Annotated in this window: 51 protein-coding genes and 4 pseudogenes (2 of these 55 running past the window's edge); 20 read left to right on the top strand and 35 right to left on the bottom strand. The window is 70.1% G+C overall.

Annotated elements, in window-relative coordinates; all coding sequences use genetic code 11:
- Nucleotides 1–290, top strand: partial view of an AMP-binding protein gene (locus tag ACIBM5_RS34215; RefSeq protein ID WP_396010534.1) — the final stretch only. Its footprint begins 1294 nt before the window's first position; the window shows 290 of its 1584 coding nt (coding positions 1295–1584); the start codon falls outside the window, past its left edge; it ends in the stop codon at nt 288–290.
- 148 nt (nt 291–438) lie between these two features.
- Here the strand turns inward: ACIBM5_RS34215 and ACIBM5_RS34210 are convergent.
- A pseudogene (locus tag ACIBM5_RS34210) lies at nt 439–621 on the bottom strand (IS701 family transposase); the annotation flags it as partial.
- Here ACIBM5_RS34210 and ACIBM5_RS34205 point away from each other — a divergent pair.
- The gene (locus tag ACIBM5_RS34205; protein ID WP_396010601.1) at nt 592–741 is read left to right on the top strand and encodes a hypothetical protein; all 150 of its coding nucleotides are present in this window, start codon (nt 592–594) and stop codon (nt 739–741) included. The pseudogene ACIBM5_RS34210 and the gene ACIBM5_RS34205 overlap by 30 nt on opposite strands.
- An 817-nt stretch (nt 742–1558) precedes the next feature.
- Nucleotides 1559–3340: a SpoIIE family protein phosphatase gene (locus ACIBM5_RS34200; RefSeq protein ID WP_396010533.1), complete on the top strand. Its 1782-nt coding sequence runs from the start codon at nt 1559–1561 to the stop codon at nt 3338–3340.
- A gap of 220 nt (nt 3341–3560) precedes the next feature.
- On the opposite strand, the pseudogene ACIBM5_RS34195 reads toward ACIBM5_RS34200, so the two are convergent.
- A pseudogene (locus ACIBM5_RS34195) lies at nt 3561–3995 on the bottom strand (IS5/IS1182 family transposase); the annotation flags it as partial.
- Nucleotides 3996–4358: 363 nt separating this feature from the next.
- On the opposite strand from ACIBM5_RS34195, the gene ACIBM5_RS34190 reads away from it, so the two are divergent.
- Nucleotides 4359–4628 carry a lasso peptide biosynthesis B2 protein gene (locus tag ACIBM5_RS34190; RefSeq protein ID WP_396010532.1) on the top strand — a complete coding sequence of 90 codons (270 nt, stop codon included), beginning with the start codon at nt 4359–4361 and terminating at the stop codon, nt 4626–4628.
- A 120-nt stretch (nt 4629–4748) separates the two neighbouring features.
- Nucleotides 4749–5627 carry a hypothetical protein gene (locus tag ACIBM5_RS34185; RefSeq protein ID WP_396010531.1) on the top strand — a complete coding sequence of 293 codons (879 nt, stop codon included), beginning with the start codon at nt 4749–4751 and terminating at the stop codon, nt 5625–5627.
- Here ACIBM5_RS34185 and ACIBM5_RS34180 read toward each other — a convergent pair.
- Nucleotides 5525–6445: a universal stress protein gene (locus ACIBM5_RS34180; protein WP_396010530.1), complete on the bottom strand. Its 921-nt coding sequence runs from the start codon at nt 6443–6445 to the stop codon at nt 5525–5527. The two genes, ACIBM5_RS34185 and ACIBM5_RS34180, sit on opposite strands and share 103 nt — an antisense overlap.
- Nucleotides 6446–6520: 75 nt before the next feature.
- Nucleotides 6521–7426, bottom strand: a complete 906-nt coding sequence (locus ACIBM5_RS34175) for a universal stress protein (protein ID WP_396010597.1) — start codon at nt 7424–7426, stop codon at nt 6521–6523.
- A gap of 194 nt (nt 7427–7620) precedes the next feature.
- On the opposite strand from ACIBM5_RS34175, the gene ACIBM5_RS34170 reads away from it, so the two are divergent.
- Complete coding sequence (locus tag ACIBM5_RS34170) at nt 7621–9084, top strand: acetate--CoA ligase family protein (RefSeq protein WP_396010529.1); 1464 nt, start codon at nt 7621–7623, stop codon at nt 9082–9084.
- Nucleotides 9085–9151: 67 nt separating this feature from the next.
- Here ACIBM5_RS34170 and ACIBM5_RS34165 read toward each other — a convergent pair whose 3' ends face one another.
- The 5 genes from ACIBM5_RS34165 to ACIBM5_RS34145 form a co-directional block, all read right to left on the bottom strand.
- Nucleotides 9152–9628: a pyridoxamine 5'-phosphate oxidase family protein gene (locus ACIBM5_RS34165; protein ID WP_396010528.1), complete on the bottom strand. Its 477-nt coding sequence runs from the start codon at nt 9626–9628 to the stop codon at nt 9152–9154.
- A gap of 104 nt (nt 9629–9732) precedes the next feature.
- Nucleotides 9733–10410: a DUF6544 family protein gene (locus ACIBM5_RS34160; protein WP_396010527.1), complete on the bottom strand. Its 678-nt coding sequence runs from the start codon at nt 10408–10410 to the stop codon at nt 9733–9735.
- Between the two features lie 180 nt (nt 10411–10590).
- Nucleotides 10591–11232, bottom strand: a complete 642-nt coding sequence (locus tag ACIBM5_RS34155; RefSeq protein ID WP_396010526.1) for a hypothetical protein — start codon at nt 11230–11232, stop codon at nt 10591–10593.
- Nucleotides 11233–11553: 321 nt separating this feature from the next.
- Nucleotides 11554–12444 (bottom strand): universal stress protein, encoded by an 891-nt coding sequence (locus ACIBM5_RS34150; protein ID WP_396010525.1) that lies wholly within the window; start codon nt 12442–12444, stop codon nt 11554–11556.
- A gap of 206 nt (nt 12445–12650) precedes the next feature.
- On the bottom strand, nt 12651–14216 hold the full coding sequence (locus ACIBM5_RS34145; protein WP_396010524.1) for a GAF domain-containing protein: 1566 nt from the start codon (nt 14214–14216) through the stop codon (nt 12651–12653).
- A 398-nt stretch (nt 14217–14614) separates the two neighbouring features.
- Between ACIBM5_RS34145 and ACIBM5_RS34140 the strand changes: the two genes are divergently transcribed.
- From ACIBM5_RS34140 to adhE, 3 genes are all read left to right on the top strand, one after another.
- On the top strand, nt 14615–15499 hold the full coding sequence (locus tag ACIBM5_RS34140) for an HAD-IC family P-type ATPase (protein WP_396010522.1): 885 nt from the start codon (nt 14615–14617) through the stop codon (nt 15497–15499).
- Between the two features lie 53 nt (nt 15500–15552).
- On the top strand, nt 15553–17922 hold the full coding sequence (locus ACIBM5_RS34135) for a phosphoketolase (protein WP_396010521.1): 2370 nt from the start codon (nt 15553–15555) through the stop codon (nt 17920–17922).
- A gap of 136 nt (nt 17923–18058) precedes the next feature.
- Complete coding sequence (gene adhE / locus ACIBM5_RS34130; protein WP_396010520.1) at nt 18059–20725, top strand: bifunctional acetaldehyde-CoA/alcohol dehydrogenase; 2667 nt, start codon at nt 18059–18061, stop codon at nt 20723–20725.
- 148 nt (nt 20726–20873) lie between these two features.
- Here the strand turns inward: adhE and ACIBM5_RS34125 are convergent, their stop codons facing one another.
- Together ACIBM5_RS34125 and ACIBM5_RS34120 are read right to left on the bottom strand one after the other, a co-directional pair.
- The gene (locus tag ACIBM5_RS34125; RefSeq protein WP_396010596.1) at nt 20874–21122 is read right to left on the bottom strand and encodes a glycosyl hydrolase family 65 protein; all 249 of its coding nucleotides are present in this window, start codon (nt 21120–21122) and stop codon (nt 20874–20876) included.
- 18 nt (nt 21123–21140) lie between these two features.
- Nucleotides 21141–22166 (bottom strand): annotated as a pseudogene (locus tag ACIBM5_RS34120) (glycoside hydrolase family 65 protein); the annotation flags it as partial.
- Between ACIBM5_RS34120 and ACIBM5_RS34115 the strand changes: the two are divergent.
- A complete protein-coding gene (locus ACIBM5_RS34115; RefSeq protein WP_396010519.1) occupies nt 22165–22572 on the top strand; it encodes a hypothetical protein in 408 nt (135 codons plus the stop codon). The pseudogene ACIBM5_RS34120 and the gene ACIBM5_RS34115 overlap by 2 nt on opposite strands.
- Before the next feature lie 94 nt (nt 22573–22666).
- Here ACIBM5_RS34115 and ACIBM5_RS34110 read toward each other — a convergent pair whose 3' ends face one another.
- Genes ACIBM5_RS34110 through ACIBM5_RS34095 form a run of 4 tightly spaced genes read right to left on the bottom strand, consistent with a single transcriptional unit; the run spans nt 22667 to nt 28255 of the window.
- Entirely contained in the window at nt 22667–23335 is a 669-nt protein-coding gene (locus ACIBM5_RS34110; RefSeq protein WP_396010518.1) for a helix-turn-helix domain-containing protein, read from the bottom strand.
- A gap of 56 nt (nt 23336–23391) precedes the next feature.
- Nucleotides 23392–26109, bottom strand: coding sequence for a pyruvate, phosphate dikinase (ppdK, locus tag ACIBM5_RS34105; protein ID WP_396010516.1), 2718 nt, complete (start codon nt 26107–26109; stop codon nt 23392–23394).
- A gap of 35 nt (nt 26110–26144) precedes the next feature.
- Nucleotides 26145–27161 carry a type I glyceraldehyde-3-phosphate dehydrogenase gene (gap, locus tag ACIBM5_RS34100; RefSeq protein ID WP_396010514.1) on the bottom strand — a complete coding sequence of 339 codons (1017 nt, stop codon included), beginning with the start codon at nt 27159–27161 and terminating at the stop codon, nt 26145–26147.
- Between the two features lie 50 nt (nt 27162–27211).
- The gene (locus tag ACIBM5_RS34095; protein WP_396010595.1) at nt 27212–28255 is read right to left on the bottom strand and encodes an alcohol dehydrogenase catalytic domain-containing protein; all 1044 of its coding nucleotides are present in this window, start codon (nt 28253–28255) and stop codon (nt 27212–27214) included.
- 315 nt (nt 28256–28570) lie between these two features.
- Between ACIBM5_RS34095 and ACIBM5_RS34090 the strand changes: the two genes are divergently transcribed.
- The gene (locus ACIBM5_RS34090; protein WP_396010512.1) at nt 28571–28999 is read left to right on the top strand and encodes an Hsp20/alpha crystallin family protein; all 429 of its coding nucleotides are present in this window, start codon (nt 28571–28573) and stop codon (nt 28997–28999) included.
- 123 nt (nt 29000–29122) lie between these two features.
- On the opposite strand, the gene ACIBM5_RS34085 is transcribed toward ACIBM5_RS34090, so the two are convergent.
- From ACIBM5_RS34085 to ACIBM5_RS34075, 3 genes are all read right to left on the bottom strand, one after another.
- Nucleotides 29123–29872, bottom strand: a complete 750-nt coding sequence (locus ACIBM5_RS34085) for a response regulator (protein WP_396010511.1) — start codon at nt 29870–29872, stop codon at nt 29123–29125.
- Nucleotides 29873–29979: 107 nt separating this feature from the next.
- On the bottom strand, nt 29980–30405 hold the full coding sequence (locus tag ACIBM5_RS34080) for an STAS domain-containing protein (protein ID WP_396010510.1): 426 nt from the start codon (nt 30403–30405) through the stop codon (nt 29980–29982).
- Between the two features lie 158 nt (nt 30406–30563).
- Nucleotides 30564–31904 (bottom strand): amino acid permease, encoded by a 1341-nt coding sequence (locus ACIBM5_RS34075; protein ID WP_396010594.1) that lies wholly within the window; start codon nt 31902–31904, stop codon nt 30564–30566.
- 445 nt (nt 31905–32349) lie between these two features.
- On the opposite strand from ACIBM5_RS34075, the gene ACIBM5_RS34070 reads away from it, so the two are divergent.
- From ACIBM5_RS34070 to ACIBM5_RS34060, 3 genes are all read left to right on the top strand, one after another.
- Nucleotides 32350–33051: a CBS domain-containing protein gene (locus ACIBM5_RS34070; protein WP_396010509.1), complete on the top strand. Its 702-nt coding sequence runs from the start codon at nt 32350–32352 to the stop codon at nt 33049–33051.
- Between the two features lie 10 nt (nt 33052–33061).
- Nucleotides 33062–33532: a Crp/Fnr family transcriptional regulator gene (locus ACIBM5_RS34065; RefSeq protein ID WP_396010507.1), complete on the top strand. Its 471-nt coding sequence runs from the start codon at nt 33062–33064 to the stop codon at nt 33530–33532.
- A 262-nt stretch (nt 33533–33794) separates the two neighbouring features.
- Entirely contained in the window at nt 33795–34703 is a 909-nt protein-coding gene (locus tag ACIBM5_RS34060; RefSeq protein WP_396010506.1) for a universal stress protein, read from the top strand.
- 73 nt (nt 34704–34776) lie between these two features.
- Here ACIBM5_RS34060 and ACIBM5_RS34055 read toward each other — a convergent pair whose 3' ends face one another.
- The 6 genes from ACIBM5_RS34055 to ACIBM5_RS34030 all read right to left on the bottom strand — a co-directional run bounded on the left by ACIBM5_RS34055 (nt 34777) and on the right by ACIBM5_RS34030 (nt 40026).
- Nucleotides 34777–35010 carry a universal stress protein gene (locus ACIBM5_RS34055; protein ID WP_396010504.1) on the bottom strand — a complete coding sequence of 78 codons (234 nt, stop codon included), beginning with the start codon at nt 35008–35010 and terminating at the stop codon, nt 34777–34779.
- A 127-nt stretch (nt 35011–35137) separates the two neighbouring features.
- Nucleotides 35138–35917, bottom strand: coding sequence for a pyruvate formate-lyase-activating protein (gene pflA / locus ACIBM5_RS34050; protein ID WP_396010503.1), 780 nt, complete (start codon nt 35915–35917; stop codon nt 35138–35140).
- Nucleotides 35918–35922: 5 nt separating this feature from the next.
- Nucleotides 35923–38184 (bottom strand): formate C-acetyltransferase, encoded by a 2262-nt coding sequence (pflB, locus tag ACIBM5_RS34045; RefSeq protein WP_396010502.1) that lies wholly within the window; start codon nt 38182–38184, stop codon nt 35923–35925.
- Nucleotides 38185–38545: 361 nt separating this feature from the next.
- Nucleotides 38546–38899 carry a pyridoxamine 5'-phosphate oxidase family protein gene (locus tag ACIBM5_RS34040; protein WP_396010592.1) on the bottom strand — a complete coding sequence of 118 codons (354 nt, stop codon included), beginning with the start codon at nt 38897–38899 and terminating at the stop codon, nt 38546–38548.
- 6 nt (nt 38900–38905) lie between these two features.
- Nucleotides 38906–39238 carry a helix-turn-helix domain-containing protein gene (locus ACIBM5_RS34035; RefSeq protein WP_396010500.1) on the bottom strand — a complete coding sequence of 111 codons (333 nt, stop codon included), beginning with the start codon at nt 39236–39238 and terminating at the stop codon, nt 38906–38908.
- Nucleotides 39239–39372: 134 nt separating this feature from the next.
- The gene (locus ACIBM5_RS34030) at nt 39373–40026 is read right to left on the bottom strand and encodes a hypothetical protein (RefSeq protein WP_396010499.1); all 654 of its coding nucleotides are present in this window, start codon (nt 40024–40026) and stop codon (nt 39373–39375) included.
- Between the two features lie 279 nt (nt 40027–40305).
- Here ACIBM5_RS34030 and ACIBM5_RS34025 point away from each other — a divergent pair, with 279 nt between their 5' ends.
- Nucleotides 40306–41001, top strand: coding sequence for a CBS domain-containing protein (locus ACIBM5_RS34025; protein WP_396010498.1), 696 nt, complete (start codon nt 40306–40308; stop codon nt 40999–41001).
- Between the two features lie 88 nt (nt 41002–41089).
- Here ACIBM5_RS34025 and ACIBM5_RS34020 read toward each other — a convergent pair whose 3' ends face one another.
- The 11 genes from ACIBM5_RS34020 to ACIBM5_RS33970 form a co-directional block, all read right to left on the bottom strand.
- Nucleotides 41090–41752, bottom strand: coding sequence for a response regulator (locus ACIBM5_RS34020; RefSeq protein WP_396010496.1), 663 nt, complete (start codon nt 41750–41752; stop codon nt 41090–41092).
- Nucleotides 41753–41812: 60 nt separating this feature from the next.
- On the bottom strand, nt 41813–42253 hold the full coding sequence (locus tag ACIBM5_RS34015) for an HPP family protein (RefSeq protein ID WP_396010494.1): 441 nt from the start codon (nt 42251–42253) through the stop codon (nt 41813–41815).
- A complete protein-coding gene (locus tag ACIBM5_RS34010) occupies nt 42250–42768 on the bottom strand; it encodes a universal stress protein (protein WP_396010493.1) in 519 nt (172 codons plus the stop codon). Before ACIBM5_RS34010 ends, ACIBM5_RS34015 begins: the two co-directional genes overlap by 4 nt.
- 256 nt (nt 42769–43024) lie before the next feature.
- Entirely contained in the window at nt 43025–43153 is a 129-nt protein-coding gene (locus ACIBM5_RS34005; RefSeq protein ID WP_396010491.1) for a hypothetical protein, read from the bottom strand.
- Between the two features lie 457 nt (nt 43154–43610).
- The gene (locus tag ACIBM5_RS34000; protein WP_396010490.1) at nt 43611–45344 is read right to left on the bottom strand and encodes a SulP family inorganic anion transporter; all 1734 of its coding nucleotides are present in this window, start codon (nt 45342–45344) and stop codon (nt 43611–43613) included.
- A complete protein-coding gene (locus tag ACIBM5_RS33995; protein ID WP_396010489.1) occupies nt 45341–45688 on the bottom strand; it encodes an ArsR/SmtB family transcription factor in 348 nt (115 codons plus the stop codon). Before ACIBM5_RS33995 ends, ACIBM5_RS34000 begins: the two co-directional genes overlap by 4 nt.
- Before the next feature lie 347 nt (nt 45689–46035).
- A complete protein-coding gene (gene narI / locus ACIBM5_RS33990) occupies nt 46036–46755 on the bottom strand; it encodes a respiratory nitrate reductase subunit gamma (RefSeq protein ID WP_396010488.1) in 720 nt (239 codons plus the stop codon).
- Nucleotides 46752–47450, bottom strand: coding sequence for a nitrate reductase molybdenum cofactor assembly chaperone (gene narJ / locus ACIBM5_RS33985; RefSeq protein WP_396010487.1), 699 nt, complete (start codon nt 47448–47450; stop codon nt 46752–46754). The genes narI and narJ overlap by 4 nt, the downstream gene beginning before the upstream one ends.
- Nucleotides 47447–49105, bottom strand: a complete 1659-nt coding sequence (gene narH / locus ACIBM5_RS33980) for a nitrate reductase subunit beta (RefSeq protein WP_396010486.1) — start codon at nt 49103–49105, stop codon at nt 47447–47449. Before narH ends, narJ begins: the two co-directional genes overlap by 4 nt.
- Nucleotides 49105–52836, bottom strand: a complete 3732-nt coding sequence (locus tag ACIBM5_RS33975; protein WP_396010485.1) for a nitrate reductase subunit alpha — start codon at nt 52834–52836, stop codon at nt 49105–49107. Before ACIBM5_RS33975 ends, narH begins: the two co-directional genes overlap by 1 nt.
- Before the next feature lie 223 nt (nt 52837–53059).
- Nucleotides 53060–53419 carry a cupin domain-containing protein gene (locus ACIBM5_RS33970; RefSeq protein ID WP_396010591.1) on the bottom strand — a complete coding sequence of 120 codons (360 nt, stop codon included), beginning with the start codon at nt 53417–53419 and terminating at the stop codon, nt 53060–53062.
- A 502-nt stretch (nt 53420–53921) separates the two neighbouring features.
- On the opposite strand from ACIBM5_RS33970, the gene ACIBM5_RS33965 reads away from it, so the two are divergent.
- From ACIBM5_RS33965 to ACIBM5_RS33945, 5 genes and pseudogenes are all read left to right on the top strand, one after another.
- Nucleotides 53922–55109, top strand: a complete 1188-nt coding sequence (locus tag ACIBM5_RS33965) for an MFS transporter (RefSeq protein ID WP_396010589.1) — start codon at nt 53922–53924, stop codon at nt 55107–55109.
- A gap of 12 nt (nt 55110–55121) precedes the next feature.
- Nucleotides 55122–55265 carry a hypothetical protein gene (locus ACIBM5_RS33960; protein ID WP_396010484.1) on the top strand — a complete coding sequence of 48 codons (144 nt, stop codon included), beginning with the start codon at nt 55122–55124 and terminating at the stop codon, nt 55263–55265.
- 657 nt (nt 55266–55922) lie between these two features.
- Nucleotides 55923–56331, top strand: a pseudogene (locus ACIBM5_RS33955) (ornithine carbamoyltransferase subunit F); the annotation flags it as partial.
- A 16-nt stretch (nt 56332–56347) separates the two neighbouring features.
- Nucleotides 56348–56503: a hypothetical protein gene (locus tag ACIBM5_RS33950; RefSeq protein WP_396010600.1), complete on the top strand. Its 156-nt coding sequence runs from the start codon at nt 56348–56350 to the stop codon at nt 56501–56503.
- Nucleotides 56504–56593: 90 nt separating this feature from the next.
- On the top strand, nt 56594–56602 hold the 5' portion of the coding sequence (locus ACIBM5_RS33945) for a globin domain-containing protein (RefSeq protein WP_396010587.1). The gene runs 1182 nt beyond the window's last position; only the first 9 of its 1191 coding nucleotides appear in the window; its start codon is at nt 56594–56596; its stop codon lies off the right edge, out of view.

Below are 56602 nucleotides of genomic sequence, written 5' to 3'. Positions count from 1 at the left end.
AGGTGGAAGCCGCCCTCGTGACTGAGCCGTCGGTCGCCGACGCCGTGGTGATCGGCGTGCAGGATGACGAGTGGGGGCAGCGCGTCGTCGCCGTCGTGCAGCTGAAGGGCGGCGAGGAGGGCGGCGAGCCGGCTGCCACCCGCCTGCGCAGTCACCTGGCCGACCGTCTGGCGCGGTTCAAGACACCGCGCGAGTTCCACTTCGTCGACTCCGTCGGCCGCAGCAGCACCGGGAAGATCAACCGCCCACAGGTCGCCGCGCTGGTCGCACAGCGGCGCCCGGGCTCCTAGTGCAACGGTGTTTGCCGGCAGGGTGGGAGCGGGTCGCCTCGTCGCTTGTAGTGGCTTATCCGAGCTTGGTGTTGGCGTCGTCGTCGCCAGTGTGACCAGTGGAGGATGTGGTCGACGGGGGCGGGTCGGCGGTGGGTGAGGCGGTGGATCAGGCGTCTGATCTCGGGGAGGCTGAGGGGGACGAGGTCGGAGGATCCGTTTCTGCTTTCCCGGTGTCGTCGAGGTGGTGGGCGCGGGCGACGGTGAGGGCGGCGTGTGCGGCCATGGCGAGGATCCAGCAGGCGATGTAGTGGGTCATCTCGTGGGGACGGTTCACGCTGCGGCGGGCCAACTGAATCGGCGCACCGAGCGCCTGATCGACGGCCTGCTCGGCCTCGCGCTGGGCGAGCGCGGCTCGCCCACGCCGCCCGGATCACCACCACCGCCGACCACCATGGCGGCCTCGCCATAACCAGCCATAGCCCCCCTCTAGCCCCCACTCCAAAAGGCCCACGGAGCCAACCTCCACTCGCACCCGAAAGCGAAACCGGCACGAGTGGCTTGGCCGTTGATGCGGTCGCCGGGTCGACGGTCCCCCGACCCTGCGCAATCCCAGTAGGCCCCGTCGCGTCAGGGTTCTCCCGTGGTCGAGGAGAAGGATTCGGGCATGCTCGACGATCATCCGGAGCCGAGATTCGGAGAGTTCGACACAGTCCGCCTCGGTGGCTCCGACAATGCTTGTGGCGCTCTGATCTGGCTTGTCTATAATTGAACCAATAATGAACGAATATTTATGCAGGGAATAGGAGTGGCTTTCGTTTACCCAAGCGACGGTAGGTCTCATGGACCGGGAACTGTTTGCCCAGCCGCCTTACGGCGTCATCGACCCGGGGACGCGCCAGGGCGGGCTGGTCGCTTCCGCCCTGCTGGACGTGTACCACCGGCTGCGAGCGAGCACCTGTGCCGCCTATCTCCCGACGGAAAGCCGCCGGGCACTGGCCGCGTCCATGATCGTGGATTCTCCCTTGGGCTTTGGCATTCCGTCCGGTTTCGACATCGACGACCTGTCGTGGCCGACGACACGGTCGTATCGGACGGGGAAACTGGTGGCCTTCGACGAGGTCGACGTATGGGAGGGGGTGCGTCGATCGCCGCATCGGTTCCCGACCAACATCACCTTCTCCATGGCGGTCGCCTCTGCGCCGATACGAACCTCACGGAACCGGTTCGGGACCATCGGCATACGTCTGGTACCGCCAAGGTCGGTCACGACCGAGGAGCGGGAATACATGCAGGCGGTCGCAGACCGGCTGGCCGCCGACCTCGAGGAGTTGACCGGGGGAGAAGAGGCCGTCACGGCTCCCGCCGTTCCGGTGTTCATCCCTGCGGGACCGGAGCCCGCCGCAGGCGACCCGGACCTTGAGCCGAGGCTGCTGGAGGCCGTGGCGTCGGCGACGGTCCGCAGCAGCCACTTGTACCAGATCCAGCGGCTTGCCAGGGAGCTGGCCGGTGCGGCGCAGGTCTCCGACATCCTCGCGCTCGCCCAGACCAGGGTTGTCCAGGCCTTCGGCGGCAGGGCCTCGGCGCTGTCCGTCGTCGAGGGGGAGCGGCTGCACGTGGCGGGGGCAGCCGGTCTGCCCCGCGATGCGGTCCGCGACATCGAAGGGACGCCGCTGTCCCGGCGCACTCCGGAGACCGACACGGTTGCCACGTCCAGGGCCAGGATCTTCGGCTCGGGCGAAGAGGTGGAGCGCGCCTATCCGGGCGTCACCGTGGATCCCGGTGAGGGAGCGCGCGGATACTTCCCCCTGTTGCACAGCGGCCGGGCGATGGGTTGCTACACCATCGAGTTCACCGGCTCGCGGAAGCCGTTGTCCGCCATGGAAACCACGCTTTTGAGCCTCCTGTTGGAGCAGGTGGCCCAGTCCCTGGCCCGTGCCCGGTCGCAGGAGGTCGAGCACGCCCTCACCCGCAGGATCCAGCACACCCTGCTGCCCGGGAGCCCGCCGCACATTCCCGAAGCGGTCACCACCACCCGGTACTTCTCCGCGACCGAGGGCGTGGCGGTGGGTGGTGACTGGTACGACGTGCTCAACCTGCCCGACGGAAGTATCGGGCTCGTGATCGGCGACGTGGAGGGCCACAACCTGGCCGCCGCAGCGGTGATGGGCCAACTGCGCAGCATCGTACGGGCGTACGCCGCGGAGGGGCATGGCCCCGCCGTAGTGCTGGAGCGGAGCAACAGCGTGTTGTCGGGCCTGGACGCCAACCTGTTCGCGAGGTGCTGCTGCATGTGGGTCGACGTGGCGGCCGGCGCCGCCACCATAGCGAGCGCGGGGCACCCGGGACCCCTGGTCGGTGACGGCCCCGACGTGGCGCAGCCGCAACTCACGGTCGGGCCGCCGCTGGGGGTCGACACGCGGGCCGTCTACCGGGAAACGGCGATCGATCTGCGCCCGGGATCGGTGGTGGCACTGTTCACCGACGGCCTGCTGGAGGAACGCCGGCTGGGGTTCGACAACGCGGTCGTGCGACTGACCCGTCTACTCGCCGACAAGGGCGGCGAAGACCTCGAAGTGCTGGCCGACGCCATGGTCCACGCCGGCTCGGCGCGGGAGGCCGGTGGCGATGACGCAGCCCTTGTCCTGATGCGGTTCGAAGGCGCGCGGCCGCACGAGACGGCTCGCGTCGCCCGCATGTCGGTGCAACGGCACGACCTGCTCGGGGTCGCCCAGACCCGCCGCTTCCTGCGGGACGTGCTGCAGCGGTGGTCGCTGCTGCTCATGCTCGACGATTTGGAGGTACTGGTCTCCGAGGTCGTGACCAACGCGCTCATCCACGCCCACAGCGAGGTGGACCTGAGACTGCGTGCCTATCCGCACCGGATCCGGGTGGAGGTACGCGACAGCGATCCGTATCCCCCCGTACCGACCACGCTGCTCCAGGATGACGCACGCAATGTGGAGGCCGAGTCGGGACGAGGCCTGCTGATTGTCGACGCCCTCGCCACGGCCTGGGGCAGCTCGCCCGCGGGACGGGGCAAGACGACCTGGTTCGAGATCAGCGTGTGAGCCTGGGGGTGGTTGGTTGCTGTGTGGGTGGTGACGTGGGCTGGGGTGTTGCAGGTTGGATGATGAACGTTTTGTGGCCGTCCGGGTGAGGGCCGTGAGGGGTTTGGCCTAGGGGTGTCGTAGTTGTGGTGAGAATACGCGGATGTGTTACACATACCTTCTCCGTCTAAAAGAGCGTTTTGTCCTGTGAGTCGTGTTCGGTTCCGGCTTCAGGTGTAGCGAGCCATCCCAGGGTCCGCTCCACGATCCAACGTCTGGGGAGGACTTTGAATCCCTTGACGGTGGGGTCGCGTTGGACCACTTCGACGTCGATTCCCAGGGTCGCGCCGTGCTCGATTGCCTTGGTGCGGTAGCCGGCGTCGGCCCGGGCCTTGGTCACGCGGGGGTGGGCGGCGGCGATCGCCGAGAGCAGGTGGATGCCGCCGACGGTGTCGACGCCGACGTGGCGTTTCCTTTCGACGATTCTCTTGCCGGCGTCGATGCCCCGACCTGCGGCGGGGACGTTCGCGGAGGTCTTGACGCTCTGCGCGTCCGACACGCACGCTGAGGGCTCCGCGTCGCGGCCCTCCCGTTCGCGGACCAGGCGCCGCAGGACTCCGTCGAGCTGCTCGAAGACGCCGCCCTTCTGCCAATGGGCGAAGTAGCCGTACGTCGTCGGCCTATCAGTTACGTGGAATCAAGCGCCGCAGGATGCGTCTCGTATCCTGCGGCGTCCCCACGTACCGAGGAGATCAGTTGGGCAGCGCGGTGGTGTCGGAGGAGAAGTGGCCGGTCCTGGGCCGGCACGCGAGGGCGGCCGAGTGGCTGCGAATATGGACGGACCTGGGGCGGGCTCCCCGAACGATCGATGCGTAAGCGCGGGGACTTGCCGAGTATCTGTCGGTCTGTGAGCGCGACGGGATCGACCCGATCGCCGCGAAGCGGCTGCACGTCGCGGCCTTCGTGAAGGAACTGGGGACGAGGCCGAGTCGCCGGGGAGGCAAGGTCGTCGTCTTGGCCTCCGGAGCCGGCATGGCGAATGCGACGTTGCAGCAGCGTCTGGTGCCGGTGCGGCTGTTCTACGACTACCTCGTCGAGGAAGGGCTGCGGGCGTCCAATACGGTCGGCCTGCCTGGAGACCGCCCTGGCCACCACGCTCGCCGCGGCCGCGCACCGACGACACACCCACCTCGTCCTCGGCGCGCGGTTCGACCCCCTCGAACTCCACGCCTGGACCACCACCGGCGACCGGATCATCGGCGAACAAGCCGAACTCGACCGCGAACTGCACCCCGTGTACCCCCTCTAGCCGCGAACACGCCCGGTCAGAGGCCGAGTTGCGCCACGGCGACGCCTCCGAACCCGGTCGTGCCAGGATTCGCCACCCCCGAACGAGGTAACTCGTTCGGGGGAATCTCGTTCTCAGGCCGTGACCGAAAGCGAAACCCGCCCCGGGGACATCCTCGTCCCCGACACCGAACCCCCCGACCGCTCCCACGACAACGCCTTCGCCGACACCTCACTGCGCCGCATCGCCGCCCGCGTGCCGTCCGATCTGGCCCTGACCGCCCGCCTGGCCTGGAGCGTCGACCCGCGGACCCTGCTCGTGACGACCGCCGCCCAGCTCGGGGCCGCGGCCGCGACCGCGTTCGGGCTCCTGGCCACCGCCGACGTCCTCACCCCGCTGCTCGCCGTGCACGACCGCGCCTGGCAGGACACCGTGAACGCCGCCGCCCCGGCGATTGCCGTCCTGGTCACCGCCGCGAGCGTGCGCGCCGTCCTGCAGGCCGTCCTCTCCGCCGCCTCCGCCCGCCTGGGCCCACGCGTCGACAGCCACGCCGCCGCCCGCCTCCTGGACACCGTCACCCGCGCCGACCTCGTCGCCTACGGCCCGGCGCGCTTCTTCGGCGAAGGGGCCACAGGGGCACCCTGCCCGACCATTCTGGGGAAATCCTTCGGACGAACTGCCCGAAGAACTGCGCCCCGCGATCGAGGCCGCACGACAACGGTGGCCGAGGGCAGGTGGAGAGCGCGCCACCGGTCGGGCGATTCGCCCGAGCGACGACTGGCCGCCGAACTCGACCTCCCCCGGACGTTGGAGACCCTGATCGAGGCTGTCGAGCCTTGTGCCGGCCCTGCTGAAGGGGCGGGTGACAGGAAAAGCCCGCGAACCGAGCCCTGTGATCGGACGGTTCGCCGCCCGGGTCAGCTGTGCACGGGGATGAGGAGGATCGGGGAGTTGGCGTGGTGCAGTGCCGCGTGGACGACGCGGCCCAGGTTGGGGCCGAAGCGGCCGGTGGGGCGGTGAGCGGCGAGGACCAGTAGGTCGGCGTCGGTGCTTGCGGTGATGAGGGCGTGTGCGGGAGCGTTCAGGACGACGTCCTCGGTGACGGTGACGTGCGGATGCTTCTCGCGGAAGGGCTTCACGGCGCCGGCCAGGCTGGTTTGCGCCGTCAGGCGCCAGTCGTCCATGATCGACACGGCCGGGGCGAATCCGACGCTGTCGGCCGGCATCGGTGGGTAGCGCCACGCGTGGACGGCGCGCAGTGGCAGGTGTCGGGCTTCCGCCTGGGCGAAGGCGGCTTCCAGAGCGGGGCCGCAGCCCTTGTCGGAGACGCCGACCACGATCGATTTCGGGCCGCGGTCGGCGGCCGTGTCGTGGTCGGGGTGGACGACCAGGATCGGGCACCGGGTCGTCGCCGCGACGGGGAGGCTGACCGAGCCCATCAGGAGGCCGGCGAAGCCGCCCATCCCTCGGCTGCCGACGACCAGCAGTGCGGCGCGGTCGCTCGCGGCCGCCAACGCGTCGATGGCGTTGGCGAGTTGGACCGTGGTGAGCACCGAAAGAGCGCTGTGGCGGGCGCGGGCACGGGCGGCGCCCCGGTCGACGATGGCGCGGGCGTTCTCGCGCAATTGTTGGCCGAAGCGGTCGCCGTCACCGGCGACTTCGACCCATTCGAGCGCGTGCAGTACTTCGAGGGTGGTGTGTCGGCGGGCGGCTTCGTCGGCGGCCAGGTCCACGGCGCGCTCGGCGCCGGGTGAGCCGTCGTATCCGACGACGACGTGCCCACGGGCCGGCGCCGCGGGGGAGGGTGATCCGGTGGCGGATGCCGGTGCCGGGTTCATGGTGGTCGCCTTTCGAATGGATGATCGTCGGGTCGGACGCCGGCCCGTGCCTCGGAAGCCCGGGCCGGCCCACGCTCACGCGTGTGAGATCGATTCCGCGTCGATGTGTGTGGTGGGGACGATTACGAGGGGGCAGCGCGCGTGGTGGATCAGGCCCCGGCTGACCGAGCCCAGCAGCATGCCCGCGATACCGCCGTGTCCGCGGGTCCCCACGACCAGGCCCATCGCGTGTTCGGCGGCGTCGGTCAAGACCTTGACCGGGTGGCCGACGGCGACTTCGCGGCGCACCGACACGTCCGGGTACTTCTCGCTCCATCCGGCGAGCGTCTCGGCGAGCCGGATCCGGCCCTCCCGAAGTTCCTCGCCGGTGCGTAGCCCGGCCATCAGTCCGGTGGACAACTGCCGGACGTGCACGGCCACGATCGTGGCGCCCCGTCGGGCGGCCTCGTCGAAGGCGTACGCCACCGCCGGTTCCGAGCGCCGCGCCCCGTCCACACCGACCACGATCGTGTCCGGACCGGTACCGGTGTGCTCGGGCTCGCGGACGACCACGACCGGGCACTCGGCGTGCGCGGTGATCGCCGTCGCGATGCTGCCGGTGATCAGCAGTTCGGTAGTCGCCGACAGTCGGCGCGAGCCCACTACGATCATCGCCGCGTCCCGCGCCTGACCGGGCAGCACCGAGATGGGCGCGCCATCGAGCAGGAGCGACTCCGCGACCAACCCGGGATGACGCGCGGCCACGACCGCCCGAGCCTCGTCCAGCGCACGCATGCCCGCATTGCGGAACCGCTCGCCCCACGTCTGCCGACGCGTGTCGGTGCCGAGTCCGCGATCGGCACCGGTCGGCCAATCCAGGGTGTGGACCAGGCGCAACGGCAAACGGCGACGGGCGGCCTCGTCCGCGGCCCACATCACGGCGAGCCCGCCCGCCTCGGTGGGCTCCACTCCCACCACGATCGGCGGCTTCCCCTCACGCATGTTCACGGTGCACTCCCTCTGCCCGGACCGGCGTGTGCCGGTCCGCGCCTCGAACACTGCCGGTCGTCGAGGCCCCGCGCACAGGGCCGTCGGACCCCCTCAGGGGGACCGCTCGGCCCTGCCCGATGCGGGGGATCGGCGCGAAGCGGACGACGAGCGGCGCGCACGCGCCCGAGCCGAAGGTAAACGGGACCATGCACGAGGTCGACACACCGCACGCGATCTGGGCGCTTGCCGCCGACGGCGAGACGGTGCTCCTGCGGCGCCCGGGACCCGAGGACCGGGACCGAGCGCTGGCGATGCACCGGGCGATGTCGCCGGAGAGTCTCTATCTGCGGTTCTTCGGTGTCTCGGAGCGGGCGGTGCGCGAGACCGCCGAGCGGGTGAGTACGCCCGGCAGGCCGAGGAGCGGTGCGCTGTTCCGGCAGGCCGGGGTGACCGCGACACGCACGCTCGGCGATCTGATTGCCGTCGCGGCGCTGTTGCACGCCCAGCCGTTGCCCGACGGCGCCTCGGTCGCGGTGATCGGCAACGCGGGCGGCGCGGGCGTGCCGGCGGCGGACGCCTGCGTGGACGCGGGGCCGGCCGTGCCGCGCTTCGGCCCCGACCTCGAAGCCGACCTGCGCGCCCTCCTGCCCGCCGGCGCCGCGTGCGCCAACCCGGTCGACACCACCACCGCCACCGTCGACGGCGACACCCTGCGCGCCTGCGTGGACCGGGTCCTGGACGCAGGCCACGTGGACGCGGTGGTACTCGCCTTGGCCCCGACCGCGCTCGGTGATCCGCTCGGCGACATTCTGGCCGGACCGGCGGTGCGTGAGCGTCCCGTCGTGGTGATCGCCCCGGAACGCGCCGCCTCGGTGGAACTGTTGCCCGCCGTGGGCGGGGCGGTGCCGGTGTACAACGACGCGCGCACCGCCGCCGTCGCGCTCGCCCACGCCTACGAGCGCTCGATGTGGTTGACCCGCCCGCGCGGCACGGTGCCGCCCCTGACCGACGTCGACCGCGGCGCGGCCCGCTCGCTCGCCGACAGGTTCCTGGCGCGCGAGCCCGATGGGGGATGGTTGCCGCCTCGCGAGTGCGCGCGCCTGCTGGGCGCGTACGGCATCGAGGTCAGCCCGTGGCGGCAGGCGTTCGACGCCGAAGAGGCGGTGGCGCTCGCTCGCGAACTCGCCCCGCTGGGCGTCGACGGCGCGGTGGTGCTCAAGGCGTACGGCCCGCACATCGTGCACAAGAGCGACGTCGGCGGAGTCCGGCTGCGCCTGGTCGGCGACGACGCGGTACGCGCGGCCTTCACCGACCTCGCCCACCGCATCGGCGCCCTGATGGAGAGCGTGGTCGTGCAACCCATGGCCGCCTCCGGCGTCGAACTGATCGCCGGGGTCACCCAGGACGAAGTGCTCGGCCCGCTGGTGTTGTTCGGCCTCGGCGGAGTGGCCACCGACGTGCTCGCGGATCACGGCGCCCGGCTGACCCCGCTGACCGACCTGGACGCACACGCGTTGCCGGCCGAATCACGCGGGGCGCCGCTGCTCTACGGCCACCCTGGTCCTGGCCTTCGCCCTGCCGCTCGCCTCGCGGTACTCGCCGGGGCCGCCGTGATCGCGGCCGGCGCCGCGGCCTACGGCGTCCGCGGAGCGATCGGCCGCAACACCTGACGGATCACGGTGCCGGACGGACGCGGCGAACTCACGCGCTCGAAGGAGGGCGGGGGCCAGGGCGCGCTCACTTGGCCGATCCCGATCCCGATCCCGATCCCGATCCCGAACGAGAACGGGAACGGGAACGGGAACCGGTGGTGTGCTGCACCAGTCGGCCGGTAACGAACTCGGACGTGATCGAGAACCACGCCTGGTCGGCCGCGGGGGTGGCCTCGGACACCAGGCGCGCCAGGCGCGCGACGTCGGCGGGCACGTGGACGCGGCAGGCGTGGCCGGTGATGGTGCCCGTCCAGCCGGTGCGGGTCGTCGGGTCGATGTGGTCGGCCTGGAACGCGACCACCGCCTCCGACGCGGCCTTCGCGAGCGTGGAATCGGCGGGGGCGCGGAAGATGACGGATTCACCGTCGAAGGCGAACTCCACCACATGTACAGCCGGAAGAGCGCCCTCGGTGACGACGACCCGCCCGAGCGGTGCGCCGGCCATCAGCTCCAGCGTCTCCCGGCGGTCGAGGGGACGTGTCGTCACGAGGTCTTCGCTCATCCCTCCACTCTCGGACCCCGACCGGGTCTTCGACCACGGCCGAACGGCCCTGTACCGACGGACCGAGACGTACTCTGCGTGACGGGCCCTGCCCTGGGTCGGGCTCAGGGGAAGTCCGCAGCGTCGATGTCGTAGTGGATGAACGCGTCGGTGTCGTCCCAACCGGCGCTGATTCCGGTCGGCACAAGGAAACCGCCGTGCGGGACCTCGCCGTCGAAGGTGGCGGTGAAGCGGTGTTCGCGATGGCGACGGCCGTCGGGGTTGCCCCAGCGGGGCAGGGACACCGATGCCAGTGCGCCGGAGGGTGCCACGGCCACCGTCACCTCCTGCGCATAACCGGCGACGGCGAAACGGGCGACGGCCCGCGTGTCGTCCACGCTTTGCCAACGCACGTCGCGGTGCAGCGCGAAGGTGGGCACGAAGATGCATTCGCCGGCCAGGCGACCTGCCGCGCTGCGCGTCACGTCGGCACCGGACGCGCCGATGATCGGCACCAGGCCGAACAGTCGCCACCGCATCGCGCCGCCGTCCGCGTCCAGGCGGTCGAAGCCGCGGATCCGGATCCCCGCGGGTCCGCGTACATCCGCCTCCCAGCGGAACGTCGTGGGCGGAGTCAGAGTTTGTCGGGATGCGAAGGGGCACCACCAACGTCCCACCCGGATCCGGCCGTGTGCGCGCAACCGCACCGACGTCGGGGTCGGGATCGGCGTGCCGGGCGGCACCGCGTGGGCGAGCCACCGCCGGATCGGCTCGGGCAGCTCGCGCGCAGGTTCCCCCCGCACGGGGTCGCCGGTCATGGACCGCGGTGCGGAGGCGGGTTCCCCGGGCGTGGGATGTGGGGTGTGCATGATGTCCGGCTCCTGTCGATACGCAGGGCTTCGGGTTTCCGGACCGCACGTGGTTCGGCCGGGCCCGTCACGCGGACGGTACCCGGCCGAGGTCCCCGGCGATCACAGCGGCGATCAGAGCAGCCAGCGGTGGTCGCGGACGATCGGCAGTCGGGCCCACAGGGCGCCGAGGCCGAGTCGGCTGCCGACGGCGACGGCGGCGAGGGCGATCAGGGAGATCGCGTAGATGACGTGGTAGTCGGTGAACGGGTTGGTGGAGGCGGTGGGCTTGCCGCTGTCGAGGTGCTTGGCGGGCGGCCATTCGGCGATCCACATCAGCGCCATCATGGCGGTGCCGGACAGGGCCGCCAGGCGCAGGCCGATGCCCAGGATCAGGGCGGTGCCGACACCGAGCAGGCCGAGCATGAACAGCCAGTCGGCCCAGGGTTCGCCGGCCCAGCCGCGCAGGGTGCCGGCCATCGGGCCGACGTGCACGTGGGAGAGGAAGCCCTTGGTGGGGGAGCCGCCGTCGACCCAGCCCTTGCCGTTCGCGGTGGCGTAGCCGAGGCCGAAGGTCTTGTCGAGGAACGCCCACAGGAACACGAAGCCCAGCAGGACGCGCAGGCTCGCCACGGCGACATCGACGGTGCGGGCCGCGGCGATCGCCGGGGACCCGACCACGACGTCGGATCCGGTTTCGTCCCTCCGGGGCGCCGAGGCGGAGTGGCGGGGCAGGTGCAGGCGCGAGGACAGTCGGTGGTCGTGAGCGGTTGCCATGTCGGGTTCCCTCCCTGATGGCGCCGGGCCCGGTGCCCGGCGCTCGGCCGCCAATGTGCGCTGCCGGGCCGTGACGCCAATCTCCCGCGATCCCGGCACCCGCCCCAGGGCCGAGAGGCCCGAACCGGCGGGTCCAACAGCCGGTTGCCGTCGGGACGTTGCCGGTGAAGCGCACGGACCCACGGCGACAAAAAGAGCGGTCGCCCCCGACGGATCGGCGGCGACCGCCCCGGATCGCGATCCCTCTTGCGCGCGTTCATCGCCCCCGGTGACGAACCGCCGGACCACGTCCCGGGCTTCGGCCGGGCCCGGCACGTCGGATCAGCCGACCGGCACGATCAAGACGGGGGCGTGCGCGTGGTGCAGGACCGCGTGAGCGACCCGTCCCAGACGCGTGCCGAAACGCGCGGTGCGGCGGTGCGCGGCCAGGACCACCAGATCCGCCTCGCGCGATGCCTCCACCAGCGCCTGACTCGCGCCCTCGCGTACGACCCGTACCTGCGATTCGATCTCGGGATGCTTGGCCCGCGAGGCCGCCAGCGAGGCATCGACGGTGCCTTGCCGCAGAGCACTTGCCGCGGCCAGGGACTCCACGGCCGCCGCGGGCAGCCCGAGCGGGGTGGGGACGACCGGCGGGATCGCGTTCAGCGCACACACCCGCAGGTGCCGCAACTGAGCCTCCTCGTAGGCGGCTTCCACCGCAGGACCGCAATCCGAGCCCTCGACACCCACGACCACCGACCCCTCACCAGAATCGGGCGCTCGGGACGCGGCCTCTTGCCTGTCGCGCACCACCAGCAGCGGGCACGGCGTATAGGCGGCCACCGACAGGCTTACCGAACCCAGCAGCAGACCTGCCATCCGGCCGTGTCCGCGGCTGCCGACCACCACGAGGGAGGCGTGTTCGGCGGAGGCGAGCAGGACCTCGTGCGCGGGACCGCGGCGGACCCGGGCGATCGTCCGGATCCGCGGCTGCAGCGCCCGTGCGTGTGCGACGGCCGCCTTCGTCGCCTCCTCGGCCTCACGGCGCATCTGCCCTACATAGGCGTCGAGTTGCCCGTCGTCGGGCAAAGTCCAGGCGCCGACGATCTCCAACGGCAGGTGCCGGTTCGCCGCCTCCAGGGCGGCCTGGGCGACGGCGGAGAGCGCGGCGGAGGATCCGTCCACGCCGACGACCACGTGTCCGGTGGGAGGGGGTGCAATGGCAGACATGGACTGGTCCCTTCTCGAAGGGGGCATCCGCACGGCGGGCGTTGCCTGTTCGAGTCCATGTCAACGCATACCCCCCCGCCGCGCAGGGGCCGATGGGCCCGGCGACGGGGGCCGAGTGACCCGACCGGGAAATGTATCGCCGGCGGCCGGCAGGGCTTGGTGTCCCGCGTGCGACGCACCCTCGAGACGAACGACGTCGAACGCGGTCAACTCAGCGGGACACGCCACTCCACCAGTGCGCCGCCGTCGGGTGCCGGGCCGAACGAGCAGGTACCACCCAGGGATTCGGCCCGTTCCCGCATGTTCCCCAACCCGCTGTCGCGGGTCGCGGACGCGGGCGGACCGACCCCGTCGTCACGGACCCGAAGGCGCACATGTCCGTCGTCGGTCTCCACGTGGACCTCCACCCGGTTCGCGTGTGCGTGGCGGGCGGCGTTGGCCAGCGCCTCGCGCAGGACGGCGATCAGGTGGGCGGCGATGGCCTGGGGCACGGAGGTATCGAGGAGGCCGTCGACACGCAAGGTCGGTGCGAAGCCGAGGGTTTCGGTGGCGGCGTCGACCTCGCGCAGGCAGCGCGAGCGCAGTCCGGTGCCGGTGTCGCGGTCGCGGGCCTTGAGGGAGAAGATCGTGGATCGGATGACCTTGATGGTGTCGTCGAGGGCGTCCACCGCCGATTCGACGCGCTCCAGCGCTTCGGGATGGTCGATGAAGCGGGTGGCGCTTTGCAGGGTCATACCGGTGGCGAACAACCGCTGAATGGCCAAATCGTGCAGGTCGCGGGCGATGCGGTCGCGGTCCGTCAACACGGTCGGCAACTCGGCGTCGCGGCGCCGCTCGGCGATCTCCAGGGCCAGTGCGGCGTGGTCGGCGAAACCGGTGACCATGCGCACCACCGCGTCCGACAGCGGCGGGCGCTCGGCCCGGTTGGCGACCTGGAGCACACCGCGGATGCGCTCGGGGGTGCCGAGCGGGAGCAGGAACGCGGAACCGAGATCGACGCCCGCGGTATGGGCGACGACGGCGCCCGGGTCCTGGGCGAGGTCGGTTTTGGTGATCGTCTCGCCGGAGCCGAACACCTTGCCCATCAGGGTGCTCTCGCCGGACAGGACCAGGCCGCGGACACGGTCCGCCAACAGTCCGGCGGCGGCCTCGACGACGAGATCGCCGTCCCCGCTCCCGCTCCCGTGCACGGGTACGGGTACGGGTACGGCCGGCGTGACCAGGTCGGCGTCGGCCATCTCCCGGATCGTGGCGGTGAACGAGCGCAGCACGTCGGCGGGGGGTTCGCCGGAGAGGAGGCTGCGGGTGAGGTCGGAGCTTGCGGCGAGCCGGCGTTCGCGGCGGCGGACGTCGTCGTACAGGCGCGCGTTGTCGATCGCGACGCCGGCGGCGGCGGCGAGGGTGCGCAGGACGGCCTCGTCGTCCTCGTCGAAGTCGGCGCCGCCGCGTTTGTCGGTCAGGTACAGGTTCCCGAAGACGGTGTCGCGGATGCGGATCGGCACGCCCATGAAGGTGTTCATGGGCGGGTGGTTGGCGGGGAAGCCGAACGAGTCCGGGTGTTCGGTGCCGGCGAACGGGAGCCTCCCCGCACACGACCGCGTCCGCTCTCCGGCACGGATGCCGTCGACGTGTGCACGGGTCGGCGCCGGGACGGCCGCCGACTCCTCGACGCGCCGCTTGCGCCCGGCCACCACCGGATGCGATCGGCAGGTGGGGCCGATGCCCGGAGCCGTCCGTACGGACCCCGAGTGCCGGGCGCATGCGCCCGCCATGTTCTGGACTGCGATTTTCGGGCGACCTCGCCGGGACGACCTCGGCCGCCGTCCTGCACCCCACGGGGTCGTCGGACTGTTCGTCCGTGTATGCGTCAACCCGGCCCGGGGAAGACACGGTCTCGCGCACGGCGTCCGGGTCGCGGGACCTCCCGGGCCGGCCCGGCGGTTGTGACGCGCGGCCCGCCGGGAACGTCGCCTCACCGTGGGGGCGGCGTCCCCGGCGGGCCGGCCGTGGCTTCGCACGGGGCGTGGGTGCCCGGCGCCGGTGGCAGGAGGTGGCCGGTGACGAACTCGGACGTGACGCGGAACCACACCCGTTTCCCACCGTCGCCGTCCGGCCCGGGTAGCAGGCGATCCAACCGCGCGAGGTCGGCACGGTCGTCGACCCGCGAGGCGTGGCCGATGACGGTGGCCGTCCAGCCGGTCTCGGGCCGGTCGAGGTCACGGCAACCGGCGCGCACGGCGCACTGGGCCGAATCACAGCGCTGATGCAGGATCGCCCCGGCCTCACGCCTTTGCAGCGCAGACTCGCCCACCTCGGACGAGTCCTGGCCGCAGTGGTGATCGGCCTGTGTCTGCTGGTCTTCGCCTTCGGCCTGCTGCGCGGCGAACCCGTCGAGTCGATGGCGGTCACCGCGATCAGCCTGGCGGTCGCCGCGGTCCCCGAATCACTGCCCGCGGTGGTCACCCTGGGCCCGGCCCTGGGCGCACGGCGGATGGCGGCCCGGCACGCCATCGTCCGCAACCTGCCCGCCGTCGAAACGCTCGGCTCGGTCACCGTGCCGGCCACCGACAAGACCGGCACGCCGACCGAGGGCCGGATGGTCGCCGAACGCGTGTGGACTCCCGAGGGAACGGCCGAACTGACCGGCACGGGCTACGCGCCCGAGGGCGAACCACTGGTCGACGGACGGCCGATCGACGCGCACACCGCCGCCTCCGTGCGCGAACTGCTCACCGCCGCCACGCTGTGCAACGACGCCGGCCTCGTACCGCCGGGCCGCGACGCCTCCTGGACGGCATTGGGGGATCCCACCGAGGCGGCCCTGTTGGCCGCCGCCGGCAAAGCCGGAATCGACTACGCCGCGCTCCGCGCGGAACATCCCCGGATCGCCGAGGCGCCGTTCGACTCCACCACGTCCGCTGCCCGCTGGTCGTCGTACCCGCCGCCGTCGAAACGGACGCCTCGACACACGACTGACGGCCGGCCCCCGTCAAGGCGTCGGCCCCGTATGGCCCCTGCTCGTAGGGCCGTTCGGCCCTTCACCCGGATGTGGTGAGGGCGCGAGCGTGGGCATGAGCGGAACCACGGCGACGGACGAGAGGACGAGCGATGACGATGGCCACGGCTCCCGAGGCACCGGATCGGACGATGGTCGATGCCTGGTGGCGGGCGGCGAACTATCTCGCGGTGGGACAGATCTACCTGCGCGAGAACCCTTTGCTCGCCGAGCCGTTGCGACCCGATCACATCAAGCCGCGTCTGCTCGGACACTGGGGCACCTCGCCCGGCCTGAACCTGATCTACGCGCACCTGAACCGGGTGATCCGCGAACGCGGTACGCACGCCCTGCACGTCACCGGCCCCGGTCACGGCGGCCCCTCCGCCCTCGCCGCGTCGTGGCTGGACGGCACCTACAGCGAGCGCTACCCGAACGTCTCCCGTGACGCCGCGGGCATGGTCGCGCTGTTCCGCCAGTTCTCCTATCCGGGCGGCGTGCCCAGCCACATCGCACCCGGCGTGCCCGGCTCGATCCACGAGGGCGGCGAACTCGGCTACAGCCTCTCGCACGCGTTCGGCGCCGCGTTCGACAACCCCGACCTGGTCGTCGCCTGTGTGATCGGCGACGGCGAGGCCGAGACCGGGCCGCTCGCCGCGTCCTGGCACGGCAACAAGTTCCTCAGCCCGCGCACCGACGGCGCGGTGTTGCCGATCCTGCACCTGAACGGCTGGAAGATCGCCAACCCCACTCTCCTCGCCCGCATGCCGCGCGAGGAACTCGACGCGCTGCTCACCGGGTACGGATGGCGCCCCATCCACGTCGAAGGCGACGAACCCGCTCGCGTACACGCCGAGTTCGCCGTCGCATTGGAGGAAGCCCTCGACGAGATCGGGCACCTCAAGGCGACCGCACACACCCGCCCCCGGTGGCCGATGCTCGTGCTGCGCACCCCCAAGGGCTGGACCGGACCACGCACCGTGGACGACGTGCCGGTCGAGGGCACCTGGCGCTCGCATCAGGTCCCCCTCGCCGGCGTCCGGGAAAACCCCGAACACCTGGCCCTGCTCGACGCCTGGATGCGGTCCTACCGCCCCGACGAACTCTTCGACGCCGACGGGCGCCCCACCCCGATCGTGCTCGCCAACGTCCCCGCCGGCGACACCCGACTCGGCGCGGTCCCCGAGACCAACGGGGGAGCGCTGCTGCGGGAGTTGCCGCTGCCGGACCTGCACGACTTCGCGGTCAAGGTCACCGAGCCCGGCGCGTCCTCCTCCGAACCCACCCGCGCGCTCGGCGAATACCTGCGCGAGGTCTTCGCCCGCACCGCGTCCCGCCGCGACTTCCGGCTGTTCGGCCCCGACGAGACCGAGTCCAACCGCCTCGGCGCCGTCTACCGCGCGACCGCCAAGGCCTGGCAGGAACCGATCACCGACCTCGACAGCCACCTGGCCCCGGACGGGCGCGTGGTGGAGATCCTGTCCGAACACACCTGCCAGGGCATGCTGGAGGGCTATCTCCTCACCGGACGGCACGGCGTGTTTTCCTGCTACGAGGCGTTCACCCACATCGTGGCCTCGATGTTCAACCAGCACGCCAAGTGGCTGCACGCCTGCCGCGAGATCGGCTGGCGCCCGCCCATCGCGTCCCTCAACTACCTGCTCACTTCCCACGTCTGGCGCCAGGACCAGAACGGCTTCTCCCACCAGGACCCCGGCTTCGTCGACAACGTCATCAACAAACGCCCCGAGGTCGTCCGCGTCTACCTCCCCCCGGATACCAACACCCTCCTGTCGGTGGGCGACCACGCACTGCGCAGCCGCGGACTCGTCAACGTCATCGTCGCCGGCAAGACCCCCACCCCCGACTGGCTCACCATGGACGAGGCGGTCCTGCACTGCACCCGCGGCGCCGGTATCTGGGAATGGGCCTCCAACGACGACGGCGACCCCGAGGTCGTCCTCGCCTGCGCCGGCGACGTCCCCACCCTGGAAACCCTCGCCGCCGTCGACCTGATCCGCCGCCATCTGCCGAACCTGCGCGTGCGCGTGGTCAACGTGGTCGACCTGATGCGACTCCTCCCCGAGAGCGAACACCCGCACGGCATGCCCGACCGGGAGTACGACGCGTTGTTCGGCACGGATGTTCCGGTGATCTTCGCCTACCACGGCTACCCGTGGCTGATCCACCGCCTCGCCTACCGCCGCCACAACCATCAACACCTGCACATACGCGGCTACAAGGAGTACGGCACCACGACGACCCCCTTCGACATGGTCGTGCTCAACGACATGGACCGCTACCAGCGCGTGATCGACGTCATCGACCGCGTCCCCGGCCTGGGCGCCCGCGCCGCGACCGTACGCCAGACCATGGTCGACGCCCGAACCCGACACCACGCCTGGATCCTCGAACACGGCGAGGACATGCCCGAAGTACGCGACTGGACCTGGTCGACGGACATCCGCAAGCCGCGCCACTGAGCCGAACCGGCCCGCGAAGTCTCGTACCACCCGAACCGGGTCGTGTCACCGACGACTTCGCGGGCCTCGTGCGCCACCGCTTCCGACACCCGACATCCGTCGGTCGTCCCTTGCGACACCAAGGAGGAGTACGGCCATGAGCAACCACACCGACACCGTCCTGCCGGTCCCGGCCGCGGACCCGGACCCGAGCCCACCCGACATCGACGCCGCCGTGAACACCCTGGTCGCCGACGCCGCCAAGGCGCTGGCCGCCTATGACGCGTTCAACCAGGAGCAGATCGACCACATCGTCAAGAAGGCGTCCGTCGCCGCGCTGGACCAGCACACCCGACTGGCTCGCGAGGCGGTGGACGAGACCGGCCGGGGCGTCTTCGAGGACAAGGCGGCGAAGAACATGTTCGCCTGCGAGTACACCACCGACAGCATGCGCAACCTCAAGACGGTCGGCGTCGTGGCCCGGGACGAGATCACCGGCATGGTCGAGGTCGCCGAACCGGTCGGCGTCGTCTGCGCGGTCACGCCGGTCACCAACCCGACGGCCACAGTGATTTTCAAGGCGTTGATCGCCCTCAAGAGCCGCAACCCGGTCGTCTTCGCCTTCCACCCCTCCGCTCAGGAGTGCAGCGCCTCGGCCGCCCGGGTGGTCCGTGACGCGGCCGTCGCCGCAGGCGCGCCCGAGCACTGCGTGCAGTGGATCGAGTCCCCCTCGATCGAGGCGACCGCCGCGCTCATGCGTCACCCCGGCGTCGCGCTGATCCTGGCCACCGGCGGCGAGGGCATGGTCAGGGCGGCCTATTCGGCGGGCAAGCCGGCGCTGGGGGTGGGCGCGGGCAACGTGCCCGCCTACATCGACCGCGACGTGGACCTGCGCCGGGCGGTCAACGACGTCGTGTTGTCCAAGGCGTTCGACAACGGCATGATCTGCGCCTCCGAGCAGGCCGTCGTCCTGCACACCGACATCCACGACGCGGCCTTGGCCGAGTTCGCCGCCCTGGGCGCCCACGTGGCCACGGAGGATGAGAAGGGCAAGCTGGAGACCTACCTCTTCGGTTCGAGTGCGACCTCCGGTCGCGAACCACGAGTCAACCCGGCCGCGGTGGGGCAGAGTCCGACCTGGATCGCAGCCCAGGCGGGATTCACGGTGGGCGCCGACACCACCGTGATCCTCGCCCACACCGACCGGGTGGGTCCGCAGGAGCCTCTGACCCGGGAGAAGTTGTGCCCGGTCCTGGCCGTGCTGCGCGCCGACTCGCGCGAACAGGGCTTCGCGCTCGCCGCCGACATGGTCGCCTTCCACGGCATGGGCCACAGCGCCGTCGTCCACACCGAGGACCCCACCGTCGCCGAGGACTACGGGCGGCACATGAAGACCGCTCGCATCATCGTCAACGCGCCGTCCTCGCAGGGGGCCATCGGGGGCATCTACACCGGTCTGCTGCCCTCGCTGACCCTGGGCTGCGGATCGTGGGGTGGTACCTCGACCTCCAACAACGTCTCCGCCGTCAACCTGTTGAACATCAAGCGGTTGAGCACCCGCCGCAACAACATGCAGTGGTTCAAGATCCCGCCCAGGATCTACTTCGAGCCGCACGCGATCCGGTACCTGGCCGAGATGCCGCACGTGCACCGGGTGACCATCGTCACCGACGCGACCATGACCCGCCTGGGATACGTCGACCGCATCCGCCGGGTGCTGCACTCGCGCGAACTCCCGGTCACGATACAGATCATCGACGACGTACTGCCCGAGCCGAGCATCGACTCGGTACGGCGCGGCGCCGACCTCATGCGCGGCTTCCGCCCGGACACCATCGTCGCCCTGGGCGGCGGCTCGCCCATGGACGCGGCCAAGGTCATGTGGCTGCTGTACGAACAGCCCGACGTCGACTTCGCCGACATGCGGCAGAAGTTCCTCGACATCCGCAAGCGTGCCTTCCGCTTTCCCGTCCTGGGCGAACGGGCCCGACTGGTGTGTGTACCGACCACGTCCGGCACCGGCGCCGAGGTCACCCCGTTCGCCGTGATCACCGACTCCGCGACCGGCAAGAAGTACCCGCTGGCCGACTACGCCCTCACCCCGAGCGTGGCCATCGTGGACCCGCTGCTGGCCGCGGAACTGCCGCCCGCCCTGGCCGCGGACAGCGGCATGGACACCCTCACCCATGCGATCGAGGCGTACGTCTCGGTCTACGCCAACGACTTCACCGACGGCCTCGCCCTGCACGCCATCCGGCTCGTATTCGACAACCTGGAGCGCGCGGTCAACGACCGGCAGGCCAACCCCGAGGCGCGCGAGAAGATGCACAACGCGGGCACCATCGCGGGCATGGCCTTCGGCAACGCCTTCCTCGGCATCGTCCATGCCATGTCCCACACCCTGGGCGCCACCTTCCACGTGGCCCACGGCCGCACCAACGCCGTTCTGCTGCCGCACGTGATCCGCTACAACGGGAGCCCGCCCGGCAAGCTCGCCGGCTGGCCCAAGTACGAGCACTACCGCGCACCCGAACGCTTCGCGGACATCGCCCGAACCCTCGACCTTCCCGCCGCGACCCCGGCCGAAGGAGTGCAATCCCTGGCCACCGCGGTCGAACGACTCAGGGAACGTGTCGGCATCGAACCGTCGTTCCAAGCCCTGGGCATCGAGGAGAAGGCCTTCCTGGACGCACTGCCCCGCCAGGCACTCAACGCCTACGAGGACCAATGCGCCCCGGCCAATCCCCGCATGGCAATGCTCGACGACATGATCACCCTCATGCGCGACGCCTACTACGGCACGGTTGCAGCCTGCGTGTCGTAGACAATCCCGGCGAGCGACCGAATCCCGACGGCCGCTCGACGATTCCGATGCCGTACGAGCGGCAGTCCGCGCCCGTGAGCGCCCACCGCTGGGCCCGTTCCGAGGCGAGTCGAATGCGCCGGGCGGCTGATGGCTGCGCGTACGTTTTTCAGAGGGTGAAGGTACGGCTGCCACCGGGCGGGATCTCGACCACCGAGCCGCGGAAGCCGATCGGGACCGAGCCGCCCTGCCCCGGGCGCAGGCTCACGGTCACTTCCCGCCGACCGACCTCGATCACCACGCCCCAGTGCCCTCGGTAGCGCAGCTCGACCTCCAAGCGACGCAGGCGCCCGGGGAGACAGGGGTCCAGCCACAGCACGTCACTGCGGGTGTCCAGCCCGACGTAGCAGCGTTGCATCAGGTCCACCGTCCCGGCCATGGCGCCGAGGTGGATGCCTTCGGCGGTGGTTCCTCCCTGGACGTCGTGGACGTCACCGCCCAGTGCGTCGCGAAAGAACTGCCACGAGCGTCGGCGATCGGTGCGGGCCGGCACCCAGGCGTGCACCATCGAGCTGAGCGTCGATCCGTGCACGGTTCGTGCCCGGTGGTACTCGACCGTGCGCTGTGCCATTTCGTGCCCCGCCGGATACCCGAGGCGGCGCGGCAGCGCGCGGATCTCCCGGGCGGGGAACAGGTAGTAGAGCATCAGCACATCGGCTTGTTTGGATGTCTTGTAGCGGTTCACGCTGTCGCCCTCGGCTTCGAGGATGCGGTCGAGGCGCCGATTCTTCGGGTAGCGCCAGCGGTAGTGCGGCCAGTCCAGTTCGGCGAGGCGCTCTCAGCCGGCGAACTGACTGGGCACGCCGTCGAGGAAGGGGACATGGAGTCGACGGGCGACCGTCCGCCATCCGTCGAATTCGTCGTGGGTCAGGTCGAGTCGTTCGGTCAATTCGCCGCGTCGGTATCCGGGCAGCGCGTCGAGCGCGTCGAGCGCGCGGGAGAGTACCCACGACGCGAGCACGTTCGTGTAGGTGTTGTCGTCGATGCCGGGTCGGTCGGCTCACGGGTAGGCCTCGTGGTACTCGTCGGGACCCATCACGCCGCGGATCCGGTACCGCTCCAGGGAGGGGTGGTATCCGGCGGTGTCGGCCCAGAAGCGGGCGATCTCCAACAACATTTCCGCGCCGGCCGTTTCGAGGAAGTCGCGGTCGCCGGTGGCCTGGTAGTACTGCCAGGTGTTGTAGGCGACGGCCAGTCCGACGTGGCGTTGCAGGTGTGTGCGGTCGGGGAGCCACCGTCCGGACATCGGATCGAGGTGGGTGCTCGGGGCCTGCTCGGTGCCTTCGGCGGCGCTCTGCCACGGGGAATCGGCGCCACAGCTGTTCCCAGCGGGTGGCGCGGTCGTGCAGCAGAGTGTCGAAGGAGCCCGTTCGCGAGAGTGTGCGCAGGGCGGCGGTCGCATGCGTGCGAGCGTGCCGAGCGGCTCGCGGGGCCGGGCCGGTCATGACACGGTCGCCGGTATCGGCACGACGGCCACCGGGCACCTGGACGTGGTCGCGGCGTGGACGGATGCCGACCCCGAACGCCCGACCGTCGACCACCCGGACGCCCCGCTGTCAGTGGCCCGCGAGCGGCTGGAGCACGCGCTTGCGAATCCGGTGCGCGTGCCGATCCCGCCGGAGCGCATCGTGGCCACCCCACTTCACGGCAGCGCCGGGGAGGTCCTGGTCGCTCGCGCACGAGACGCCCGGTTGCTCGCCCTGGGCACCAGCGGCATCGAATGCCCCACGATCCCCGGTCCCACCGGGTTGTACTGCCTGCGCCACAGCGCCGCCCCGGTGGTGTTCGTCCCCGCGCCGGATGCCTGATCCCACGCATTATCCGAGCGCCCGAGCCTTGAGGTCCAGGCTCGGGCGCCCGGTCGTTCACAGCGCCTCCGGGTCCGCTTCCCGGCGGCCCGCCTCACCGTCGCGCCGGGCGTGGGCGCAGCCGCCGTCCGGTCACCCGGCCGGGGCGGATTCGCAACCACAGTTCGTCGCGGCGGGCGGGCCAGGCGCGGTCGCCCGCTTCGGCGAGCCGGGCGATCTCGACGGGGTCGGTGACGGCCTCGACCACACCGATGACCAGGACGCTCCACCCGAGTCGGGCGTAGCGGTCCACGTCGTCCACTTCGAAGGCCGTGGTGCCGCGGACGTGGGCGAGTGGGGAGTCGGGGCGGGTGGCGAAGACGATCTCCTTGCCGTCGAGAAGGTAGTTGACGGGAAGCACCCAGGGTGTACCGTCCAGGCTGCCGGCGAGCCGGCCGATCTCGTGGGTGGCGAGGCGTGCGTAGCACTCCTTCTCGCTCATCGTGATCAGGCTGCGGGCGTCCGGAGTGCCCGCCTTCGGCGGATCGAAGACACCGGATACGAGGGCGGTGACGCTGGTCTTCAGCGCCACCGCCAGGCCACCGAGGGCGGCGCGGGGCAACGGGGCGTCTCCGGACTCGAGTTCCACGAGCCACTTCGGAGGAAGCCCGGCTCGGGCACAGACCTGCGCCCGGGTCATGCCCAGTTGCTCGCGCCGGCGTCGGATGTTGCGGGGGATGTCGACCATGTCGGGAAGGCGGGTGCCTGCCGTTTCGTTGTCCATCGGATCCTCCTTCTCGACAGAACCGCTGCGCCGACTCGAACTGTCCTCGGGGCGACTCAGTCGGGGCTGGATGCGGTGTATGTGGATGCGGTCCGGTCGGTGCGCCGTGCGGCGATCGTGGCGCGGGCGGCCTCCAGGCGGGCGCCGGGGAGGCGGTACGGCGAGCAGGAGACGTAGTCGATGCCGCACTCGTCGAAGAAGTGGATCGAGTCGGGGTCGCCGCCGTGTTCGCCGCATACGCCGATGCGCAGGTTCGGTGCGGTGGTGCGGCCCAGGTCGACGCCGGTGCGGACCAGTCGGCCGACGCCGTCTCGGTCGATGGTCTCGAACGGGGAGACGGCCAGGATGCCGCGTTCGAGGTAGGTGGCGAGGAAGGATGCCTCGGCGTCGTCACGGGACAGGCCCCAGGTTGTCTGGGTCAGGTCGTTGGTGCCGAAGGAGAAGAAGTCGGCCGAGCGGGCGATCTCGTCGGCGGTCAGCGCGGCCCTGGGCAATTCGATCATGGTGCCGATCGGACAGCGCACGTCGACGCCGGAGCTTTCGCGGACCTCGGCGAGCATCCGTTCGACCTCGGCCCGAACGATGCGCAGTTCCGCCTCGGTGACCACGAGCGGAACCATGATCTCCGCGCGCGGGTCGCCGCCGGTACGCACGCGGGCGACCACGGCCTCGGCAATCGCCCGGACCTGGGTGGCGATCAGGCCCGGTATCGCGAGCGCGAGGCGTACGCCGCGCAGGCCCAGCATCGGGTTCTCCTCGTGGAGCCGTTCGCCGGCCTCGTGCAGGCGCAGGTCGCGTGGGTCGGGTCGGTGTCCGAGGGCCTGTGCGCGGGCGAGGCGCACGGCCGATTCGGTGTGGTCGGGCAGGAATTCGTGCAGGGGCGGGTCGATCAGGCGGATGGTGACCGGCAGTCCGTCCATGGCGGCGAGCAGGCCGACGAAGTCGTCGCGTTGGAGCGGGAGCAGGGCGGCCAGCGCGGCATCGCGTTCGGCGTCGGTGCGGGCCAGGATCATGTCCTCGACCAGGCGGCGACGCTCGCCCAGGAACATGTGTTCGGTGCGGCACAGGCCGATGCCGTGCGCTCCGTAGCGGCGGGCTCGGGCCGCGTCCTCGGGGGTGTCCGCGTTGGCCAGGACGTCCATCCGACGGATCGTGTCGGCCTGTTCGAGGCAGCGGGCGACGGCGTCGACGATGCCGTCCGATCGGGTGCCGGTCTCCAGATACCGGGTGACCGGGGATGCGACGAGTGGCAGTGCGCCGAGGTGTACCGTGCCGACGGTGCCGTCGACGGAGACGACGGTGCCCTCCTCGACCACGGTCCCGTCGGCGGTGGTGAAACGGCGCCGCTGCGGGTCGATGTCCAGGTCGGCCGCCCCGCAGACGCAGACCTTGCCCATGCCGCGCGCGACCACTGCGGCGTGGCTGGTCTTGCCGCCTCGGCCGGTGAGCACGGCCTCGGCGGCGATCATGCCGGGCAGGTCGTCGGGACTGGTTTCGTGGCGGACCAGGACCACGTGCTCGCCGGCCTCGGCCCGGCGGACCGCCTCGGCGACGTCGAAGACGACGGCGCCGACCGCGGCTCCCGGCGAGGCCGGTACGCCGTGCGCGAGGACCGGCGTATCGGGGTCCGCGTCGAAACGCGGGAAGGTGAGGTGGTCGAGCTGCCCCGCGTCGACCCGCGACAGCGCCTCGGGCCAGGTGATCACACCTTCGTCCACGAGCGCGCAGGCGATCCGGAATGCGGCCTCGGGCGTGCGTTTGCCGACCCTGGTCTGCAACACCCACAACCTGCCGCGTTCGACGGTGAACTCCACGTCGCACAGGTCACGGTAGTGCGCTTCCAGGAGGGCCAGATGTCCGCGCAGCCGGCCGTACGAGTCCGGGTCCAGGCGCTCCAGTTCGTCGAGCGCGAGGGCATCACGTACACCGGAGACCACGTCCTCGCCCTGCGCGTCGGGCAGGTAGTCGCCGTAGACGCCGGGCCGGCCGGTACCGGGGTCGCGGGTGAACGCGACTCCCGAGCCGGAGTCGGGGCCCAGGTTGCCGAAGACCATGGCCTGGATGTTCACGGCGGTGCCGAGGTCGTCCGGGATGTGCTCGCGGCGACGGTAGACCGCGGCGCGTTCGCCGTTCCACGATGCGAACACGGCCACCACCGCGCGCCGCAGTTGCTCGCGCGGGTCCTGCGGGAACTCCTCGCCGGTCGCGTCGTGGATGATTCCCTGGAACTCGCGGACCGTCTCCGCGAGTTGACGGGTGTCCAAGCCCAGGTCGTCGTCGGCGCCGACCTCTCGCCTGCGCCGGGTCAGTACGGTCTCGAAGCGGGCGGCGTCGATGCCGAGGACGGTGGCGCCGTACATCTGGACCAGGCGCCGGTAGGAGTCCCAGGCGAAGCGTTCCCGGCCGGTGGCCTTGGCGAGGCCGAGCACCGAGGCGTCGTTGAGTCCGACATCGAGGATGGTGTCCATCATCCCCGGCATGGAGAAGCGCGCGCCGGAACGCACCGACACCAGGAGCGGGTCGTCGGCGTGACCCAGGCTCCGCCCCATGATCTGCTCCAGGCGCGCGAGGTGGGCGGTGATCTCGTCCTCCAGGCCGTCGGGCACACTCCCGGTGCGCAGGAAGGCCCGGCAGGCGTCGGTGCCGATCGTGAAGCCCGGCGGCACCGGGAGTCCGAGGCGGGTCATCTCGGCGAGGTTGGCGCCCTTGCCGCCGAGCAACGCGGCCTGCTCGCGGGAGCCTTCGGTGAAGTCGTACACGTACGCGGTGGTCATGGCCGGCCTTCCTGCGTGATCGTGTGGGTCCGGGGTCAGAGGCGGTGGGCGACGTACTCGGTCAGGTCGAGCAGGCGGTTGGTGTAGCCCCATTCGTTGTCGTACCAGCCGAAGACCTTGACCAGATTGCCGTTGACCTGGGTGAGTTCGGCGTCGACTACGCACGAGTGCGGGTCGCCGATCACGTCGCGGGAGACGATCGGCGCGTGAGTGACCCGCAGAATGCCGGCCAACGGGCCCTCGGCCGCTGCCTCGAAGGCCGCGTTGATCTCTGCGGCGTCGGTGTCGCGACGCAGGACCAGGGTCAGGTCGGTGAGTGAGCCGTCCTCGACGGGGACGCGGACCGAGATGCCGTCCAGGGCGCCGACCAGCTCCGGCAGGACCAGGCCCACCGAGCGGGCCGCGCCGGTGCTGGTGGGGATCATGCTCAGCGCGGCCGAGCGGGCCCGGCGCAGGTCCTTGTGGGGTGCGTCGAGCAGGGACTGGTCGTTGGTGTAGCCGTGGATGGTGGTCATCAGGCCGCGGTCGATGCCGAAAGCGTCGTGCAGGACCTTGACCATCGGTACGACGCAGTTGGTGGTGCAGGAGGCGGCCGAGACGACGTGGTCGGTGCCCGGGTCGTAGTCGCCCTCGTTGACGCCCATCACGATCGTGGCATCGACGCCGCGGCCCGGGGCGGACAGCAGCACCTTGGCGGCGCCGGACTTCAGGTGCGTCGCGGCGTCATCGCGGGTGCGGAAGCGGCCGGTGGCCTCGATCACGATGTCGACGCCGAACGTGTCCCACGTCAGGGCGGCGGGGTCGCGGTGGGCGGTGACGGCGATGGGGGTTCCGTCGACGACGATCGTGTCGCCGTCGGCCTCGACGGAGCGGGCGAGGGTGCCGTAGGTGGAGTCGTACTTCAGCAGGTGCGCGAGCGTGGCGGCGGGGGCGATGTCGTTGATCGCCACCACCCGCACGGGCGTGGTGCCCTCGTCGGCGCGGTCCAGGACGGCGCGCAGGTAGTTGCGGCCGATGCGGCCGAAGCCGTTGATTCCCACACGAACGGTCATCGCGGGATCCTCCTCGGATCTCGTGGAACACGGATGGAAGCGGGGGTGGTTCAGCGGCGGAAGAGGGCGACCTTGAGCGCGCCGGTCTCTCCCGCGCGGGAAAAGACGTCGTAGGCGGTCGGCATCTCGTCGAGGCCGAACCGGTGGGTGATCATCCCCTCGGTACCGAGTCGGCCCTCGGCGAGCAGGTCCAGCAGCAGCGGTGTGCTGGTGGTGTCGACCAGGCCGGTGGTGATGGTGAGGTCGCGGATCCACAGGTCTTCGAGGTGCAGGGTGGCGGGACGGCCGTGCACGCCGACGTTGGCGACGTGGCCGCCGGCGCGGACCAGGCGGGTGCACAGTTCGACGGATTCCGGGACGCCGACGGCCTCGATGGCCACGTGCGCTGCCTGCCCGTCCGCGGTGAGCGCGCTCAGGGTGTCGAGCGTGGCTTCGGGGAGGTCGAGGACGACGTCGGCCCCGAACGCCTTCGCGGCCTCGCGACGGGCGGACGAGGGGTCGACGGCGATGATGCGGGAGGGAGTGAACAGACGGGCGGTCGTGATCGCGGCCAGGCCGATGGGGCCGGCTCCGACGACGACCACGGTGTCGCCCGGGCCCACGTGCCCGTTGCGCACGCCGACCTCGTAGGAGGTGGGCAGGATGTCCGCGAGCATCAGGGCCTGCTCGTCGCCGACGGCGTCCGGGAGTCGGTACAGGGACGTGTCGGCGAAGGGTACTCGGACGTATTCGGCCTGGGTCCCGTCGATCAGGTGGCCCAGCACCCACCCGCCGCCGCCGCTGCACTGTCCATAGGCGCCGGTGCGACAGTTGCGGCAGCGCCCGCACGAGGAGATGCACGAGACGAGCACACGGTCGCCAGCAGCGAAGTCGCGGACCCCAGGGCCCACTTCGCTGACCGTGCCGACGGCCTCATGGCCCAGGACTCGGCCCGATTCGACCTCGGGCACGTCGCCCTTGAGGATGTGCAGATCGGTGCCGCAGATGGTCACGGCGTCCACCCGGATCACCGCGTCCTGGGGATCGCGGACAACGGGGGTGGGCACGTCTCCCCAGCGATGGTGTCCGGCGCCGTGGTAGGTCAGGGCCTTCATCATGGCGTCCGCCTTTCCGAACGTGAGCGGTGACGCTTTCCACCTCAGCGTCACGCGGTGCGCACGACGGCCATAGGGCCGAGTGGCCCGGCTGAAGGGGCCGAGGGGCACCAGGCGTTCCGGCGGCGGTGCTCACGGCAGGTGCCCCGTCGACCGGAGCCGGAGGGGCGTTTCCTCCTGTCGATCGCGTCTACGGGTCCGCCGGCACGCGGAGGGGGTCGACCGGCCCTTGGAATTCGGGCCCAACGGCACGAGCGTGACCCCTTGTGCACGCGGTGTGCTCGAGGCATCGACCCCCAGAGAAAGGGCCCCGTCATGAGCAAGGCACTCATCCGTCGCCCGGGCGTGCTGACCATCCCCGATCTCGTCGACTGGCTCGAAGGCAGCCTCCCGACCCACCCCAGCGGGTGGTCTGCGGCCCAGGGCATGCGCATCGAGGCGTATGTCGAGGAGGGCGCCTACATCGTTCGCGCCGAACTCCCGGGCATCGACCCGGGCAAGGATCTCGAGCTGACCGTGACCTCCGGCATCCTCACGATCCACGCCGAGCGCACCGAGGAAACCGAGGGCAAGCACCACAGTGAGTTCCGGTACGGATCCACGCACCGCAGTGTCCGGCTCCCCATCGGCACCAAGGAGAGCGAGATCAAGGCCGCGTACAAGGACGGCATCCTGACCGTCACCGTCCCGCTCCACGAGGACAAGCACGAGAGCCGCAAGATCTCGGTGAGCACCGGCAAGTAGGTGCTCAGGCCACCGGCCGCGGACCCCGATGGGTCCGCGGCCGGTCGGCGTTGCGCAGATGCCGCCTCGACGACCGAGTGGCCCGTGGGCCCCGGGCGGTCGTGGACTCGACGAGTCGATCGCTCATAGCGATGCGCGGTGCGGGAGTGTGCCGGCGAAGACGGCGGCTTGGACGCGGCGTTCGAAGCCGAGCTTGTGCAGCATGGTGGAGACGTAGTTCTTGACGGTCTTCTCCGCCAGGTGCAGGCGTTCGGCGATCTGGCGGTTGGTCAGGCCCTCGGCGACCAAATCGAAGATTCGGCGTTCCTGGTCGGACAGGGACGCCACGCGCGGGTCCTCCGTGCTTCCTGTACGGACGCGTTCGAGGACCTTCGTGGTGACCGCCGGATCGAGGAGCGAGCGGCCTGCGGCGACCTCTCGGACCGCGCGCACCAGGTCGGCGCCGCGGATCTGTTTGAGGACGTACCCGGCGGCGCCGGCCATGATCGCGGAGAACAGGGCGTCCTCGTCGTCGTACGAGGTCAGAATCAGCGCGTTGATCTCGGGAAAGGACGACCGCACCGCGCGGCACACGTCGACGCCGCTGCCGTCGGGCAGTCGCCCGTCCAGGACGGCGACGTCGGGGCGCAGCGCGGGTATGCGTCTCATGGCTTCGAGGGCGGACGCCGATTCGCCGACGATCTCGATGTCCGGTTCGGCGCCGAGCAGGTCGGCCAAGCCGCGGCGGACGATCTCGTGGTCGTCGAGGAGGAACACTCTGATCGCGGCGGGCGAATCCGGGCTCGACGCCGTCGGCGCGAGCGTTCGTGTGGAGCCGGTGACGCGGGGCAGGCGGGCGCCGGCGACGGCTTCGGTGGTGATCCCGGTTTCCATGGTCTGCTCCCCGAGGGTGACGGACGCGTTCGCCCGGTCGGGTCGACGCGATGATCAGTCTCGGGGCGTGCGGGATCATCGGGACAGGGCCGGTGGTCCCGGGACCATCAGGGCCGAGTGGCCCCCACCCGCATCGCCCCGGCGCGAAGTCCGGACGTATGGGCGGGATCGACCGGAGCGCGTCGGGGAGCGGGAGGGGACGCGAAGCGGCAGGCGATCGTGCGGTCGATGCGCACCAGGCGGATGACGCGGGCCGGTTGGCCGCGGACACCGGTCAGCACGAGCACGGTGTGGGCGCGAGCGCATCGGTGGTGCAGCCGCAGGAACAGGTTGATGCCGGAGGTGTCGCAGAAGGCGAGCCCGCCCAGGTCGAGTCGTAGTTCGGCGGGGCCCGTCCGGGCGAGGGCGGTCAGGGTCGGTTCGATGCTTGCCGCGCTGTCCAGGTCCAGTTCCCCGCGCAGTTCGATGGTGACGGACGTGGCGGGCGACATCGGGCTGCGGTGTCCGGGCGGGGTCGTCGCGATGGTGATCACACGAGCCTCGCTTCCTGGAGTGTGGGTTCCGCCGGGGCGGCTGCGCGACCGGTTCAGTGGGAGCGGCGGACGGTGCCCAGAGGCGGACGGCTCCCGGGCAGGGCCGAAGGTCCCGCCCGGGTTCGTCGACGCGTGGGCGATCTCGCCCGCCGGGGTGATCAAGCGGCGTGTCCTTGCGGCTTCGACGCGTGCGGTGAAGCAAGCTGCTCGGTGGGCACGACCGGGGTGGGGGCCGCCTGCTCGCCGTACTCGCCGCGGTCGCGCTTGAGGTAGATGTAGACGGGGATGCCCAGGAGGACGGTGAACAGTCCGTAGTAGACGGTCTGGTAGCCGCTGCCCTGGATCGACCAGTAGGAGAACGCGAGCGCGGTGCCGGCCACCAGCACATCACGGACGAAGCGGCCTCGGCTCGCTTGGCGGGCGTGAGTCACGAGCCAGTACAGCTGCGCGGCGGCGGAGAACAGGTAGGGGATCGCCGCGGTCAACACGCTCAGCAGCACGATGGTGGTGAAGACGTTGTCGAAGCTGGTGTACGCGGCGATCGTGATCAGCGAGGCCAGGGTCGTGGCGGCGAGAATGCCGAAGACGGGGATGTCGCCGCGCTTGCGGGCGAACGCCTTGGGGAACAGCCCCTCGCGGGCGGCGGCGTACGGCATCTCGGCGCAGATCATCGTCCAGCCGCCGAGAGCGCCGATCCCGGAGATGATCGCGGCCACCGCGACCGCGTTGCCGGCCCACGAACCGCCCGCCATGTGGTCGGCCGCGTCGGTGAACGGCGCCGTGGAGGAGACGAGTTCGGCGTGCGGGACGGCGCCGAAAACGGCGAGCGTGCCGAGCAGGTAGACCGCCGCGCAGGCCAGGGTGCCGTAGACGGTGGCGCGCGGCACGTTGCGGCCGGGCTCACGCACCCGGCCGGCTGCGACCGAGACGGTCTCCAGGCCGATGTAGCTGAACAGGGCGATGGCCGCGGCGGCGGAGATCGCGCCCATCGGCGATCCTCCGTGGGCGTTGAAGGCGCCGAGGTTGTCGGTGTCGAGGAAGAACAGGCCGACGGTGCCCATCAGGATCAACGGGACGAACTTGAGCACGGTGGTGACGACCTGGAAGGCGCCCATGCTGCGCAGGCCCGCCAGGTTGACCAGCGCCGGGATCCACAGGCCCACCAGCGCGATGGCCACCGAAGCCCACTTGTCGTGGCCGGTGTTGACGAACACCTCGACGTAGCCGACCCAGGCCACCACGATCGCGGCGTTGCCCGCCCAGGCGGTGATCCAGTACGACCAGGCGTTGAGGAAGCCGGCGAACTCCCCGAACGCCTCCCGGGCGTACACGTAGGGCCCGCCGCTGCCGGGGACCCGCTGGGACAACTTGCCGAACGTGACCGCGAGCGCCAGCGCGCCGACGGTGACGATGGCGAACGAGACCAGGGAGATCGGGCCGTACGGCGCGAGCGCTGCCGGCAGGGCGAACACGCCGGTGCCGATGATGCTGCCCACCACCAGGGCCGTGGCAGTGGGCAGACCAAAGGTGGAGGCGGAGCGGTGCGCCTCCTCGGGGGATGTGCCCGATTCCCGGGCCGTGACAGGGGAGACGGCCGTTCTTTTCCTGAGCATGCCTGATCCTCGTCGTCGCGATCGGGTTCGACCGGGCGAGGCGGTGTGTCCCAACGGAACCGCTTCGGCCGAACGTTTGCAGCGTGGCCGCCCGCGCGCCGCCGTGCCGGTGCCGAAGGTCCCGATCCGAACGCCGATGGTCACCACAGCCGCCGCGACCGAATGCCCTCTCGAAATCGGCGATGCGGACCGTACCGGGCCGAACGGCCCGGTACACCGGGCAACGCGGCCCTGTTACGACGCCCGAATCGGCGACAGGCTCGTGGTATCCGACCGAAGACGTCACCGTCCAGACCTCGGTGACTCGCCGCATATCGACCAGGGGGTTCGCATGTTGCATCGCAGGATCGAGGACGTCATGACCCGCGACGTCGCCACCGTCGCTCCCGACGCCCGATTCCAGGACATCGTCGCCGAACTGGAAGCCCGGCGGATCAGTGCCCTGCCGGTGGTCGACGACGAGCGGCGGATCCTGGGCATCGTCTCGGAGGCCGACCTGCTGCGCGCCCAGGTGGAACAGGCCGAGGACGCCCACCTCCTGACGGGCCTGCGCCGACTGGCGAACCGACCCACCAAGGGCGACGGCCACACCGCACGCGAGTTGATGACCACCCCCGTGGTGAGCGTGGACTCCGCGTCGAGCACGCTCCAGGGGGCTCGTCTGATGGACCGCCACCACGTCAAGCGCCTGCCGGTGGTGGACACCGACGGCCGACTGGCGGGCATCGTCAGCCGCTGTGACCTGCTGCGCACGTTCCTGCGCCCGGACGCCGAGATCCGCGCCGAGATCGAGCAGGACGTACTGCGCACGGCGCTGTGGCTGGAGCCCGGCACGATCGGGGTCGACGTGCGCGACGCGGCGGTGTGCCTGTCGGGGGTGGTCGACAACCGCAGTCTCATCGACATCGTGGTGCGGCTGTGTCGCGCCGTCGACGGCGTCGAGAGCGTGTCCCACACCCTGACCTTCGACTTCGACGACAGCCACATCACGCCCGGCCCGGCGCATTTCGCCCGTCGCTCGCCCGGGCGTTGAGGAGGACACCGTGTTCCACGTCTCCGGCCGCATCGGCCACATCCCCAAGGAACACCTGAATCGACTCCTGGCGTTCGGCCGACCCGTCACGTTCGAACCGGGCGCCCGCCTGTTCGACGAGGGGCGACCGGCCCGCACGTTTTGGCTCGTCGAGGGCGGCTCCGTCTGCCTGGACGTGCACGTCCCCGGCGGACACCCGGCCACCGTGGAGACGCTCGGGGCGGGCGAACTCGTCGGCTGGAGCTGGCTGTTCCCGCCCTACCGTTGGCATTTGGGCGGCCGGGCCGTCGGCACCGTCCGGGCCCTGGAGTTCGACGCCGGCGCGGTGCGGGCCGAATGCGAACGCGACCCCGACTTCGGACGAGCGATCACCCTCGCGTGCGCGCAGGTGATCGCCGGCCGCCTCCAGGCGAGTCGGCTGCGACTGCTGGACCTGTACGGACCGCACGCTACGGCGGCCGGGGGCCCCGCGGAGGGCTGAGAGGGAGCAGGCTCCGGAACCCTTCGGTGTCCGGGGCCTGTGGCGTGCCCGGGGGGCGTCGACGCGGGCCGCGTTCGATCGTCGGGGGTGATCGCATCCCCCGTTTCGGGACGGTTCGTTGATCCGGCTCCCATCCGCCGACCGTCGTCGGTCGAAGGGCCGAACGGCCCTGCCGGTGCCCTCCGGTTTCGGTACACGCTGTCGTACCAAGCGGTCGGCGGGCGACCCATGTTCCATCCACACTCGATTCCGGGAGTTCGACGTGAACGACAACTCTTCCACCGGCGCAACGGCTGCCACCGACGACGGGGCCGTGCGCGGTCACGTCATCGTGGGCGTGGACGGTTCGCCCATCTCGGATCTCGCGACGGATCGGGCCGCCGACGAGGCGGCGCTGCGTCACGTGCCTCTGGAGGTCATGCATGTCGTCGACCGGGTTCCGGCCCGTGGCGACGAGGACCGTGCGGCGCGGTTACGGCAGGAGGCGCGGATTCTGGTGGGTGACGCCGCCGAGCGTGCCCGACGACGCCGACCCGAGCTGGTGATCGTCACCACGGTGGCCCTCGCTCCGACCATCCCCACTTTGGAGGAGGCCTGCGAGCGCGCGGCGCTCGTCGTGCTCGGCAGTCGCGGTCGGGGCGGCTTCGCGGGCCTGCTGCTGGGCTCGGTCTCGTTGTCCGTCGCGGCCTCTTCGCGCTGCCCCGTTCTCATCGTCCACGCACGACACGGCAACGCCCCGGCGGACGAGCCGGGCACCGTCGTGGTGGGCGTCTCCGACTTCGATTGCCACCCTGCCGTCGAGGCCGCGTTCGCGGCGGCCCAGGCACGCGGTGTGCCGTTGCGTGCGCTGCACGCCTGGACGCCGCCGGTGTCCCCGGCCGCGCCCTATGCGGCCCCGCTGTGGTCCGGCGACGAAGGACGCAAGGCCGCCGAGGCCACGCTCGGCGCGGCTCTCGCTCCGTTCGTGGACAAGTACCCCGACGTGTTCGTCACCGAGCAGATCGTGTGCGACGTTCCCGCTCACGCGCTTTTGGCCGCCACCGACGAGGCCGATCTGATCGTGGTGGCCGCCCATCGCCGTCACGGCCGCTTCGGCCCCAACCTCGGCCACGTCACCCATGTCCTGCTGCATCACAGCCAGGCTCCGGTTCTGCTGATCCCCATCGATTGACGCGTCCCCAAGCACATGTCGGTCGAGGCCGCCGGGTGATCAACCACCCGGCGGCCTCGACGTGTTGGGTGTGTCAGTCCGATGGCACGACCAGGAGCGGCGCGTGCGCGTGGTGCAGCAAGGCGATCGCCGTGTGTCCAAGGCGGGGTCCGAAGTGGTGTGGCGAGGGATGCCGCCCGACGACGACCAGGCCCGCATCCCACGACGCCGAGACGAGTGCGGCGCCGGCACCTCCCTGGACGACGCGTTCCTCGACCGCCACCCGCGGGTGGGCCTCCCGGAGCGGCGACACCACGGTCGCGAGCACCCGCCGTGCGAACTCCTGGACGCGGTGGTAGGGCGTCTCGGCCCTCTATGCGCGCGCTCCCGGTCACGCACGCGCGTGCCGTCGTACTCCCGATCCCGATCGCCCGCTCGACCATCGCCGTTCCCGGTCAGTGGGCGCGGAGTCCGTGCGCGTGGAACTGCGCGCGGACTCGTTCGACCAGTTCGGCCGTCGGCGGCGGTGTGTCTCGGAGTGGGAAGGTGATGCCCAGTTCGTCGTACTTGACGGCGCCGAGTTTGTGGAAGGGCAGCACGTCGACGCGTTCGACGTTGCCCAACCCCGCGGCGAAGGCTGCCAGTTCGTCGATCGTTTCGGCGTCCTCGGTCAGCCCCGGGACCAGCACGAAACGCAGCCACACGGGGATGCCGAGGTCGGCGAGGCGTCGGGCGAACACGAGCGTGGGTGCGAGTTCGCGGCCGGTGAGTCGACGGTAGGCGTCGGGGTCGAAGGACTTGATGTCGAGCAGGACGAGGTCGGTCGCGGACAGCAGGCGGTCACCGGCGCGGGCGCCGAGGTACCCGGAGGTGTCGAGCGCGGTGTGCAGGCCCAGCTCGCGACAACGGGTCAACACCGCCTCGACGAAACGGGCCTGGAGCAGCGGCTCGCCTCCGGTGACCGTCACGCCTCCGCCGCTCGCGAGCAGGAAGTCCCGGCAGGCGGTGATCTTGTCCATCGCCTCCTCGACGTCCGTGGAACGGCCGTCGCGCATGTGCCAGGTGTCCGGGTTGGAGCAGTACAGGCAACGCAGCGGGCAGCCGTTCACGAAGAGCACGAAGCGGGTCCCGGGCCCGTCCACGCCCGTGGACATGTCCCACGAGTGCACCATGCCGATCTGCCCGTCGTTGCGCGGGTGGAAGCCGTGCGGGAGCGGACCCGGGACCTGTCGCATCGTGCTCACCGTGCTTCGTGGAAGGTCCGGCTGATCACGTCGAGCTGCTGCTCGCGCGTCAGACGGACGAAGCGCACGGCGTATCCGGAGACGCGGATGGTCAGGTTCGGATACCACTCCGGGTGTTCCATGGCGTCCGCGAGCGTGGCCCGGTCGAGGACGTTGACGTTCATGTGGAAGCCGCCGGAGGCGAAGTAGCCGTCGAGCAGGCCGACCAGGTTGTCGGCGCGCTCGCTCGGGTCGTGGCCGAGGCCCTCCGGGGTCACCGTCGAGGTCAGCGAGATGCCGTCACGGGCCAGGTCGTAGGGGATCTTGGCGACCGAGAGCGCGGAGGCGGCCATGCCGTGCCGGTCGCGGCCGTTCATCGGGTTGGCACCGGGAGCGAACGGGGTGCCGGCGCGGCGCCCGTCGGGGGTGTTGCCGGTGTGCTTGCCATAGACCACGTTGGAGGTGATGGTCAGCACGGACAGCGTGTGCTCGGCGTTCCGGTAGGTGGGGTGGCGGCGCAGCTTGGTCAGGAACGAGCGCACCAGGTCGACGGCGATCGTATCGGCGCGGTCGTCGTTGTTGCCGAAGGCGGGGTACTCGCCCAGGACGCGATAGTCGACGGCCAGGCCGGTGTCGGGGTCGCGGATCACCTCGACGCCGGCGTGCCGGACCGCCGAGAGGCTGTCGCCGACCACCGAGAGTCCGGCGATGCCGCAAGCCATGGTGCGGTGTACGGGGTGGTCGTGCAGGGCCATCTCCAGGCGCTCGTAGGCGTACTTGTCGTGCATGTGGTGGATGATGTTCAGCGCGTCCACATACACGCCCGCCAGCCAGTCGAGGACATGGTCGAACGCGGCGTCGAGTTCGGCGGCGTCGAGTCGTTCCCCTTGCAGGGGCGCGGTTTTCGGGCCGACCTGTTCGCCGCTGATCTCGTCCCGACCGCCGTTGACTGCGTACAGCAGGGCCTTGGCGAGGTTGACTCGGGCGCCGAAGAACTGCATGTCCTTGCCCACGGCCATCGCCGAGACACAGCATGCGATCGCGGTGTCGTCGCCGGTGCACGGGCGCATCAGGTCGTCGGACTCGTACTGGATGGAGCTGGTGTCGATGGAGACCTGTGCGCAGTACCGCTTGAAGCCGCTGGGCAGTCGGGGCGACCACAGCACGGTCAGGTTCGGTTCCGGCGCGGGCCCCAGGTTGTACAGGGTGCGCAGGTAGCGGAAGGAGGTGCGGGAGACCAGCGGACGTCCGTCGGTGCCGATCCCGCCGAGAGATTCGGTGACCCAGGTGGGGTCGCCGGAGAACAGCGCGTCGTACTCCGGGGTGCGCAGGAAGCGGATGATCCGCAGTTTGATCACGAAGTCGTCGATCAGTTCCTGGGCGCGGCTCTCGTCGATGCGGCCCTCGTGCAGGTCCCGCTCCAGGTAGACGTCCAGGAACGTGGACGTGCGGCCGAGCGACATCGCGGCGCCGTTCTGCTCCTTGGTCGCGGCCAGGTAGGCCAGGTACAGCCACTGCACGGCCTCGTGCGCGGTGGCCGCCGGGCGCGAGAGGTCGCAGCCGTAGGTCGCGGCCATCTTCTTCAACTCGGCCAGGGCGCGCACCTGTTCGGCCAGTTCCTCGCGGTCGCGGATGACCTCGACGGTGGCGGGCAGCGGGTTCAGCGCGTTGCGGTCGGCCCGCTTGGCCTCGATGAGGCGGTCCACGCCGTACAGGGCCACGCGCCGGTAGTCGCCGATGATGCGTCCGCGACCGTAGGCATCCGGGAGCCCGGTGATCAGGCCCGCTCGGCGGGCCCGCAGGATCTCGGGGGTGTACGCGTCGAAGACGGCGTCGTTGTGGGTCTTGCGGTAGGTGCCGAACACCGCGCGGACGAACGGGTCCATCTCGTAGCCGTACGCGCGCAGCCCGGCCTCGACCATGCGCAGCCCGCCATTGGGCATGATCGCCCGTTTGAGCGGGGCGTCGGTCTGCAGGCCGACGATCAGTTCCCGGTCGCGGTCGATCCAGCCGGGGGCGTGCGAGGTGATCGTGGAGGGCGTCGCGGCGTCCACGTCCAGCACGCCCTTGCGGCGCTCCTCGGGGAACAGCGCGGAAACCCGCTCCCATACCGCGCGGGTACGCGGCGTGGCCGCGCACAAGAAATCCGCGTCGCCGGTGTAGGGCGTGTGGTTGCTTTGGATGAAGTCGCGGACGTCGATGCCGTGTTGCCACGCTCCGGGGCGGAACTCCCGCCAGGGCGCGAGGTCGACGTCGGAGGGGGATGTGGTGGTCGTCATGGTGGCCTCTCGATGGGCTCGATCGACTCGATCTCGACACCTCACACACTGTCCGCGCGCCACCGCACACGGCAGGGGCGGATGGCCCGACCGACCCTGCCGAACGGCCCGGTTCGGGGCGCGGGCCCGTCCGCCGCGACGGCGTCACGCGGTGTGCGATGTGGTCGGTGAGCGCGTTCGGCGGGCGATCTCGACGTCCTCGCTCCGAAACCGTCGTCATGTTCGCCGACTCCCGGTGAAAGCGAGCACGTCCCGATCCGGGCTCACGAGGTGTACTCCCTCGCGATCGATCCGGATGCGATGGACGGACACCGGGATCGCATCCACGGTGCCCGCCTTGGCCATCGAGACTCGCGCAGGTTCAGGCGTCGCCCATGCGGGGACGCAACCTGCGGCCGGTGACCTCTCTCGGACGGATCCGGGTCCAAACCTCCGGGACACCTTCGGACCAGGTCCGCATCTCCGCCGTCGCCAAACGGCTCGTGTGGGCCGGATCGATCACGGGTTCGGCGTCGCCGATCACGAGCACGCTCCAACCCAATCGGGCGATCCGAATCAACTCGTCCACCTCGAAGGCCACCCGCCCGACCAGCGTGGCCGGCCGTGAGCCCACCGCGCTGCGATAGAGCACATCCGTGCCGTCCATCAGGTAGTCGACCGGGAGCACGAACGGTTCCCGTGTCATGGCCGGGGCGACGCGCCCGACATCGTGCAGGAACAGTCAGGCCCGGCACTCCTCCTCGGTCATCACGACCAGTTCCCGGGTCTCGGGTGCGGGAGGGGCCGCGGTTGGCGGTTCCGGTGAGGGCGGTACCTCCACGATGCCGCGCAACAGGTTTTCGGCGCTGGTGTCGAGTGCCGCCGCCAATCCGTTGAGCGCCGCGAACGACACCGGCGCGGATCCTTCCTCCACGTGTTCGAGCCAGTCCACCGACAGGTGCGAACGGCGCGCGAGTTGCCGCACCGTCAGTCCGAGGGTGCGCCGCCGCCTTCGCACGCCGACCGCCAGGACAAGGTGGTCGGGGCGGTGTGTGCCCGCCGTTTCGTCGTCCATGTGTGCCGCCTCCGTGGATGGGTGCCCTGCCTCCACCGACGGTTTCGCTCCAGGGAGGATTTCGGCAGGGCCGTTGGACCCGCTCGCACGGAAAATGGCCGCGCCCCGGGGGACTTGCGAGATGTCCTGCCAAATCACTCGTGCCGGATCTCGGGGGTGCGGTGATACAGCGTCACCGGGACATAGGCCCAGGCCGGGGTGAAGGGGGCGAGGGCCGTCCGGACGGCACCGCGTACACGACGGAAGGCGGTGGCCGTCGGGGATGCGCAGACGGTGATGTCGGCGAGGACGACGCTCTCGCGCGCGGTCAGGACGACGTGCACGTCGTCGGGCGCGGTCACCCCGGCGAGCGCGCGGGACACCGCACGTGCCACCACCCGGTGCGCGGTGGGGCCGACGGGGGAGAAGGCGCGGTGGCACGCGGCCTCGACATCCGCCGGCCCGCACACCACGTCCGCGCGCGACAGCGTCCCGGCTTCGCCGAGGGTGTCGACGGGTCCACAGACCACCAGTGGAACACCGGCCAGGAGCGCGCACATCGCGCCCTGCTCCCGTGCCGTCTGCGGCCCGGCCTCGGTGCGCACGTCCACGACGACGTCGACGTCCGGTGCGAGCAGTGGGCATTCACCCCCCACCGTCCAGGCCACACACGGCGCTTCGGTATCGACCACCGATCCACCGTGGCAGCGCAGCACCCCGTGCCCGGCCGCGGTCAACTCGCTCGCGACCGCCTCGCAGCCGCCCGTGTGCGACTCGGTCAACACGATCTTCAGCCCCCGTCGATGCATGATCCCTCCCCTGGGTCGCGCCCCAACCTGCCGGCCGAAGGGCCGAATGTCGCTCCGGCGATAGCTGGTTCGAGCCGGTGCACCCCTTCGTTCGAGCTGCCGTGCGCCGGCCCACTCCGGGTCGCGCACACCGGGTGGCGCATCAGGACGCGGGAGGCACCCGGGCCGAACGGCCCCGGACGGCGGGCAACGCGGCCCTGTCGCGCCTTTGCTTCGGTCGCATGCCGACACCATCGCCGCCGAACTCGTTCCGCAAACGCCTGCGTCGGGAGGTACGACATGACACACGGCACGATCGGGGACGTGATGACGCGCGACGTCGTCACCATCGGCTCCGGCGCCCGCTTCCGTGACATCGCCGGGGTGCTGGAGACGTGGCAGGTCAGTGCGCTTCCTGTGGTGGATGATGCCCATCGGCTGCTCGGCATCGTCTCGGAGGCGGACCTGCTGCACGCGCGCGTCGCCGGCACCGAGACGTCGCGGACACGGCAGGACTCGGCGCGCGAACGCCAGGCACCGCCGCCCGACGAGGCGCTCACCGCGCGGGGGCTGATGACGGCGCCGGTGATCACCGTGGCAACGACCTCGAGCACCCTGCGGGCGGCCCGGTTGATGGACCGCCACCACGTCAAGCGCCTGCCGGTGGTGGACGGCTCCGGGCGCCTGGTGGGCATCGTCAGCCGCTGCGACCTGCTGGGCGCCCTCGTGCGGTCGGACGCGGAGATCCGCGCGGAGATCGAGCGTGAAATCCTCGGCGAGGCGCTGTGTCCGGATCCCGGAACGATCGAGGTCGAGGTCCGCGACGCCGTCGTACATCTCACTGGCGAGGTCGACCACCCCACCCTCGTCGACGTCGTGGTTCGGCTGTGCGCCGCCGTGGACGGCGTCGAGAAGGTCACCCACGGACTCACCCATGCCCGCGGTCCCGAACGCCCCTTCGGCCCACCGACGCGCGGATGTGTCGAAGGGTGGTAGACCGAGGGCCCTGAGGCGGAACCACCGATGCCCGCCGGCCGACAACGGGCTCGGGGACACCGGCGGGTGTGCGTCGGGACCGCCGGTCTCAGGTCCGGTGTCGCTCGTCGCCCTGGTGCAACTCGGTCATGTACACCGCCGCCTGGACCCGGCGTTCGAGGCCGAGTTTGTTCAGCACCGCCGAGACGTAGTTCTTGACGGTCTTTTCCGCCAGACCAAGGCTCTCGGCGATCTCGCGATTGGTCTGACCCCGGGCGATGTGCTCCAGAACCTGTTGTTCACGCTCGCTGAGACCGGTCGGGCCCGGCTCCGCGGCCGGTCCCTGTCGCACCCGTTCCAGGACGCGTGTGGTCACCGCCGGGTCGAGCAGCGACTGTCCGGCGGCCACCGCGCGTACCGCGGCGATCAGGTCCCGGCCGCGGATCTGCTTGAGCACGTATCCCGCCGCGCCGGCCATGATCGCCGCGAACAGCGCGTCCTCGTCGTCGTACGAGGTCAGGATCAACGCGTTGATCTCGGGGAACCGCGAGCGCACCTCGCGGCACACGTCGATACCGCTGCCGTCCGGCAGGCGCCCGTCGAGAATGGCGACGTCGGGGCGCAACGCCGGGATACGCCGGGCCGCCTCGGCGGCCGAACCCGACTCGCCGACCACCTCGATGTCGGGTTCACCACCGAGGAGATCGGCCAAACCCCTGCGAACCACCTCGTGGTCGTCCAGCAGGAACACACGGATGGGCGATGTCGACACCGGCCGCCTCCGAAAGTCGGACGTCACTCCATTGTCGGACGCCGTAGGCGTCCGTGTCCGTCACCGTATCGGGCGGTGGAGTCTCAGGAGAACGGTGAGCAGGTCACGGTCGGTCAGGACACCGAGCACCGTACCGTCGGACTCGACGACGACCAGCGCGTCGCGGCGGTGCCTGAGCAACTGCTCTCCCGCCGTCACCACGTCGGTGTCGGGAGAGACGAAGGTCGTCTCGGTGTCGGCGACGACACGTCCGGCGGTGTGCTGCTTGAGGCCCAGCGGGTCCAGGGTCCAGACGGCGGCGAGGTCGCGGTCGCTGATCAGACCGAGGGCCCGATCCCCGTCGACGACGCCGACGTGGTGCAACCGGGTGGTGATCATGTTGTCCATCACCGCCCACAACGTGTCCTCGGGGCCCACCGAAACCACCGGGCCGTGCATCACCTCGCGCACTGTCGGGATCCGCGGACCCGTGTCCGAAGCGGACTGCGTCGTCTCGGTCATTGCATTGCTCCTGCCGTGTGTGTCGCATCGGGAATCGGGCGGCCGTAATCCTCGCCGGGTATGGCACCGACGGTGACCACCGGGCAGCGTGCACAGCGCAGGCACTCGCGCGTGACGGGTCCGAGCGGGCGCCCATCCGCCTGGCGGGGCCGGCTGCCCAGGACGAGCAAGGCCGCCTCGTGAGCCGCGCCGAGCAGTACCGACACGCTCGGCCCCTCGATCGGGCGGCGGACGACGGTGAGGTCGGGCCGGACGTGGCGTGCGCACTGCTCGGCCGCGTCCAGCAGCTCGCGGACCCGCCGTCGCTGCTCGGTCGGGTCGACGAGGGTGTGCATCGGTGCGTAGTGGGCACGGTGGGCGGACGCCGGTTCCCAGGCGTGCACCAGGTGCAGGACGGCCCCGCGCAGGGCCGCCTCGCGGGCTGCCCACCGAACGGAACGGCGGTTGACCGAGGAGTCGGGATCGATCCCGACCACGACGCATGGCGGCGTGCTGTGCGACGGTCGCGTGTCCATGAGTTCCTCCTCTACGAGGGGTACGCCCCCACCCTGCTCCGCCCCGGGCGATCCGCACAGGGTCTCCCGGCCCGGTCCCGAGGTCTTTTCCAGGGCCGTTCGGCCCTGCGCGATACGTCACCGAGCGATATCTCGCCCCGTTTCGTCCGGCGAAGGGGAGACGCGTCACCGGCCATACGCGCAATGCCCTACGAGCACCACGCCCTGTGGATGCGGAAGCCTTGTGACGTGGTCACACAGTGCTCTTCGGACGGTGTCAGCCGTGGCCCGTGAGATACATGGCGAGCCAGATCGCCCCGCCGATGAGATGGGTGCCGAACAGAAACAGGAGCATCCAGCGGATGATGCCGCGTTCGATGTCCTTCTGGGATTCGCCGTTCCTCACCGGCGGACGTGGCGCGGATACGGGGACTCGGGAAGTCTCGGGCGGTCGATCGTTCACGACGGATGTCCCTGCGGGAGAGTGGGTGCGCCTTCCCCGGAGTGCGACCCGGTTGCGGTGGGGCGGATACGCAACCGTGCGCCGTCGACTGCGGCTCGGTCGAGCGCGGTGCGTACGGCGGCGGCGTCGATCCGCCTCGTGGGTAGTGGGGTTCCGTTCCGGGGGATGACGGTGATTTCGTATGTCACGGTGGATGCCTTTCTCAAGGGTGATCGGATGCGCCGGGCCGGCGTCCATCGCGACGGTCGGGTGATCCGCCACCGTCTCGCCCCGTGGGCGATGTCGTGGCGGGTGGTGTCGGCGCCTGCGTGTTCGGCGGGCGGAGCCGACGACCCCGTGCAGCCACCGGCCGCGCCTTCGAGACCTGGGCGAGTCGACGGCGAGAGAACGCGATTCCCGATCATGGGACATTCTTCAAACGGGCGTTACCCCGGTTCCCCACAGGAGGTTCGGCGGGCAATATCCCCGCGCCGTGCAGACGACGCCGGGCCGCCGCGATCGCCTCGGGCGTACTCGCGAAGACACGTCCCTCGGCGCCCAGTCGATCCACCACGCCGAAGGCGTCGAGGGTGCGCTGGTGGTCGGGCCGTATGCCGGACACGTAGACGGTGATGCCGCGGTGCTCCAGTCGCTCGACGACCTCCTTGAGCACGAGTGCCCCCGACGCGTCGAGCGTGCTGATCCGCGACATGCGCAGGATGACCGCGTGCGCGTCGGCGACCTGCGACAACTCCGCCAGAAAACGGTGCGCTGCGGCGAAGAACAGCGGGCCGTCCAGGCGGTAGGCCACGATGTGCTCGGCCGGCAGGGCGTGTTCCTCCGCGCCGTGGTCCTTCGGCAGATCCTCGCGCAGCGGTACGTTCTCCACCCGGACGTTCCTGGCGACCGCGCGCAGCGCCAGCGCCCCGGCGACCAGCAGGCCGAGGACGACCGCCTTGACCAGGTCCAGGGCGAGGGTGGCGGCCGCGGTCAGTACCAGGATCAGCGCGTCGGAGCCGGTCGCGCGAGCCATCGCCCGCACCGAGCCGACCTCGACCATGCGGATCGCGGTGGCCAGCAGCACCCCGGCGAGTGCGGCCAGTGGGATCTTCGCCACCAACGGCGCGGCGGCGAACACCACCGCCGCCAGGACCACCGCGTGCGTGATCGCGGCCAACCGCGAGGCGGCGCCGGTACGCACATTCACCGCGGTCCGCGCGATCGCCGCCGTGGCCGGGACCCCGCCGAACAACGGCACGACCAGATTGGCGACGCCCTGGCCGAACAACTCCCGGTCCGGGTCGTGCTTTTGATCGACCGTCATACCATCCGCCACGGTCGCGGACAGCAGCGATTCCAACGCCGCGAGCGCGGCGACCGCCAATGCGGGCGCGAGCAGGGAGGACAACGCCGAGACGTCGAAGAACCCGAGATCCGGGGCGGGCAATCCGGCAGGCAACTCACCGATCCGCACCACATCGAGATGCGCGGTCTGCGCCACGACGGTCACCGCCGCGACCGCCGGCAGCGAGAACGGAACGGTCGGGCGGCGGCGCGCGCCCAACAACATGACCACCGCCACCGACCCGGCCAACGCCAAGGCGACACCGTCCGGTTCGCGAGCGAATGCCTCGACCGCCCGCCACGCCACCACCGCGGTGTTGTCACCCTCCGGCTTGGGCACCCCCAGCGCTGCCGGGACCTGCTGCAGGGCGATGACCCCGGCGATTCCGAGGGTGAAGCCCTCCACCACCGGGGCCGGGATGTACGCCATGTACCGCCCCGCCCGGGCGAACGCCAAGCCGATCAGCAGCAGCCCGGCGAGGAAGCCCACGGTCAGCACGCCGTTCGCGCCGTACTCGTGCACGATGGGCACCAGCACCACGGTCATCGCCCCCGTCGGCCCGGAGACCTGAAGGTTCGACCCACCGAACACCGCCGCGACCACCCCCGCGACCACCGCGGTCGCCAGCCCCGCCTCCGCGCCCAATCCCGACGAGATCCCGAACCCGAGCGCCAGCGGCAGCGCCACGATCGCCACCGTGAACCCCGCGAGCAGATCGCGACGCGGCGCGCGGCGCATCGCCGCGACATCGCCGCGCTCGGGCAACAGGGAACGCATCCGCGCGAACATCCGGACGAGCGGAGTGCTCATCGTGCGTCGGCCTCCGCCTCACGCAACTCTTCCAACAGTTCGTTGCGTCCGGCCAGCATCTCGGTGAGGATGCGTCGCGCCGCGCGCATCAGGTCGGCGACGTCACCACCTGCCAGGGCGTAGACCACGGTCGACCCGTCGCGACTGGAGGTCACGATCCCCGAGCGACGCAGGACCGCCAACTGCTGCGACAGGCTGGACGGCTCGATCTCGATCGCGGCGAGCAGATCACGCACGGGCAGCGGTCCGTCCTGGAGCAGTTCCAGGACCCGGATGCGCACCGGATGCCCGAGCATGCGGAAGAACTCCGCCTTCGCCTGATACAGCGGAATCGGCGCCTTCATTGGTTTCTCCCGTACTCGTAACCACCCGCGAACCCGACTCGGACCGACTCGATGGCCCGGCCGTACCGCACACTTAGTTCAGCATGTGTGCAATTGAAGAAATTTGCAATCGTTCAATTGATCAATCTTCGGGAGGCGACTCGTCGTCGGGTGCGCGCGCCACACGTGCCTGCCTGGAGCAGTCACCGTCGGACCGGGATCGACCTGCGTGGGCAACGCATCCGTTACCGCCCGGGTGCGGCGTCAGGTCGCCCTTCGCCGCGGATCCATTGCCGCGCCCGCCGCGTTCCTGCACGGTTCCGGCCTCATGTTGTGCCCTCCGCCCGGGCGAGCCGGGCAGCCGAGTGTCAGCCCACCCGGTCCCAGCCGCGACGTGGCTGGTGGCTGCCGAGCCGGGTGGTGTCGCGGCTGCGGTAGACGATATAGGGGCGGGTCAGATATCCGAGCGGGGCGCTGAACACGTGGACGAGTCGGGTGAAGGGCCACAGTGCGAAGAGCGCCATCGCGATCAGCCCGTGGAGCTGGAAGCCCAGTGGCGCCTCGCCCATGAGTTCGGGGTGTACGTCGAAGCGGAAGATCCCGCGGAACCAGACCGAGACACCGTCTCGGTAGTCGTAGTGCTCGAAGATATTGGCCGCCACCGTGTTGAACAGGCCGAGGAGGATCACCGCGGCGAGGAAGAGGTACATCACCTTGTCCATCCGGGTGGTGGCCGAGAAAACCGGACCCACGGTGCGTCGGCGGTAGATCAGGATGATCAGTCCGACGACTGTGGCCAACCCCGCCAGGGCGCCTACCGAGAAGGCCAGGAAGTGGTAGAGCCCCTCGGACACGCCGACCGCTTCCGTCCAGCTCTTGGGGATGCCCAGCCCGATCACGTGGCCGAAGAACACCCCGATGATGCCGAAGTGGAACAGGGGACTGCCGATCCGTAGGACGCGGTTCTCGTAGAGCTGGGAGGAGCGGGTGGTCCAGCCGAACTTGTCGTAGCGGTAGCGCCACAGATGTCCCAGGGCGAAGGCCGTCAGGCAGATGTAGGGGAAGACCACGTACAGCAACTGATTCACGTGCGGGCTCCCGGGAATGTGGGCGTGGGCAGCAGGGTCGTCCCGCGCGACGCGGCAGGGCTGAACCGGGGATTGGCAAACGGTGCGAGTCCGACCTCCTCCTCGGGTGGCCCCTCTGCGGCGAGGCGGCTTACGGCGTCTCGCTCGTCGCCGCGCAACGGCGGCAGGGTCGCGGTGACGGCTGCGACCAGGCCGGCCCACGGAGAGTCCATGTCCCGCAGCGACAGCCGTAGCAGCTCGAGGCCGGCCCGGTGGTCGAGCATCAGCCCTCGGCCGAGCTCCCCGTCGATCGTCGCGGCGAACTCGAGCACGACGCACAAGTGGTCGGGCAGCTCCGCATCGTCGAGCGTGAAGCCGGCGCGCATGTAGACCTGCTTGAAGCGAAGCAGAGCGACCCCCCGTTTGCGGGTGTCCCCGTGGGCGAAGTAGGTCAGGAACAGGTTGCAGCGTCTGCGGGTGTCGAAGGTCTCGACGTACTGTGCCTGCAGCTCCGCCAACGGCGTGGCCTCCAGCCGCTCCACGGAGTCGCGAATCGACCCGCCGAGCGCCGAGGGCAATTCCCGTAGCGCCGATCGAACCAGCGCGATCCGTGCGGGGAGCTCTTCGTCCGGGTAGTCCAGCAGGAGGGAGACCGACTGCCACACGATGGTCAGCTGGTGTGAAGCCGGCGCAGGCTTCGCGCGAGTCCTGCTCAAGAGTCCGACCCCTTCGAGGGGAAGAGTCCGGAGGGCGAGCCCTTGCCGTCCCAGTTGAGCAAGTTGACCCGTTTGCCCTTGTCGTCGGGTCCCGCCAGGGAGTCGGAGGTCTGGCGGTCCTGCAGCATCCGGAAGTTCTCCACCGCGATCGGTGTCGGGGCGCCCGATCCTTCGCCGAACGGGCCGGAACCGCCCATCCCGGGCCCGCCCTCGTAGTCGAGCGAGCACTCGGTGGCGAGTTCTTCCAGGGAGTGGGCCTGCTCCGCGTGGGCGGACGGGATGACGTAGCGCTCGTCGTACTTCGCGATCGCCAGCAGTCGATACATGTCGTACATGTGCTCCTCGCTCATGCCGACGGCCGCGGGAATCGAGGCGTCGGGCTCGCGGCCCATGTTGATGTCGCGCATGTAGCACCGCATCGCGGCGAGCTTCTTCAGCACGGCGTCCACAGGCGAGATGTCGCCGGCGGTGAAGAGTTCGGCGAGGTACTCGACCGGGATCCGCAGCGCGTCGATCGCGGCGAACAGATTGCCTCGGTTCTCGGCGTCCTCGCCGGTCTCCTTGACGACGTCGACCACCGGGGAGAGCGGCGGGATGTACCAGACCATGGGCATGGTGCGGTATTCCGGATGCAGCGGCAGTGCCACCTTGTAGGTGGTGATCAGGGCGTGGACCGGGGAACGCTGGGCGGCGTCGATCCAGTCCCGGGGGATGCCGGCGTGCTCGGCCGCGCGCACGACCTCGGGGTCGGACGGGTCGAGGAAGACGTCACGCTGGGCCTCGTAGAGTCCTTGCTCGTCGGTGGTGGAGGCGGCCTCGAGTACCTTGTCGGCGTCGTACAGCATCAGGCCGATGTAGCGCAGCCGGCCGACGCAGGTCTCGGAGCAGATCGTGGGCTGCCCGACCTCGATGCGGGGGAAGCAGAAGGTGCACTTCTCGGCCTTGCCGGTGCGGTGGTTGAAGTAGATCTTCTTGTAGGGGCAGCCCGAGACGCACATCCGCCAGCCGCGGCACTTGTCCTGGTCGACGAGGACGATGCCGTCCTCCTCGCGCTTGTAGATCGCGCCGCTGGGGCACGAGGCGGCGCACGAGGGATTCAGGCAGTGCTCGCAGATGCGCGGCAGGTAGAACATGAAGGTCTGCTCGAACTCGAACTTCACCTTGTCGGCGATCTTCTTCAGCAGCGGGTCGCGGTGGCCGTTGGTCGTGGAGCCGCCGAGGTCGTCGTCCCAGTTGGCCGACCACTCGATCTTCATGTCCTTGCCGGAGATCAGCGACTTGGGGCGCGCGACCGGGGTGTGCTCCTGGGCGGGCGCGTCGGTGAGCGTGGCGTAGTCGTAGGTCCAGGGCTCGTAGTATTCGTTGATCGAGGGAAGCTTGGGGTTGGAGAAGATGGTCAGCAGCTTCTTGAACCGGCCGCCGCCCTTGAGCGTGAGCCGGCCCCGCTTGTTGAGCGTCCAGCCGCCCTTCCACTTCTCCTGGTCCTCGTAGGTGCGGGGATAGCCGAGCCCGGGCTTTGTCTCGACGTTGTTGAACCAGACGTACTCGGTACCGGAACGGTTGGTCCAGGCCTGCCTGCACGTCACCGAGCAGGTGTGGCATCCGATGCACTTGTCGAGGTTCATCACCATCGACATCTGCGCCATGACCCTCATCAGTAGGTCACATCCTGCGAGCGCTTGCGGATGACGGTGACCTCGTCGCGCTGGTTGCCGGTGGGGCCGAGGTAGTTGAACGCATAGGTGAGCTGGGCGTAGCCGCCGATCAGATGTGTGGGTTTGACCAGGAGCCGGGTGAGCGAGTTGTGGATGCCTCCGCGCTTGCCGGAGGTCTCGGCGATCGGTACGTCGATGAGCCGGTCCTGTGCGTGATACATGTACACCGTTCCCTCGGGCATCCGGTGTGACACGATCGCCCGGGCGACCACGACGCCGTTGCGGTTGACCGCCTCGATCCAGTCGTTGTCCTCGATCCCGACCTTCGCGGCGTCCCGGTCGCTCATCCAGATGTTCTGGCCGCCCCGCGAGAGGGAGAGCATGAACAGGTTGTCCTGGTATTCGGAGTGGATGGACCATTTGTTGTGCGGGGTGAGGTAGCGCACGGTGAGGCCTTCGACGCCCTGGCCGTCGGAGCCGTCCGAGACGTTGCCGAGGGAGGGTTCGGCGAACAGTGCCGCCATGTTCAGCGGGGGCCGGTAGACCGGGAGTCCCTCGCCGAGTTCGGCCATCCAGTCGTGGTCGAGGTAGAAGTGCATCCGCCCGGTCAGCGTGTGCCACGGCTTCTTGCGCTCGACGTTGATGGTGAAGGGCGAGTACCGCCGGCCGCCGCTCTCCGATCCCGACCACTCCGGTGACGTGATCACGGGCACGGGCGGGCCCTGGGTGTCGGCGAAGGTGATCTGTTTTCCCTCGTGCTCCTCGGCAAGGTCGGCCAGCCGCACGCCGGTGCGCTTCTCGAGAGTCTTGAACCCTTGGGTGGCGAGTGCCCCGTTGGTGGTGCCGGACAGTGCGAGGATCGCCTCGCAGACGTGCACATCTCGCTTCAGGGACGGCCGACCGGCCGCCGCACCCGTCCGGATCGTTCCGTTCTTGCGCCGCAAGTAGTCCACCTGTGCGCCGAGTTCGAAGGTCACCCCCTTGGTGGTCGCGCCGAGCGTGTCCACGAGCGGGCCGAGTGCGTTCATCTTCTCGGCCACGGCCCCGTAGTCGCGCTCGACCTCGACGAGCCTGGGCATCGTGACCCCGGGCACCGGCTCGCACTCGCCCTTCTTCCAGTCCCGCACGGTTCCGTGCGGATTCGCCATCGCGTCCGGGGTGTCGTGGGTGAGCGGCAGGGCCACCACGTCGTTGCGGACCCCCAGCCGGGTGGCGGCGAGCTCACTGAACTTCTCGGCGATCGTCTGCCAGGCATCCCAGTCCGTGCGGGTCTGCCAGGGCGGTGCGATGGCCGGGTTGAAGGAGTGCACGAAGGGGTGCATGTCCGTGGTGTTGAGGTCGTGCTTCTCGTACCAGGTGGCGGCGGGCAGCACGACGTCCGAGAAGATCGTGGTGCTGGTCTGCCGGAAGTCGATCGTCATCAGCAGGTCGAGCTTGCCCTCGGGGGCCTCGTCATGCCACTTCACGTCGACCGGACGTCGGTCCCGGGGTGTCTCGGTGGCCCGTACCGAGGAGTCGGCGCCGAGCAGATGCTTGAGGAAGTACTCGTTGCCCTTGCCGGACGAGCCGAGCAGATTGGCCCTCCAGATGGACAGGATGCGCGGATGGTTCTCGGGGGCGTCCGGATCCTCCCCCGCGAACTCCAGGGCCCCCGACTTCAACTGCTCGACCACGTACTCGCCCACCGGGGTGCCCGCAGCGCCGGCCTGGTCGCTCAGGTCGAGCGGATTCCGGTTGAAGGTCGGGTAGGACGGCATCCAGCCCATGCGTGCGCTCTGCGCGAGTACATCGGCGGTGCTCATTCCCGCGAGTTGCCCGCTGCCCGTCTTGGCGGACAGAGTGTCGGCGCCGAACCGGTCGTAGCGGAACTGGTTGGTGTGGAGATACCAGTACGCGGTCTGGATCATGTTGCGCGGCGGCCGGTTCCAGTCCAGCGCGTTGGCGATCTGTGTGTAGCCGGTGAGCGGCCGGACCTTCTCCTGGCCGACGTAGTGGGCCCAGCCGCCGCCGTTGACTCCCTGGCAGCCCGTCAGGTTGGTGAGGGTGAGGAACGCGCGGTAGATCGTGTCGGAGTGGAACCAGTGGTTGGTTCCGGCGCCCATCACGATCATCGAACGGCCCTTGGACTCCTCGGCGTTCGCGGCGAACTCGCGTCCGACCCTGGCCGCGGTGGAGGCCGGGACACCGGTGATCGTCTCCTGCCATGCCGGGGTGTAGGGCGACTCGGCGTCGTCGTACCCGGCGGCCCATTCTCCCGGAAGGCCGTCTCGGCCCACGCCGTACTGCGCGAGCAGCAGGTCGTAGACGGTGGTGACCAGGTGGCCGTCGACCCGCCGGACCGGCACACCACGCGGCAGATCGGCCGCCGCACCGTCGGGGGTGTCGAAGCGCGGGAAGCGGACGAGCACGCTCTCCCGCGAGGTGTCCATCAGCGTCAACTGGGGGTCGACATCACCGAGTTCCAGATTCCACTTGCCCACACCGGCGTCGCCGTAGCGGTGCCCCAGAGATCCGCCTGGAATGGTCGGCTGCCCTGTCCGCGCGTCGACGAGCACGGTCTTGAACGCGGCGTTCTCCTCATGCCGGTGCTCGGGGAGGTCGGAGGCGGTGAGGAACTTGCCCGCCGTGTACGTCTTCTCGCCGCTCGCACCCGGTCCGGCTGCTTCGTCGAGCCGGACCAGGTAGGGAAGATCGGTGTAGGTCTTGACGTACTGCGTGAAGTACGGGGTGTGACGATCGACGAAGAACTCCTTGAGCACGACGTGGCCCATGGCCATCGCCAGGGCGGCGTCGGTGCCCGGCTTGGCCGGCAGCCATTCGTCGGCGAACTTCACGTTGTCGGCGTAGTCGGGGGCGACCGCGATGACCTTCTGGCCGCGGTACCGGGCCTCGGTCATCCAGTGCGCGTCCGGTGTGCGCGTCACCGGCAGGTTGGAACCCCACATGATGAGGTAGCCCGCGTTCCACCAGTCCCCGGACTCCGGGACGTCGGTCTGGTCGCCGAACACCTGGGGCGAGGCCACCGGGAGGTCGGCGTACCAGTCGTAGAAGCTCAGCATCGAACCGCCGATGAGGTTCACGAACCGGGCACCGGAGGCATGGGAGACCATCGACATGGCCGGGATCGGTGAGAACCCGGCCACCCGGTCGGGGCCGTACTTCTCGATGGTGTGCACGTGGGCGGCCGCGACGATCTCCGCTGCCTCCTCCCAAGTGGCGCGGACCAGACCGCCCTTGCCCCGCGCGGACTTGTACGCCTTGGCCCGCAGCGGGTTCTCGACGATGTGCGCCCACGCCCGCACCGGATCTCCGTCGTGCTGTGACTTCGCCTCACGGAACATCCGGAGCAGGACACCACGCACGTAGGGGTAGCGCACTCGGGTCGGCGAGTAGGTGTACCAGGAGAAGGCCGCGCCGCGTGGACAACCGCGGGGTTCGTATTCCGGCGAGTCCGGGCCGACCGAAGGGTAGTCCGTCTGCTGGGTCTCCCAGGTGATGATCCCGTCCTTGACGTAGACCTTCCAGGAACAAGAACCGGTGCAGTTGACACCATGAGTGGAGCGGACGACCTTGTCGTGGCTCCACCGGTCCCGGTAGAAGTCGTCGGCATCACGACCCCCGGTCTGCGACAGCGTCCTCAAATCGGCGGAGACCGTACCGCGGGTGAAGAACCGCCGGCTGCGCACCAACGCCTCGGCCACGGTCCCGTCCATCCCGACATCCTTGCTCATGGCACTCCCTGTCCTCGTGTGGCTCAGCGGACGATGATCAACGCACCGGCCGCCGTGAGGGGCACGATGACCGCTGACGGCGAACCGATCGGATCGAGTCGGTCCGGCCGTGGGCGTCGCCCACCGTCAACCAGGGCCCCTCGCGTTCCGCCGGGCCCGGACTGCCACCCGCCGCCGCGCTGCTCTACGACGTGCGTCGGCGCCAGGCAAGTCGCCGGCGTCCTCAAGCCGGCTGTACCGATGCCGAGTTCACCGGGTGTGTGGCAACAGTGAGCAGAATGGCGGATCTCTCGAGTGCCTCGAGGCTGTGCCGGGCCGGAGGCACAATGATCATGTCGCCGGTGACCCCGTCCCACGACGCCTCCGCGCACTGCAAACGGACCCGGCCACGCAACACGAGCAGCGTGGCCTCGCCAGGGTTCTCGTGTTCCGTGAGCGACTCTCCCGCCTCCAGTGCCACGAGCGTCTGACGCAGCACGTGTTCGTGACCGCCGTACACGGTTTGCGCGCTACGCCCCGATGCCGTCCCTGCGGCGCGTTGCATGTGCTCGCGGACCCGGGCATCCAGAGAGAACTTCCGCATGGCGCCGAGTCTGTCACTCATTCGATGACCGTCAATGCCCCGCTCGACCTTGCCGGCGGCGGCATTCGTCCACGTGTGTTTGGGACTTGTGGCACTACACGATCGGGTACTTCGCAGTTCGGCCGCCCGGCGGGAGGGTCGGATTCGCTCCCTGAGCGCGCGGGGTACCTGGTTGGGTGGCACCGCATTCGCGAAGGCTGCCATCTCGCCGACCTCGCACGTACCTATCTGCGGTGGAGCACACGCGAATTCCTCAACACGACGGAGCATGTTGGCGGGTCTGGCCGGGCCGAACGGCCCTGGCCCGCGCTCGGCCGGTCGCCGAATCTGGGCGTGGAGCCATTGCCGGAAGAAGCAGGCGCCATGTCCCGGACCATGCTTCGGGCCGTCCGGCTGCCGGCGAGACCGAGAGGAAACCTTGATGCGCCAGGTGGAGGAAGCGGCGGTCGATGAGCGGGCGGACAGGGGTGGCCCGATTCCGCCCGGTGCCCGGCCCGTGGTGATGCTGCTGCTGGCGACACTGGGATTCGCGATCAACTTCTGGGCATGGGCCCTGCTGAGTCCATTGGGGCCACGCTTCAAGGACACCTTGTTCCTCAGCTCGTTCGAGCAGTCGCTGTTGGTCGCCGTGCCGGTGATAGTGGGTTCTCTGGGCCGGATTCCGGTGGGGGCCCTGACCGACCGGTTCGGCGGGCGGGTGATGTTCCCGCTGGTCTCCGCGGCAACGGTGATGCCGGTGCTGTTCCTGGGATTTGCCGGCCACTCCTCGCTCGCCGCACTGCTGATAGGCGGGTTCTTCCTCGGCATCGGCGGCACGTCGTTCGCCGTCGGCGTGCCGTTTGTGAGCGCATGGTTCCCGCCCGAGCGGCGTGGCCTGGCCATCGGGATCTTCGGAGCGGGAATGGGCGGCACCGCGATCAGCGCCCTCACCACGGTGAAGCTGGTCGACGCCCACGGCATGGCCAACCCCTTCCTGATCACCGCCTTGGCGCTGGCCGCCTACGCGGTGCCGGCCGCCGTGCTGCTGCGAGACGCTCCCGGGCGTACGGCGCCGACCGAGCCACTCGGCCGGCGACTGGCCGCCACCGCCCGTCTGGGCATCACCCGACAGGCGTCCGTCCTGTACGCGGTTGCCTTCGGTGGGTACGTGGCGTTCTCGGTGTACCTGCCGACCTACCTGAAGACCGGCTACGGGCTGGACCAGGCCGACGCGGCGAACCGCATGGCGGGGTTCGTGCTGGTGGCGGTTGCGATGCGACCGGTAGGCGGCTGGCTGTCCGACCGCGTAGGGCCCACACGCGTGCTCGGTGCGGCCATGGCGGTCGTGGTCGTCGGCGCAGCCGTGCAGGCCGCCACGCCGACGTTGGCTCCCGTGGGCACAGTCGCATTCCTGACCATGGCCGCCGCCTTGGGCGCCGGCAGCGGTGCCACCTTCGCTTTGGTTGCTCTGCTGTCCCCGGCGAACATGGTGGGATCCGTCACCGGGATGGTCGGTGCGGCCGGCGGCCTGGGCGGATTCATCCCGCCGCTGGTCATGGGCACCATCTATGGTGCCACCGGCTCGTACGCCCTGGGACTGATCCTGCTTGCGGTCGTGGCACTGGCGGCGCTGGTCTACACGGTCACCGGTGTGCGCCGGGCGACAACCCGGCCCGCGGCGACCGGCACCGTGCCCCCAGCCGCGCAGTGAAAGAGGAATCCCATGTGTGAGTACTGCGGTTGCCAGTCGATCGACGCCATCGCCGAACTGACCGCCGAGCACGACAGCGTTGTCAATCTGATGAGCAACGTGTGGACCGCCCATCGCAGCGGAGACATCGCGGAGATGGCCCGGGGGCATGCCTGATCACGGCAATCCTCCGCCCACACACGCAGGTGGAGGAGCACGGCCTCTTCCCAGCCATGTCGGACGAGTTCCCCGACCACATAGCCGCGCTGGAGACGAACACCGCCGCTTCGAGACGGTACTGGGCGAGGCCGCCGACGGCATCCCGGCTGATCCCGACTGGCCCGACCGACTGATGGACGCGCTGGGCCTGCTGCGCGAGCACATCCTCAAGGAACAGGACGGAGTGTTCCCAGCAGCTCTGACGATCCTCACCTCTGAGCAGTGGGACATGATGGACGCCGTACGCGCCCGCGTCACCGACGCGGCCTCCACGCCGGCCCGATAGGCGTTCTGCCCAGGCGTGCGCCAGGGTCGTAAGTCCTGTGTCCGGCAGGGACAACCTGCCCTTCGACGGGTGACGTGCGGCCGATGTCCGACGACCCGACCCGGGTAGAGGATTCAACCGCAAGCGTGGATTCCGGTCGCGCTGACAGCACACCGAGGAGAGCGATGAATAGAAAGGCCGAGCCCGTCGGCGCGACGACATCGCCCAAATCCGCGTCACCGGCCGACACCGACGAACTTTCACGGATACTCGGGCTCTCGCAGGTCACGGCGCTTGGCGTCGGCAGGTCGTCGGCAGGTCGTCGGCACCGAAATATTTCTGCGACCATGACCATGCGCGAGCACGGCGACAAGCCGTTGCACCGGCTCTCGTTCGCCTACCTCGGCGACGCCCGCAACAACATGGGCAACTCGCTGCTCATCACGGGTGCGATGCTGGGCATGGACGTGAGCATGGTGGCCCCCAAGGCACTGTGGAACGACGACGAGATCGTCGCGCGCGCGAAGGAGATCGCGGCCCGCACCGGCGCCACCGTCACCCACACCGAGGACGTCACCCAGGGTGTCGCGGGCGTCGATTTCCTCCTATACCGGCGTGTGGGTCTCCATGGGCGAACCCAATGAGATCCGGGACACCCGTATCGCCCCACTCGAGCCCTACCAGGTCGACGCGGATGTCGTGAAGGCCACGGCCAACCCTGCCGTCAAGTTCCTGCACTGCCTCCTCGCCTGCCACGACCGCGCCGCCCGGTTCCATGGGCCTCGAGGTCGACGCCGCCTGCCGATTCGTCGAGACGACCGGTGACATGGCCGCCATCGGCGCACTCGACCAGACCGAAGAGATCCTGCGCGGCAACGCCGGGACCATCGTCACTCCCAGCGGCAACTACCCCGAGAACAGCCTGCTCTGACGCGCTCGCGCCCCGACACCACCATGCGGGCAGACGCCTGCCCCCACGCCTGCGGCGACCACGCAGATCATCACCAATTTGGAGGAAATCATGCTGTCC

Origin of the sequence: Embleya sp. NPDC050493, assembly GCF_044458105.1 — a bacterium.
In the GTDB taxonomy this organism is placed as follows: domain Bacteria; phylum Actinomycetota; class Actinomycetes; order Streptomycetales; family Streptomycetaceae; genus Embleya.
Note: the sequence above shows the minus strand (reverse complement) of the source record. Positions and strands in the feature narration are given on the sequence as shown.

What these genes read in the sequence shown, in the direction of transcription:
- ACIBM5_RS34200 (WP_396010533.1), top strand. Translation starts at nt 1,559, where the DNA reads ATGCAGGCGGTCGCAGACCGGCTGGCCGCCGACCTCGAGGAGTTGACC.
- ACIBM5_RS34190 (WP_396010532.1), top strand. Translation starts at nt 4,359, where the DNA reads ATGCGACGTTGCAGCAGCGTCTGGTGCCGGTGCGGCTGTTCTACGACT.
- ACIBM5_RS34180 (WP_396010530.1), bottom strand. Translation starts at nt 6,445, where the DNA reads ATGAACCCGGCACCGGCATCCGCCACCGGATCACCCTCCCCCGCGGCG.
- ACIBM5_RS34175 (WP_396010597.1), bottom strand. Translation starts at nt 7,426, where the DNA reads ATGCGTGAGGGGAAGCCGCCGATCGTGGTGGGAGTGGAGCCCACCGAG.
- ACIBM5_RS34170 (WP_396010529.1), top strand. Translation starts at nt 7,621, where the DNA reads ATGCACGAGGTCGACACACCGCACGCGATCTGGGCGCTTGCCGCCGAC.
- ACIBM5_RS34165 (WP_396010528.1), bottom strand. Translation starts at nt 9,628, where the DNA reads ATGAGCGAAGACCTCGTGACGACACGTCCCCTCGACCGCCGGGAGACG.
- ACIBM5_RS34155 (WP_396010526.1), bottom strand. Translation starts at nt 11,232, where the DNA reads ATGGCAACCGCTCACGACCACCGACTGTCCTCGCGCCTGCACCTGCCC.
- ACIBM5_RS34150 (WP_396010525.1), bottom strand. Translation starts at nt 12,444, where the DNA reads ATGTCTGCCATTGCACCCCCTCCCACCGGACACGTGGTCGTCGGCGTG.
- ACIBM5_RS34145 (WP_396010524.1), bottom strand. Translation starts at nt 14,216, where the DNA reads ATGGCGGGCGCATGCGCCCGGCACTCGGGGTCCGTACGGACGGCTCCG.
- ACIBM5_RS34135 (WP_396010521.1), top strand. Translation starts at nt 15,553, where the DNA reads ATGACGATGGCCACGGCTCCCGAGGCACCGGATCGGACGATGGTCGAT.
- adhE (WP_396010520.1), top strand. Translation starts at nt 18,059, where the DNA reads ATGAGCAACCACACCGACACCGTCCTGCCGGTCCCGGCCGCGGACCCG.
- ACIBM5_RS34125 (WP_396010596.1), bottom strand. Translation starts at nt 21,122, where the DNA reads ATGCAACGCTGCTACGTCGGGCTGGACACCCGCAGTGACGTGCTGTGG.
- ACIBM5_RS34115 (WP_396010519.1), top strand. Translation starts at nt 22,165, where the DNA reads ATGCGTGCGAGCGTGCCGAGCGGCTCGCGGGGCCGGGCCGGTCATGAC.
- ACIBM5_RS34110 (WP_396010518.1), bottom strand. Translation starts at nt 23,335, where the DNA reads ATGGACAACGAAACGGCAGGCACCCGCCTTCCCGACATGGTCGACATC.
- ppdK (WP_396010516.1), bottom strand. Translation starts at nt 26,109, where the DNA reads ATGACCACCGCGTACGTGTACGACTTCACCGAAGGCTCCCGCGAGCAG.
- gap (WP_396010514.1), bottom strand. Translation starts at nt 27,161, where the DNA reads ATGACCGTTCGTGTGGGAATCAACGGCTTCGGCCGCATCGGCCGCAAC.
- ACIBM5_RS34095 (WP_396010595.1), bottom strand. Translation starts at nt 28,255, where the DNA reads ATGAAGGCCCTGACCTACCACGGCGCCGGACACCATCGCTGGGGAGAC.
- ACIBM5_RS34090 (WP_396010512.1), top strand. Translation starts at nt 28,571, where the DNA reads ATGAGCAAGGCACTCATCCGTCGCCCGGGCGTGCTGACCATCCCCGAT.
- ACIBM5_RS34085 (WP_396010511.1), bottom strand. Translation starts at nt 29,872, where the DNA reads ATGGAAACCGGGATCACCACCGAAGCCGTCGCCGGCGCCCGCCTGCCC.
- ACIBM5_RS34070 (WP_396010509.1), top strand. Translation starts at nt 32,350, where the DNA reads ATGTTGCATCGCAGGATCGAGGACGTCATGACCCGCGACGTCGCCACC.
- pflA (WP_396010503.1), bottom strand. Translation starts at nt 35,917, where the DNA reads ATGCGACAGGTCCCGGGTCCGCTCCCGCACGGCTTCCACCCGCGCAAC.
- pflB (WP_396010502.1), bottom strand. Translation starts at nt 38,184, where the DNA reads ATGACGACCACCACATCCCCCTCCGACGTCGACCTCGCGCCCTGGCGG.
- ACIBM5_RS34035 (WP_396010500.1), bottom strand. Translation starts at nt 39,238, where the DNA reads ATGGACGACGAAACGGCGGGCACACACCGCCCCGACCACCTTGTCCTG.
- ACIBM5_RS34030 (WP_396010499.1), bottom strand. Translation starts at nt 40,026, where the DNA reads ATGCATCGACGGGGGCTGAAGATCGTGTTGACCGAGTCGCACACGGGC.
- ACIBM5_RS34025 (WP_396010498.1), top strand. Translation starts at nt 40,306, where the DNA reads ATGACACACGGCACGATCGGGGACGTGATGACGCGCGACGTCGTCACC.
- ACIBM5_RS34015 (WP_396010494.1), bottom strand. Translation starts at nt 42,253, where the DNA reads ATGACCGAGACGACGCAGTCCGCTTCGGACACGGGTCCGCGGATCCCG.
- ACIBM5_RS34010 (WP_396010493.1), bottom strand. Translation starts at nt 42,768, where the DNA reads ATGGACACGCGACCGTCGCACAGCACGCCGCCATGCGTCGTGGTCGGG.
- ACIBM5_RS34000 (WP_396010490.1), bottom strand. Translation starts at nt 45,344, where the DNA reads ATGAGCACTCCGCTCGTCCGGATGTTCGCGCGGATGCGTTCCCTGTTG.
- ACIBM5_RS33995 (WP_396010489.1), bottom strand. Translation starts at nt 45,688, where the DNA reads ATGAAGGCGCCGATTCCGCTGTATCAGGCGAAGGCGGAGTTCTTCCGC.
- narH (WP_396010486.1), bottom strand. Translation starts at nt 49,105, where the DNA reads ATGAGGGTCATGGCGCAGATGTCGATGGTGATGAACCTCGACAAGTGC.
- ACIBM5_RS33975 (WP_396010485.1), bottom strand. Translation starts at nt 52,836, where the DNA reads ATGAGCAAGGATGTCGGGATGGACGGGACCGTGGCCGAGGCGTTGGTG.
- ACIBM5_RS33970 (WP_396010591.1), bottom strand. Translation starts at nt 53,419, where the DNA reads ATGCGGAAGTTCTCTCTGGATGCCCGGGTCCGCGAGCACATGCAACGC.
- ACIBM5_RS33965 (WP_396010589.1), top strand. Translation starts at nt 53,922, where the DNA reads ATGCTGCTGCTGGCGACACTGGGATTCGCGATCAACTTCTGGGCATGG.
- ACIBM5_RS33960 (WP_396010484.1), top strand. Translation starts at nt 55,122, where the DNA reads ATGTGTGAGTACTGCGGTTGCCAGTCGATCGACGCCATCGCCGAACTG.
- ACIBM5_RS33950 (WP_396010600.1), top strand. Translation starts at nt 56,348, where the DNA reads ATGGGCCTCGAGGTCGACGCCGCCTGCCGATTCGTCGAGACGACCGGT.